At 67.6% G+C, this 54,056-nt stretch carries 69 protein-coding genes and 3 pseudogenes (2 of these 72 only partly in view); 44 read left to right on the top strand and 28 right to left on the bottom strand.

Annotated elements, in window-relative coordinates:
• On the bottom strand, positions 1-486 hold the 5' portion of the coding sequence (locus tag M5I08_RS17985) for a DedA family protein (RefSeq protein ID WP_219068668.1). The gene continues 171 nt to the left of window position 1, outside the view; only the first 486 of its 657 coding nucleotides appear in the window; it begins with the start codon at positions 484-486; the stop codon falls past the left edge of the window.
• A gap of 37 nt (positions 487-523) precedes the next feature.
• Here M5I08_RS17985 and M5I08_RS17980 point away from each other — a divergent pair, with 37 nt between their 5' ends.
• Genes M5I08_RS17980 through M5I08_RS17970 form a run of 3 tightly spaced genes read left to right on the top strand, consistent with a single transcriptional unit; the run spans position 524 to position 1,854 of the window.
• Positions 524-688, top strand: a complete 165-nt coding sequence (locus M5I08_RS17980) for a hypothetical protein (protein WP_219068670.1) — start codon at positions 524-526, stop codon at positions 686-688.
• 24 nt (positions 689-712) lie between these two features.
• Positions 713-1,642 (top strand): Rieske (2Fe-2S) protein, encoded by a 930-nt coding sequence (locus M5I08_RS17975; protein ID WP_249762886.1) that lies wholly within the window; start codon positions 713-715, stop codon positions 1,640-1,642.
• Complete coding sequence (locus M5I08_RS17970) at positions 1,639-1,854, top strand: hypothetical protein (protein WP_219068674.1); 216 nt, start codon at positions 1,639-1,641, stop codon at positions 1,852-1,854. Before M5I08_RS17975 ends, M5I08_RS17970 begins: the two co-directional genes overlap by 4 nt.
• 23 nt (positions 1,855-1,877) lie before the next feature.
• Here the strand turns inward: M5I08_RS17970 and M5I08_RS17965 are convergent, their stop codons facing one another.
• The 3 genes from M5I08_RS17965 to M5I08_RS17955 all read right to left on the bottom strand — a co-directional run bounded on the left by M5I08_RS17965 (position 1,878) and on the right by M5I08_RS17955 (position 3,816).
• Positions 1,878-2,303 (bottom strand): methyltransferase domain-containing protein, encoded by a 426-nt coding sequence (locus tag M5I08_RS17965; RefSeq protein WP_219068676.1) that lies wholly within the window; start codon positions 2,301-2,303, stop codon positions 1,878-1,880.
• 48 nt (positions 2,304-2,351) lie between these two features.
• Complete coding sequence (locus M5I08_RS17960; protein ID WP_219068678.1) at positions 2,352-3,209, bottom strand: endonuclease domain-containing protein; 858 nt, start codon at positions 3,207-3,209, stop codon at positions 2,352-2,354.
• A gap of 109 nt (positions 3,210-3,318) precedes the next feature.
• A complete protein-coding gene (locus M5I08_RS17955; RefSeq protein WP_219068681.1) occupies positions 3,319-3,816 on the bottom strand; it encodes a DUF1990 domain-containing protein in 498 nt (165 codons plus the stop codon).
• Positions 3,817-3,872: 56 nt separating this feature from the next.
• On the opposite strand from M5I08_RS17955, the gene M5I08_RS17950 reads away from it, so the two are divergent.
• The 12 genes from M5I08_RS17950 to M5I08_RS17895 all read left to right on the top strand — a co-directional run bounded on the left by M5I08_RS17950 (position 3,873) and on the right by M5I08_RS17895 (position 15,248).
• Positions 3,873-4,745: an aldo/keto reductase gene (locus tag M5I08_RS17950; protein WP_219068683.1), complete on the top strand. Its 873-nt coding sequence runs from the start codon at positions 3,873-3,875 to the stop codon at positions 4,743-4,745.
• A gap of 178 nt (positions 4,746-4,923) precedes the next feature.
• Complete coding sequence (thrS, locus tag M5I08_RS17945; RefSeq protein WP_219068685.1) at positions 4,924-7,044, top strand: threonine--tRNA ligase; 2,121 nt, start codon at positions 4,924-4,926, stop codon at positions 7,042-7,044.
• On the top strand, positions 7,037-7,588 hold the full coding sequence (locus tag M5I08_RS17940; protein WP_249762885.1) for an ATP adenylyltransferase: 552 nt from the start codon (positions 7,037-7,039) through the stop codon (positions 7,586-7,588). Before thrS ends, M5I08_RS17940 begins: the two co-directional genes overlap by 8 nt.
• Positions 7,589-7,645: 57 nt before the next feature.
• Positions 7,646-8,311: a phosphatidylinositol phosphate synthase gene (pgsA, locus tag M5I08_RS17935; protein ID WP_219068687.1), complete on the top strand. Its 666-nt coding sequence runs from the start codon at positions 7,646-7,648 to the stop codon at positions 8,309-8,311.
• Complete coding sequence (locus M5I08_RS17930) at positions 8,308-9,237, top strand: phosphatidylinositol mannoside acyltransferase (RefSeq protein ID WP_219068689.1); 930 nt, start codon at positions 8,308-8,310, stop codon at positions 9,235-9,237. Before pgsA ends, M5I08_RS17930 begins: the two co-directional genes overlap by 4 nt.
• Before the next feature lie 31 nt (positions 9,238-9,268).
• Positions 9,269-10,393, top strand: coding sequence for a glycosyltransferase family 4 protein (locus tag M5I08_RS17925; RefSeq protein WP_219068692.1), 1,125 nt, complete (start codon positions 9,269-9,271; stop codon positions 10,391-10,393).
• Complete coding sequence (locus M5I08_RS17920) at positions 10,393-11,406, top strand: NUDIX hydrolase (RefSeq protein WP_219068694.1); 1,014 nt, start codon at positions 10,393-10,395, stop codon at positions 11,404-11,406. Before M5I08_RS17925 ends, M5I08_RS17920 begins: the two co-directional genes overlap by 1 nt.
• A 255-nt stretch (positions 11,407-11,661) precedes the next feature.
• Positions 11,662-12,510, top strand: coding sequence for a pyridoxal 5'-phosphate synthase lyase subunit PdxS (pdxS, locus tag M5I08_RS17915; RefSeq protein ID WP_249763399.1), 849 nt, complete (start codon positions 11,662-11,664; stop codon positions 12,508-12,510).
• A gap of 2 nt (positions 12,511-12,512) precedes the next feature.
• Complete coding sequence (gene tesB / locus M5I08_RS17910; RefSeq protein WP_219068698.1) at positions 12,513-13,361, top strand: acyl-CoA thioesterase II; 849 nt, start codon at positions 12,513-12,515, stop codon at positions 13,359-13,361.
• Positions 13,358-13,954 carry a pyridoxal 5'-phosphate synthase glutaminase subunit PdxT gene (pdxT, locus tag M5I08_RS17905; protein ID WP_219068700.1) on the top strand — a complete coding sequence of 199 codons (597 nt, stop codon included), beginning with the start codon at positions 13,358-13,360 and terminating at the stop codon, positions 13,952-13,954. Before tesB ends, pdxT begins: the two co-directional genes overlap by 4 nt.
• Positions 13,955-14,098: 144 nt before the next feature.
• On the top strand, positions 14,099-14,857 hold the full coding sequence (locus M5I08_RS17900) for a YebC/PmpR family DNA-binding transcriptional regulator (protein WP_219068702.1): 759 nt from the start codon (positions 14,099-14,101) through the stop codon (positions 14,855-14,857).
• Positions 14,858-14,942: 85 nt separating this feature from the next.
• Positions 14,943-15,248, top strand: a complete 306-nt coding sequence (locus M5I08_RS17895) for a hypothetical protein (protein WP_219068704.1) — start codon at positions 14,943-14,945, stop codon at positions 15,246-15,248.
• 32 nt (positions 15,249-15,280) lie between these two features.
• Here the strand turns inward: M5I08_RS17895 and M5I08_RS17890 are convergent, their stop codons facing one another.
• Both M5I08_RS17890 and M5I08_RS17885 read right to left on the bottom strand, forming a co-directional pair.
• Positions 15,281-15,847: a hypothetical protein gene (locus tag M5I08_RS17890; RefSeq protein ID WP_219068705.1), complete on the bottom strand. Its 567-nt coding sequence runs from the start codon at positions 15,845-15,847 to the stop codon at positions 15,281-15,283.
• Positions 15,848-16,020: 173 nt separating this feature from the next.
• On the bottom strand, positions 16,021-17,244 hold the full coding sequence (locus M5I08_RS17885; protein WP_219068707.1) for a class I SAM-dependent methyltransferase: 1,224 nt from the start codon (positions 17,242-17,244) through the stop codon (positions 16,021-16,023).
• Between the two features lie 290 nt (positions 17,245-17,534).
• On the opposite strand from M5I08_RS17885, the pseudogene M5I08_RS17880 reads away from it, so the two are divergent.
• The 3 genes and pseudogenes from M5I08_RS17880 to M5I08_RS17870 all read left to right on the top strand — a co-directional run.
• Positions 17,535-17,690: pseudogene (locus tag M5I08_RS17880) on the top strand (type II toxin-antitoxin system Phd/YefM family antitoxin); the annotation flags it as partial.
• A 134-nt stretch (positions 17,691-17,824) separates the two neighbouring features.
• Positions 17,825-18,181: a type II toxin-antitoxin system VapC family toxin gene (locus M5I08_RS17875; protein ID WP_249763398.1), complete on the top strand. Its 357-nt coding sequence runs from the start codon at positions 17,825-17,827 to the stop codon at positions 18,179-18,181.
• A gap of 71 nt (positions 18,182-18,252) precedes the next feature.
• On the top strand, positions 18,253-18,612 hold the full coding sequence (locus M5I08_RS17870; protein ID WP_219068711.1) for a hypothetical protein: 360 nt from the start codon (positions 18,253-18,255) through the stop codon (positions 18,610-18,612).
• A 128-nt stretch (positions 18,613-18,740) separates the two neighbouring features.
• Here the strand turns inward: M5I08_RS17870 and M5I08_RS17865 are convergent, their stop codons facing one another.
• From M5I08_RS17865 to M5I08_RS17850, 4 genes are all read right to left on the bottom strand, one after another.
• Complete coding sequence (locus M5I08_RS17865; RefSeq protein WP_219068713.1) at positions 18,741-20,267, bottom strand: PE-PPE domain-containing protein; 1,527 nt, start codon at positions 20,265-20,267, stop codon at positions 18,741-18,743.
• A 321-nt stretch (positions 20,268-20,588) separates the two neighbouring features.
• Positions 20,589-20,894, bottom strand: coding sequence for a hypothetical protein (locus tag M5I08_RS17860; RefSeq protein ID WP_219068715.1), 306 nt, complete (start codon positions 20,892-20,894; stop codon positions 20,589-20,591).
• A complete protein-coding gene (locus tag M5I08_RS17855; RefSeq protein WP_219068718.1) occupies positions 20,891-21,175 on the bottom strand; it encodes a type II toxin-antitoxin system TacA family antitoxin in 285 nt (94 codons plus the stop codon). The genes M5I08_RS17860 and M5I08_RS17855 overlap by 4 nt, the downstream gene beginning before the upstream one ends.
• Before the next feature lie 95 nt (positions 21,176-21,270).
• Positions 21,271-21,798, bottom strand: coding sequence for a Uma2 family endonuclease (locus M5I08_RS17850; protein WP_249762884.1), 528 nt, complete (start codon positions 21,796-21,798; stop codon positions 21,271-21,273).
• A 152-nt stretch (positions 21,799-21,950) separates the two neighbouring features.
• Between M5I08_RS17850 and M5I08_RS17845 the strand changes: the two genes are divergently transcribed.
• From M5I08_RS17845 to M5I08_RS17830, 4 genes are all read left to right on the top strand, one after another.
• A complete protein-coding gene (locus M5I08_RS17845; protein WP_219068720.1) occupies positions 21,951-22,211 on the top strand; it encodes an AbrB/MazE/SpoVT family DNA-binding domain-containing protein in 261 nt (86 codons plus the stop codon).
• Positions 22,208-22,348 (top strand): PIN domain-containing protein, encoded by a 141-nt coding sequence (locus M5I08_RS17840; protein ID WP_219068722.1) that lies wholly within the window; start codon positions 22,208-22,210, stop codon positions 22,346-22,348. Before M5I08_RS17845 ends, M5I08_RS17840 begins: the two co-directional genes overlap by 4 nt.
• An 86-nt stretch (positions 22,349-22,434) precedes the next feature.
• Positions 22,435-22,611, top strand: coding sequence for a PIN domain-containing protein (locus M5I08_RS17835; protein ID WP_219068724.1), 177 nt, complete (start codon positions 22,435-22,437; stop codon positions 22,609-22,611).
• 136 nt (positions 22,612-22,747) lie between these two features.
• Positions 22,748-22,966, top strand: a complete 219-nt coding sequence (locus M5I08_RS17830) for a hypothetical protein (protein ID WP_219068726.1) — start codon at positions 22,748-22,750, stop codon at positions 22,964-22,966.
• 969 nt (positions 22,967-23,935) lie between these two features.
• On the opposite strand, the gene M5I08_RS17820 is transcribed toward M5I08_RS17830, so the two are convergent.
• The 3 genes from M5I08_RS17820 to M5I08_RS17810 all read right to left on the bottom strand — a co-directional run bounded on the left by M5I08_RS17820 (position 23,936) and on the right by M5I08_RS17810 (position 25,087).
• Entirely contained in the window at positions 23,936-24,349 is a 414-nt protein-coding gene (locus M5I08_RS17820) for a type II toxin-antitoxin system VapC family toxin (protein ID WP_249762883.1), read from the bottom strand.
• Positions 24,342-24,596 carry a type II toxin-antitoxin system Phd/YefM family antitoxin gene (locus tag M5I08_RS17815; RefSeq protein WP_249762882.1) on the bottom strand — a complete coding sequence of 85 codons (255 nt, stop codon included), beginning with the start codon at positions 24,594-24,596 and terminating at the stop codon, positions 24,342-24,344. Before M5I08_RS17815 ends, M5I08_RS17820 begins: the two co-directional genes overlap by 8 nt.
• Positions 24,597-24,772: 176 nt before the next feature.
• Positions 24,773-25,087 (bottom strand): type II toxin-antitoxin system PemK/MazF family toxin, encoded by a 315-nt coding sequence (locus tag M5I08_RS17810; RefSeq protein WP_219068746.1) that lies wholly within the window; start codon positions 25,085-25,087, stop codon positions 24,773-24,775.
• Positions 25,088-25,235: 148 nt separating this feature from the next.
• Here M5I08_RS17810 and M5I08_RS17805 point away from each other — a divergent pair, with 148 nt between their 5' ends.
• Positions 25,236-25,514 carry a type II toxin-antitoxin system Phd/YefM family antitoxin gene (locus M5I08_RS17805; RefSeq protein WP_219068732.1) on the top strand — a complete coding sequence of 93 codons (279 nt, stop codon included), beginning with the start codon at positions 25,236-25,238 and terminating at the stop codon, positions 25,512-25,514.
• On the top strand, positions 25,511-25,924 hold the full coding sequence (locus M5I08_RS17800) for a type II toxin-antitoxin system VapC family toxin (protein ID WP_219068734.1): 414 nt from the start codon (positions 25,511-25,513) through the stop codon (positions 25,922-25,924). The genes M5I08_RS17805 and M5I08_RS17800 overlap by 4 nt, the downstream gene beginning before the upstream one ends.
• 25 nt (positions 25,925-25,949) lie before the next feature.
• Here M5I08_RS17800 and M5I08_RS26205 read toward each other — a convergent pair whose 3' ends face one another.
• The 6 genes from M5I08_RS26205 to M5I08_RS17775 all read right to left on the bottom strand — a co-directional run bounded on the left by M5I08_RS26205 (position 25,950) and on the right by M5I08_RS17775 (position 30,315).
• Positions 25,950-26,075, bottom strand: a complete 126-nt coding sequence (locus tag M5I08_RS26205) for a hypothetical protein (protein ID WP_255564734.1) — start codon at positions 26,073-26,075, stop codon at positions 25,950-25,952.
• A 74-nt stretch (positions 26,076-26,149) separates the two neighbouring features.
• A complete protein-coding gene (locus M5I08_RS17795; RefSeq protein ID WP_219068736.1) occupies positions 26,150-26,722 on the bottom strand; it encodes a Uma2 family endonuclease in 573 nt (190 codons plus the stop codon).
• Positions 26,723-27,026: 304 nt separating this feature from the next.
• Positions 27,027-27,221, bottom strand: coding sequence for a PIN domain-containing protein (locus M5I08_RS17790; RefSeq protein WP_219068738.1), 195 nt, complete (start codon positions 27,219-27,221; stop codon positions 27,027-27,029).
• A gap of 369 nt (positions 27,222-27,590) precedes the next feature.
• Positions 27,591-28,571: a DNA-binding protein WhiA gene (gene whiA / locus M5I08_RS17785; RefSeq protein ID WP_249762881.1), complete on the bottom strand. Its 981-nt coding sequence runs from the start codon at positions 28,569-28,571 to the stop codon at positions 27,591-27,593.
• Positions 28,572-28,713: 142 nt separating this feature from the next.
• Positions 28,714-29,421: an NAD-dependent deacylase gene (locus M5I08_RS17780; protein WP_249763397.1), complete on the bottom strand. Its 708-nt coding sequence runs from the start codon at positions 29,419-29,421 to the stop codon at positions 28,714-28,716.
• A 312-nt stretch (positions 29,422-29,733) separates the two neighbouring features.
• Positions 29,734-30,315, bottom strand: a complete 582-nt coding sequence (locus M5I08_RS17775) for a hypothetical protein (protein ID WP_249763396.1) — start codon at positions 30,313-30,315, stop codon at positions 29,734-29,736.
• A 74-nt stretch (positions 30,316-30,389) separates the two neighbouring features.
• On the opposite strand from M5I08_RS17775, the gene M5I08_RS17770 reads away from it, so the two are divergent.
• Positions 30,390-30,878, top strand: coding sequence for a MerR family transcriptional regulator (locus tag M5I08_RS17770; RefSeq protein ID WP_370328503.1), 489 nt, complete (start codon positions 30,390-30,392; stop codon positions 30,876-30,878).
• A 1,331-nt stretch (positions 30,879-32,209) separates the two neighbouring features.
• Here M5I08_RS17770 and M5I08_RS17765 read toward each other — a convergent pair.
• Positions 32,210-32,509, bottom strand: coding sequence for a hypothetical protein (locus M5I08_RS17765; protein ID WP_219070472.1), 300 nt, complete (start codon positions 32,507-32,509; stop codon positions 32,210-32,212).
• Between the two features lie 514 nt (positions 32,510-33,023).
• Between M5I08_RS17765 and M5I08_RS17760 the strand changes: the two genes are divergently transcribed.
• Genes M5I08_RS17760 through M5I08_RS17750 form a run of 3 tightly spaced genes read left to right on the top strand, consistent with a single transcriptional unit; the run spans position 33,024 to position 36,217 of the window.
• Positions 33,024-34,550, top strand: coding sequence for a hypothetical protein (locus tag M5I08_RS17760; RefSeq protein ID WP_219070462.1), 1,527 nt, complete (start codon positions 33,024-33,026; stop codon positions 34,548-34,550).
• An 11-nt stretch (positions 34,551-34,561) separates the two neighbouring features.
• The gene (locus M5I08_RS17755; protein WP_219070460.1) at positions 34,562-35,374 is read left to right on the top strand and encodes an HAD-IIB family hydrolase; all 813 of its coding nucleotides are present in this window, start codon (positions 34,562-34,564) and stop codon (positions 35,372-35,374) included.
• Between the two features lie 12 nt (positions 35,375-35,386).
• On the top strand, positions 35,387-36,217 hold the full coding sequence (locus M5I08_RS17750) for an SDR family oxidoreductase (RefSeq protein WP_249763394.1): 831 nt from the start codon (positions 35,387-35,389) through the stop codon (positions 36,215-36,217).
• Positions 36,218-36,247: 30 nt separating this feature from the next.
• Here the strand turns inward: M5I08_RS17750 and M5I08_RS17745 are convergent.
• From M5I08_RS17745 to M5I08_RS17735, 3 genes and pseudogenes are all read right to left on the bottom strand, one after another.
• A pseudogene (locus M5I08_RS17745) lies at positions 36,248-36,497 on the bottom strand (DUF1501 domain-containing protein); the annotation flags it as partial.
• 97 nt (positions 36,498-36,594) lie between these two features.
• On the bottom strand, positions 36,595-36,999 hold the full coding sequence (locus tag M5I08_RS17740) for a hypothetical protein (RefSeq protein WP_219070456.1): 405 nt from the start codon (positions 36,997-36,999) through the stop codon (positions 36,595-36,597).
• A gap of 140 nt (positions 37,000-37,139) precedes the next feature.
• The gene (locus M5I08_RS17735; RefSeq protein WP_219070478.1) at positions 37,140-37,751 is read right to left on the bottom strand and encodes an IS607 family transposase; all 612 of its coding nucleotides are present in this window, start codon (positions 37,749-37,751) and stop codon (positions 37,140-37,142) included.
• On the opposite strand from M5I08_RS17735, the gene M5I08_RS17730 reads away from it, so the two are divergent.
• From M5I08_RS17730 to M5I08_RS17715, 4 genes are all read left to right on the top strand, one after another.
• Complete coding sequence (locus M5I08_RS17730) at positions 37,740-37,898, top strand: hypothetical protein (protein ID WP_249762880.1); 159 nt, start codon at positions 37,740-37,742, stop codon at positions 37,896-37,898. The genes M5I08_RS17735 and M5I08_RS17730 overlap by 12 nt on opposite strands.
• On the top strand, positions 37,895-38,296 hold the full coding sequence (locus tag M5I08_RS17725) for a type II toxin-antitoxin system VapC family toxin (protein ID WP_219070452.1): 402 nt from the start codon (positions 37,895-37,897) through the stop codon (positions 38,294-38,296). The genes M5I08_RS17730 and M5I08_RS17725 overlap by 4 nt, the downstream gene beginning before the upstream one ends.
• Positions 38,297-38,426: 130 nt before the next feature.
• Complete coding sequence (locus tag M5I08_RS17720) at positions 38,427-38,645, top strand: hypothetical protein (protein ID WP_219070449.1); 219 nt, start codon at positions 38,427-38,429, stop codon at positions 38,643-38,645.
• A gap of 75 nt (positions 38,646-38,720) precedes the next feature.
• Entirely contained in the window at positions 38,721-39,011 is a 291-nt protein-coding gene (locus M5I08_RS17715; protein ID WP_219070447.1) for a hypothetical protein, read from the top strand.
• A gap of 196 nt (positions 39,012-39,207) precedes the next feature.
• On the opposite strand, the gene M5I08_RS17710 is transcribed toward M5I08_RS17715, so the two are convergent.
• A complete protein-coding gene (locus M5I08_RS17710; protein ID WP_249762879.1) occupies positions 39,208-43,203 on the bottom strand; it encodes a PE family protein in 3,996 nt (1,331 codons plus the stop codon).
• A gap of 721 nt (positions 43,204-43,924) precedes the next feature.
• Positions 43,925-44,413, bottom strand: coding sequence for a DUF6941 family protein (locus M5I08_RS17705; protein ID WP_219067785.1), 489 nt, complete (start codon positions 44,411-44,413; stop codon positions 43,925-43,927).
• A 79-nt stretch (positions 44,414-44,492) separates the two neighbouring features.
• On the opposite strand from M5I08_RS17705, the gene M5I08_RS17700 reads away from it, so the two are divergent.
• The 8 genes from M5I08_RS17700 to M5I08_RS17670 all read left to right on the top strand — a co-directional run bounded on the left by M5I08_RS17700 (position 44,493) and on the right by M5I08_RS17670 (position 49,670).
• Positions 44,493-44,774 carry a BrnT family toxin gene (locus tag M5I08_RS17700; RefSeq protein ID WP_219067786.1) on the top strand — a complete coding sequence of 94 codons (282 nt, stop codon included), beginning with the start codon at positions 44,493-44,495 and terminating at the stop codon, positions 44,772-44,774.
• 12 nt (positions 44,775-44,786) lie between these two features.
• On the top strand, positions 44,787-45,188 hold the full coding sequence (locus M5I08_RS27325; RefSeq protein ID WP_440271461.1) for a plasmid mobilization protein: 402 nt from the start codon (positions 44,787-44,789) through the stop codon (positions 45,186-45,188).
• 871 nt (positions 45,189-46,059) lie between these two features.
• On the top strand, positions 46,060-46,368 hold the full coding sequence (locus M5I08_RS17695; protein ID WP_219067788.1) for a hypothetical protein: 309 nt from the start codon (positions 46,060-46,062) through the stop codon (positions 46,366-46,368).
• Positions 46,369-46,719: 351 nt separating this feature from the next.
• Complete coding sequence (gene ruvC, locus M5I08_RS17690; RefSeq protein ID WP_219067789.1) at positions 46,720-47,274, top strand: crossover junction endodeoxyribonuclease RuvC; 555 nt, start codon at positions 46,720-46,722, stop codon at positions 47,272-47,274.
• A gap of 46 nt (positions 47,275-47,320) precedes the next feature.
• Positions 47,321-47,905: a Holliday junction branch migration protein RuvA gene (ruvA, locus tag M5I08_RS17685; protein ID WP_219067790.1), complete on the top strand. Its 585-nt coding sequence runs from the start codon at positions 47,321-47,323 to the stop codon at positions 47,903-47,905.
• Positions 47,902-48,969, top strand: coding sequence for a Holliday junction branch migration DNA helicase RuvB (ruvB, locus tag M5I08_RS17680; RefSeq protein ID WP_219067791.1), 1,068 nt, complete (start codon positions 47,902-47,904; stop codon positions 48,967-48,969). Before ruvA ends, ruvB begins: the two co-directional genes overlap by 4 nt.
• Before the next feature lie 48 nt (positions 48,970-49,017).
• A complete protein-coding gene (locus M5I08_RS17675; protein WP_219067792.1) occupies positions 49,018-49,263 on the top strand; it encodes a type II toxin -antitoxin system TacA 1-like antitoxin in 246 nt (81 codons plus the stop codon).
• Complete coding sequence (locus M5I08_RS17670; protein WP_219067793.1) at positions 49,260-49,670, top strand: type II toxin-antitoxin system VapC family toxin; 411 nt, start codon at positions 49,260-49,262, stop codon at positions 49,668-49,670. Before M5I08_RS17675 ends, M5I08_RS17670 begins: the two co-directional genes overlap by 4 nt.
• Positions 49,671-49,878: 208 nt before the next feature.
• Here M5I08_RS17670 and M5I08_RS17665 read toward each other — a convergent pair whose 3' ends face one another.
• The gene (locus M5I08_RS17665) at positions 49,879-50,625 is read right to left on the bottom strand and encodes a PIN domain-containing protein (RefSeq protein ID WP_219067794.1); all 747 of its coding nucleotides are present in this window, start codon (positions 50,623-50,625) and stop codon (positions 49,879-49,881) included.
• 1 nt (position 50,626) lies between these two features.
• Positions 50,627-50,863, bottom strand: coding sequence for a hypothetical protein (locus tag M5I08_RS17660; RefSeq protein ID WP_219067795.1), 237 nt, complete (start codon positions 50,861-50,863; stop codon positions 50,627-50,629).
• Between the two features lie 164 nt (positions 50,864-51,027).
• On the opposite strand from M5I08_RS17660, the gene M5I08_RS17655 reads away from it, so the two are divergent.
• From M5I08_RS17655 to M5I08_RS17640, 4 genes and pseudogenes are all read left to right on the top strand, one after another.
• Positions 51,028-51,441, top strand: coding sequence for a hypothetical protein (locus M5I08_RS17655; protein WP_219067796.1), 414 nt, complete (start codon positions 51,028-51,030; stop codon positions 51,439-51,441).
• A gap of 8 nt (positions 51,442-51,449) precedes the next feature.
• Positions 51,450-51,578 (top strand): annotated as a pseudogene (locus M5I08_RS17650) (type II toxin-antitoxin system prevent-host-death family antitoxin); the annotation flags it as partial.
• Positions 51,575-51,832 (top strand): Txe/YoeB family addiction module toxin, encoded by a 258-nt coding sequence (locus M5I08_RS17645; RefSeq protein ID WP_219067797.1) that lies wholly within the window; start codon positions 51,575-51,577, stop codon positions 51,830-51,832. The pseudogene M5I08_RS17650 and the gene M5I08_RS17645, both read left to right, overlap by 4 nt.
• A gap of 155 nt (positions 51,833-51,987) precedes the next feature.
• A complete protein-coding gene (locus M5I08_RS17640) occupies positions 51,988-52,635 on the top strand; it encodes a hypothetical protein (RefSeq protein WP_219067798.1) in 648 nt (215 codons plus the stop codon).
• A 25-nt stretch (positions 52,636-52,660) separates the two neighbouring features.
• Here M5I08_RS17640 and car read toward each other — a convergent pair whose 3' ends face one another.
• A protein-coding gene (gene car, locus M5I08_RS17635) for a carboxylic acid reductase (RefSeq protein ID WP_219067799.1) crosses the window boundary here: on the bottom strand, positions 52,661-54,056 show its end. Its footprint extends 2,063 nt past the window's final position; the window shows 1,396 of its 3,459 coding nt (coding positions 2,064-3,459); its start codon lies off the right edge, out of view; its stop codon occupies positions 52,661-52,663.

Raw genomic sequence — 54,056 nt, 5'->3', positions numbered from 1 at the left:
GTAGACCAACGCGGTGGTGCCGCCCGCCCAACAGATCGCGCCCGAAACGTTGGCGCTAAAAAACTTTGGGTAGCGCATCTTTAGCGCCCCGGCCAGTGGCCCGGCGAGTATCCGCAGTAACGCGATGAAACGGCCTAAGAACACCGCTCGCGCCCCCCAGCGGTCAAACAGCCGCTCGGCAAACCTCACATGTCCGGGGCCGAAGTGGTTGGGGAAGCGCCGACCTAACCGGTCGAACAGCGGCAGGCCGAGTCGGCGGCCGATGGCGTAGCCGGTCGAGTCGCCGAGCACCGCTCCGAGCACCGCGGCGGTCCCGACACCGATCGGGTTGACGGCCAGCTCGTGCCGCGACGACAAAAGTGCTGCGCTGACGAGAACGATCTCGCCCGGCAGCGGAATGCCCAGGCTCTCGACACCGACCACGACGCCGACCATCGCGTACACCGTGAGCGGGGAGATCGACTGCAACAGGGCATCCACCGTCATGGGTTAAGAATGCCCGACCCCTGGGCAGGGTGCGGCGGTGACTGGCTCCGGCTCGCCCACCCGGCAGGCCCAGCCGACCGCAATGTCGAGGTCCGCGGCGACGATGTGGTCGGGCGCGGTGATCGTGATCGGCGTCGGCGCCCCGCTGATCGGCTCACATTCGGGCAAGCAGCACGCGGCCGGGAACGTCAAGGGAGGGTAGGGGTTTCATCCGCTCACGGCCGTGGTGCGGCAATACCGGGGAGTTGCTGGCGGAAGGCAGGAATGGCTGGATCGGCCCAGTTACCGGTTCGAGCACCTGGTGGCGATAGCCTTCAACACGCTGGGCGGCAGCCGGGATCGCGTCGCCAACGCACTCAACGGGGTATGGCTCGGGCATCCAGTGCACCCACCGTTGGCGTCGTTGACCAGCGGCGCGGTCGGGACCACGGTCGGTTTGGACGCCATCAACCTGCTGCCGGGCCGGCCGAAGTCGGAATTCCGCGATGCATCGCGATTCGCTTCGCGTGCGCTGGGCCTGGGGATCCTGGCGAGCTTGGGTTCGGCGGTCACCGGCGTTGCGGATTGGCAGCACACCCACGGAGAAGACCGCCGCGTCGGGTCGGTGCACGGCGTGTTGAACGGCCTGGCCACCGGCCTCTACATCATGTCGTGGTTGGATCGCCGCCGCGGGCGGCACGGCCGCGGGATCCTCACCAGCGCGCTTGGCTACGGCATCACCGTCAGCGCGAGTTACCTGGGCGGGGCTTTGGTGTTCGGCTCGGGGATCGGCACCGACCAATCCGGAGCGCGCCTGAGAACTCCGGACTGGACGCCGGTGCTGGCGGTGGAGTCGCTGAGGAACGGCACGCCGCAGCGCGTCGAGGTCGACGGCGTCGGCCTGGTGGTGTGCCGGACCGGCGACGACGGCGCGGTTGCGGCGTTCGGTGAGCTCTGCCCGCACCTGGCTGCCCCGATGAGTGACGGTTGGGTCGATCGCGGCCGGTTGGTGTGCCCGTGGCATGGGTCGCGATTCGATATCGGCTCGGGAGCGGTAGTGCGCGGCCCGTCAGCGGCGCCGTTGCCGCGTTACCAGACGCGTGTCAACGACGGGATGATCGAGTTGCGTGGCGACGGTCTCCATGCGCTTGCGGCCGGACGAGCAGTGGCTAAGTGAACGCCTACACCGTGTTGCAGGATCACCACAAGGTGCTCAAGGGGCTGATCAAAAAAATCTCGAACACTCCGGCCGTCGTCCCCGAACGTCAGGCATATCTCGACGACCTGCTGGTTGAACTGGACATCCATTTCCGCATCGAGCAGCTGCGCGAGTCGACGGTTCACAAGCTGCGGGTGAAGGGCAGAAAGTCGGTGCTGCGGGCCCTGTAGAGCCCGCGATCACCGACACCCGTTCAGCTGCGGCCGATTCCGGCCATCATAAGCGGTGTCTGCACTCGCCTGTCCTCGGCGAATCGGGCGGCCGCCGCACCGGCGTCCTCACCCGAGAGCAGGCCGGCGCCGACCACAGCGTCCGCAGGCTCTCCAAGGACAGCCTGAAGAAGTCGAAGCCGGGCGAGTGGGAGTCGATGATCGGCGTGCGGCCCTCGCCGCGAACGTTCGACAACGCGGCGGCCGTACCGTGGCTCGAATCCGGCCTGCTGCATGAAGGTGATGATGGCGTCGACCACCCGGTCGACCATCCGGTCGAACCGCGGGTCGTCGTCCTCGAAGCCGAAACCGGTCCAGTCGTAGTCTTCGACGACCATCCAGCCGCCGGGACGCAGCGCGGCCGCGAGGCGCTCGAGGATTCGTCGGCGCTCGGTCAGATGCTCGAGCACCAGCCGGGCCCCGAGACTTAAGCCTTTGCGACGTGCGTCGGCGTGTCGTCACAACGGTTTACGTGTCGCGGCACCTCGGGAGATGAGCGCGGCGCGAACCCGGCGCAGGACGTCGTGGGGGGAATCCTCGGCGATCACCCGGATGACGATCCAACCCATAGCCTCAAGCTTGCGTAGTCTTCGTTGATCCTTGGCGTATTGCCGACGGTTGGTCCGGTGATGATCGCCGTCGTACTCGACCGCCAGTTTGTACTCCGGCCAACCCATATCGAGCACGGCGACCAGCCGCCAATTCTCGTGTACCGGTATCTGGGTGGTTGGGGCCGGAAGTCCGGCGTTGATCAACAACATCCGCAGCCAGCTCTCTTTTGGTGACGCAGCCCCGCCGTCGACAAGTGGTAACGCAGCGCGCAGCCGTCGTAGCCCCCGAGCGCCCGGATAACGCTTGGCGAGCAAGAGCACATCCTCGACCGCAAACGGAGCGGCTCGCATCAGTGCGTCGAGTCGCGCCACCGCCTCGCCACGCGGCAGCCGCCGACCAAAATCGAATGCCGTGCGGGCGGGCGTGGTCACCGGAAGCCGCGCGACATGGGTGACCTCATCACTGTCGACCCGTTGGTTTCGAGTCACAACGCCTGCCGGTGGATGCGGGTTGCGCCAGATCAACTCGATGGGTGCGTCGTCGTCGATCCAACTCGAACCATGCAGTGCCGCCGCGGCGAGTCCGGCCAACACCCCACGCCGCCCCGACCACAGCCACGCCGCTTCTGAGCGCGTTCGCAGCGATGGAGCCGCCCAGTTCGGCACGTAAACGTCGGGATAGATTGCCCGGAATCGCGACCGGAGCCGATAGGCGGTCAGCTTGCCCTGCCGCACCGCCTCGCTGCCGATGAACACATCGCTCATGCATGGACGGTGTTATGGCCGACCCAGATGGTTCCGCAGACTTAAACCAATGCGACGTGCCTCGGCGTGTCGTCACACCGGTTTACGTGTCGCGGACCAAACGCGGCGGTCACACCGCGTGGACGTAGCGTTTGGCGATCATCCGCTGGGCCAGCGACGTGAGCGGGCCGCCGGCTTTGCTCCACCAGATCACCGGCCGGGAGAACGACGAAACCTCCGCATACACCGCGGCGGTGACCGGGTCGTGGCGCACCACGAACCGTTGCTCACCGGACTCGGGGTGCCCGGGCAGGGTGCCATACGCAAAGCCCCGCACGTCGGGTTCGTCGATGACGTACACCACGCGGCACGGGGCTTTCAGGAAAGCCATCTTGACCAGCACCACCGCGCCGACCTCGACCACGTCGCTGCTGGCCTGGACGCGCAATCCGGCGCCGCGCTGCATACCCCAATGCATGAGCGCGTCAGCGGCCTCCAGGAAACGCTGGTGACCGGCGCCGATCTGGGTTACAAAGCCGAGATGGCGGTATCCCGGCGGCGGAGGCCCGGCGGTCGCACCGACTTCGGGATAGGTCAGCGGCATGGTGCCCATCGCGTACAAGTCCACCTGCCTGAGCTTGCCACGCCGCGGTCCGGGTGTTGCTGCGGCGTACGGTCGTAAGCGTGACCGCCCACACCCCGGCGCAAGCATCCGGAACCCTCGCCCTCGGCGAGCTAACGGTCAACCGGCTCGGCTTCGGCGCAATGCGTCTGACCGGTAAGGGCGTCTGGGGCCCGCCGGCCGATCGCGGCGAGGCTGTGCGGGTGTTGCGCCGCGCCGTCGAACTCGGCGTCACCTTCATCGACACCGCCGACTCGTACGGTCCCTACATCTGCGAGGACATCATCCACGAGGCGCTGCACCCTTATGACGGCCTGGTCATCGCGACCAAGGCCGGGCTGCTGCGCACCGGGCCGGACGTGTGGATTCGGCTGGGCAACCCCAGCTATCTGCGTCAGGAATGCGAAATGAGCCTGCGGCGCCTCGGCGTCGAGACCATCGACCTGTTTCAGCTGCACCGCATTGACCCCAACTTCCCGCTGGCCGACCAGGTCGGCGAGCTCGCTGCGCTGCAGAAGGAAGGCAAGATCCGGCATATCGGCCTGTCCGAGGTCGACGTCGACCAGCTCACCGCCGCACAGCAGATCGCCCCGATCGTGTCGGTGCAGAACATGTACAACCTGGCGGCTCGCACCGCCGAACCGGTGCTGGACGCCGCGACCAAGCAGGGCATCGCGTTTATCCCGTGGTTCCCACTGGCCGCCGGGCCGCTGGCCGCACCCGATGGTCCGCTGCAGAAGGTCGCGGCCGGCCGCCACGCGACGCCCTCGCAGCTGGCGCTGGCCTGGCTGTTGAGGCGATCGCCGGTGATGCTGCCGATTCCCGGCACGTCCAGCGTCGCCCACCTGGAGCAGAACGTCGCCGCCGCCGAGATCACGCTGTCCGACGAGGAATTCGAGACGCTGGGCTCCCTCGGCGCCGCACAGGACAACTAGCTGCCGCGGCCCGGCGGGCCCCGCCGCGCCGCGAGATCTACGTTTTGCAGGTCGCTTCTCGCGCTTCCTCTGCAAAACGTAGATCTCGATGCGTGGCGTCGGCCTCGGGGCCACCGAGGCCCCCCCGATAGCATGGTCGGGTCCGTCTGAACACCGCAAAGCCATGGAGACCGCGTCGATGACCGCCCTCGCACACCCCGCCCCGGGCCCCGATGGCGGCGACCCGGAGCGCCCGGCTGCGCCGGGCTCCCGATCGCCGCGAGCCCCGATCCGGGTTCGTGGCGGGACGACCGCGGCCGCCGCGGTTCGCGACGCGGGCCTGCCGGGCCGCGGCGCCCCCGACGCGATCGTGGTGGTGAAAGACGCCGAGGGCAAGCTGCGCGACTTGAGCTGGATTCCCGCCCAGGACGCCGAGGTCACCCCGGTGGCGGCCAACACCGACGACGGGCGAAGCGTGATCCGGCACTCGACCGCTCACGTGTTGGCTCAGGCCGTCCAAGGCATGTTCCCGGACGCCAAGCTCGGCATCGGACCGCCGATCACCGACGGCTTCTACTACGACTTCGACGTCGCAGAGCCATTCACGCCGGAGGACCTGGAGGCGCTGGAAAAGCGGATGCGTCAGATCCTCAAGGAGGGGCAGCTGTTCTCCCGGCGGGTCTACGAATCCAAGGAGCAGGCACGCGAGGAGCTGGCAAGCGAGCCCTACAAGCTCGAACTCGTCGACGACAAGTCCGTCGGGGCCGAGTCGATGGCCGAAATAATGGAGGTCGGCGGCGACGAGCTCACCGCTTACGACAACCTCAATCCCCGTACCCGGGCACGGGTTTGGGGCGATTTGTGCCGCGGACCGCACATCCCGACGACCAAGCACATCCCGGCATTCAAGCTGACCAGAAGTTCGGCCGCCTATTGGCGCGGCGATCAGAACAACGCCAGCTTGCAGCGCATCTACGGCACCGCGTGGGAGTCGGCCGAGGCGCTTGAGCGCCATCTGCAGTTGGTCGAGGAAGCGACGCGTCGCGATCACCGCAAGCTGGGCGCCGAGCTGGACTTGTTCAGCTTCCCCGACGAAATTGGTTCTGGGCTAGCGGTTTTCCACCCCCGGGGCGGCATCGTGCGCCGAGAGCTGGAGGAATACTCGCGGCGCAAGCACATCGAGGCCGGCTACGAATTCGTCAACACCCCGCACATCACCAAGGCGCAGCTATTCCACACGTCGGGCCACTTGGACTGGTACGCCGACGGCATGTTCCCGCCGATGCACCTCGACGCCGAGCTGGACGACGACGGGACCGTGCGCAAGCCAGGGCAGGACTACTACCTCAAGCCGATGAACTGCCCGATGCACACGCTGATCTTCGCCGCGCGGGGCCGGTCGTATCGCGAGCTTCCGTTGCGGCTCTTCGAGTTCGGCACCGTCTACCGCTACGAGAAATCCGGTGTGGTGCACGGGCTGACCCGGGCGCGCGGCTTCACGATGGACGATTCGCACATCTTCTGCAGCCGCGAGCAGCTTCACGACGAACTGGCATCGCTGCTGCGGTTCGTGCTCGAGTTGCTGGCCGACTACGGGTTGGAGGACTTCTATCTGGAGCTGTCCACCAAGGATCCGGAGAAGTTCGTCGGCTCCGACGAGATGTGGGAGCAAGCCACCGACTCGCTGGCTGACGTGGCGGCGGAGTCCGGGCTGGAATTGGTGCCCGACCCGGGCGGCGCGGCCTTCTACGGCCCGAAGATCTCCGTGCAGGCCCGCGACGCGCTGGGCCGCAGCTGGCAGATGTCGACCATCCAGGTCGACTTCAACTTCCCGGAGCGTTTCGAGCTGGAATACACCGCCGCCGACGGTTCGCGGCGGCGGCCGGTGATGATCCACCGTGCGCTGTTCGGCTCGATCGAGCGGTTTTTCGGCGTCCTCACCGAGCACTACGCCGGCGCGTTTCCGGCGTGGCTCGCGCCCGTCCAGGTGGTCGGCATCCCGGTGGCTGACGGTCATGTGTCGTATTTGGAAGATGTCGCCGCGCAGCTTAAGTCGCAGGGGGTGCGGGCCGAGGTGGATTCCAGCGACGATCGGATGGCCAAGAAGATCGTCAACCACACCAACCAGAAGGTGCCGTTCATGCTGCTCGCCGGCGACCGCGACGTCGAGGCCGGCGCGGTGAGCTTCCGATTCGGCGACCGCACGCAAATCAACGGAGTTCCACGAGACGACGCGGTGGCCGCCATTACCCGGTGGATAGCTGATCGTGAAAATGCCGCTCCCACTGCTGATCTGGTCAAGGCGAAGCGTCGTGGCTGAGGGCGACTCGATCATCGACCGAGGTGTCGGTGAATCCGACCACCTGCAGCGGTTGTGGACGCCCTACCGGATGAGCTACCTGGCCGAGGGGCCGCCGAAGCAGGACATCGGCAGCCGCGAGCAGCCGTTCTCCGACATCCCGCAGCTGCCCGACGAGGACGGCCTGGTGGTCGCCCGGGGTGAACTGGTCTACGCCGTGCTCAACCTCTACCCGTACAACCCCGGACATTTGATGGTGGTGCCGTATCGGCGGGTAGCCGAACTGGAAGATCTCACCGACAAGGAGAGCGCGGAGCTGATGGCGTTCGTGCAGAAGGCGATTCGGGTCATCAAGAACGTGTCCCGGCCGCACGGCTTCAATGTGGGCTTGAACCTGGGGGCGTCGGCGGGCGGTTCACTGGCCGAACATCTGCATGTGCACGTGGTGCCGCGCTGGGGCGGCGACGCCAACTTCATCACGATCATCGGCGACTCCAAGGTGATCCCGCAGCTGCTGCGCGACACCCGTCGTCTGCTGGCTGCCGAGTGGGCCCGGCAATCATGAGTGGGCAACCGTGAGCGCGCCGGCGACGATGCGCAGCGATGAGCAGGGTCGGCGCCATTGAGCAAGCTGCTGTCGCGTGAGGGCGTCGCGCGGGTCACCGCACCGGCGGCTCGGGGGTTCCTGCGGGCCGGCTTCACCGCCAACGGCGTCACGATCGTCGCCGCCGCCGCCGCCGTGCTCGCGGCGCTGACGCTGTTTCCGACCGGCCGGCTGTTCGCCGGCGCGTTGGTGATCTGGTTTTTCGTGATGTTCGACCTGATCGACGGGGCGATGGCGCGCGAAAGCGGCGGCGGCACCCGGTTCGGCGCCGTGCTGGACGCCACCTGCGACCGCATCAGCGACGGCGCGGTGTTCTGCGGGCTGGCGTGGTGGGCGGCCTTCGGCATGCGCAGCGCGTCGCTGGTGGTGGCGACGTTGATCTGCTTGGTCACCTCGCAGGTGATCTCCTACATCAAGGCCCGCGCCGAAGCCAGCGGGCTGCGCGGCGACGGCGGCTTCATCGAACGGCCGGAACGGTTGATCACCGTGCTCGTCGGAGCGGGATTATCGGACCTGCCGGTGTTTCCGTTGCCGTGGGCGCTGCACGTGGCGATGTGGCTGCTCGCGGTGGCCAGCATGATCACCTGTGCTCAGCGGTTGCACACGGTGCGCCATTCGCCCGGTGCGGCCGATCCGATGCCCCCGGCCGGCCGGGCGCAGGAACCGGGGAAGAGCGAGCCGTGAATTTAGTCAGCGGCTCCCGGCTCGTCGACTGGGGTTATGCGGCCGGCTGGGTGGCGGTGCGCGCGATGCCGGAATTCGCCGCCCGCAGCGCTTTTGACGCCGCGGCGCTCGTCGCGTCCCGCAACGGGGGACCGGCTCAACTACGCAAGAATCTGGCCCGCGTCATCGGGGTTGCGCCGATTGACGTGCCCGACAGGCTCATGCGGGCGTCGCTGGCGTCCTATGCCCGCTACTGGCGCGAGGCGTTCCGGTTGCCGACGATGGACCATCGCGCGATCGGCGAAGACCTCGCCAAAACGGTTGTCGGCGACGAACATCTGGACGCGGCGCTGGCGGCGGGTCGCGGCGCGGTGCTGGCGTTGCCGCACAGCGGCAACTGGGATATGGCCGGGGTGTGGTTGGTCCAGACTCGCGGCAAGTTCACCACTGTGGCCGAACGGCTCAAACCCGAGTCGCTCTACCGGCGGTTCACCGGCTATCGGCAGAGTCTGGGCTTCGAGGTTATCCCGCTGTCCGGCGGGCAGCAGCCACCGTTCGAGCTGCTGCGCCAACGACTGCGGGACAACAAGGTTGTCGGTCTGATAGCCGACCGCGACCTCGCCCGCACCGGTGTCCAGGTCGATTTCTTCGGCGAGCCGACCAGGATGCCGGCCGGTCCGGCGAAGCTGGCGGCGTCAACCGGGGCGGCCCTGCTGCCGGTGCACTGCTGGTATGAGTCCGACCGCACCCGAATCGAGATCTTTTCGCCGCTGGATTGCGGCGGGGACGTCGGCGCCATCACCCAGGCGCTGGCCGACGTCTTCGCCCGCAACATCGCCGAGTACCCCGCCGACTGGCATATGCTGCAGCCGCAGTGGCTCGCGGATCTGCGCCCGGCGACGATGCGGGCCGGAACGCCCCGAGGAGAAGCCGGGCGATGGGCCTAGACGAGCGACCGGGCCGATTGGCGGGGACCTGATGCGAATCGGCATGGTGTGTCCGTACTCGTTCGATGTGCCGGGCGGGGTGCAGTCGCATGTGTTGCAGCTGGCCGAGGTGATGCGCGCCCGCGGTCACGACGTCAGCGTGCTGGCGCCGTCGTCGCCGCATGTCTTACTGCCCGAATACGTCGTCTCCGCCGGCAGGGGCGTGCCGATTCCCTACAACGGCTCGGTGGCCCGGCTGCAGTTCAGCCCGGCCGTACACGGCAAGGTCAGGCGCTGGCTGGCCGACGGCGACTTCGACGTGCTGCATCTGCACGAGCCCAACGCGCCGAGCCTGTCGATGTGGGCGCTGCGGCTGGCCGAGGGCCCGATCGTGGCGACCTTTCACACCTCGACCACCAAGTCGCTGACGCTGACGGTCTTCCAGGGTGTGCTGCGGCCCTGGCATGAGAAGATCGTCGGCCGGATCGCGGTCTCCGACCTGGCCCGGCGCTGGCAGATGGAAGCGCTGGGTTCGGACGCGGTCGAGATTCCCAACGGCGTCGACGTGGCCTCGTATGCCAACGCGCCACTGCTCGCCGGGTATCCGCGGCCCGGCAAGACGGTGTTGTTCTTGGGCCGCTACGACGAACCCCGCAAGGGCATGGCGGTGCTGATCCGGGCGCTGCCCGCCCTGGTCGAACACCTTCGGAGTGTCCAGGTGCTGATCGTGGGCCGCGGCGATGAAGACGAAGTGCGCGGCAAAGCCGGCGGGTTGGCGGGCCACCTGCGCTTCCTGGGTCAACTGGACGACGCCGCCAAGGCGTCGGCGCTGCGCAGCGCCGACGCCTACTGTGCGCCGCACACCGGCGGGGAGAGTTTCGGCATCGTGCTGGTTGAGGCGATGGCGGCCGGCACGCCGGTGGTGGCCAGCGATCTGCACGCGTTCCGGCGGGTGCTGCTTGACGGTGATGCGGGTCGACTGGTGCCGGTCGAAGACAGCGCCGCGCTGGCGGCCGGCCTGGTCGCGGTGCTGGGAGACGATCGGCTGGCCAAGCGCTACATCGCGGCGGGCGCCGACGCGGTGCGCCGCTACGACTGGTCGGTGGTGGCCAACCAGATCATGCGGGTCTACGAGACGGTCGCTGCCGCCGGGAACAAGGTGCAGGTGGCCAGCTGATGACATTCCTGCTGGTCGTCGCGCTGGCCGTGCTGCTGGGGCTGCTGGTCGCGTTCGGCGCCTGGGGCTATCAGACCGCGAACCGGCTGGACCGGTTGCATGTGCGCTACGACCTGTCCTGGCAGGCCCTCGACAGCGCGTTGGCCCGTCGCGCCGTGGTGGCCCGCGCGGTGGCGGCGAGCTCGGGCGGGCGGCAGCTGGCGGTGCTGGCCGACGCCGCCGAACGCGCGCCCCGGCAGGCTCGCGAGGCCTGCGAGAACGACCTGTCGGCCGCGCTGGCGATGGTCGATCCGGAATCGATGCCGACGGGCCTGATCGCCGAGATGGCCGACGCCGAAGCGCGGGTGCTGCTGGCCCGCCGATTCCACAACGACGCGGTCCGCGACACGCTGGCGCTGCGCGAGAGACGCCTGGTTCGATTGCTGCGCTTGGGTGGAACCGCTTCGCTGCCAAGCTATTTCGAGATCGCGGAGCGGTCGCAGGCGCTGCGCCGCGGCGATCACTCCGCGGCCGTCCGGCGCACCTCGGCGCGGGTGGTGTTGCTCGACGAGACGGGAGCCGTGTTGCTGCTGTGCGGGTCTGACCCGTCGCTTCCGGAAGGGGCGCCGCGATGGTGGTTCACGGTGGGCGGCCAAGTCGGCGACGACGAGCCGTTGGCTTCGGCCGCCGCCCGCGAGCTGGCCGAGGAGACCGGTCTGCGCGTCGATCCCGCTGAGCTGATCGGCCCGATCTGGCGGCGCGATGCGGTGTTCGACTTCAACGGCTCGGCGATCGACAGCGAGGAGTTCTTCTTCGTCTACTGCACCCAGCGGTTCGAGCCGTCCACCGCCGGGCGGACCGAGCTGGAGAACCGCTACATCCACTGCCACCGCTGGTGCGCCGCCGCCGACATCGCCGAGCTGGTGCTCGCCGGCGAGACGGTGTATCCGCTGCAGCTCGCTGAACTGCTTGCCGAGGCGGTCGCGCTGGCCGGCGCGCCGGATCGGGCCCGCCCGCTGCAATCCATCCGCTGACGGGCCTACTGCTGCATCGCCAGACGTAAGATGACGTCATGCGCACGCTGGGCCGCGGTGACCGGGGACGTGGCCCGCGTCGGTGGACGGCTCGCCCGGCGATATCGACGGCCCCGTACTGACATTTCTCCGGCGCAGCCGCATCACTAGACTGGGTTGACACCAGCCAAAAGGAGATCAGCAGTGGATACCGCCGCTTCGGCGAACGGCGCGACCGGCAGCCCGCAGACCGGGACGGCGCGGGTCAAGCGCGGGATGGCCGAGATGCTCAAGGGCGGCGTCATCATGGACGTCGTCACGCCCGAGCAGGCCCGCCTCGCCGAGGGCGCCGGCGCCGTCGCGGTGATGGCGTTGGAGCGGGTGCCCGCCGATATCCGCGTGCAGGGCGGCGTGTCGCGGATGAGCGACCCGGACATGATCGAGGGCATCGTCTCCGCGGTCACCATCCCGGTGATGGCCAAGGCCCGCATCGGGCATTTCGTCGAGGCGCAGATTTTGCAGAGCCTCGGCGTGGACTACATCGACGAATCCGAAGTGCTGACCCCGGCCGACTACACCCACCACATCGACAAGTGGAAGTTCACCGTGCCGTTCGTCTGCGGCGCCACCAATCTCGGTGAGGCGCTGCGGCGGATCAACGAGGGCGCGGCGATGATCCGCTCCAAAGGTGAAGCCGGCACCGGCGACGTGTCCAACGCCACCACCCATATGCGTGCGATCGGTGCAGAGATCCGTCGGCTGGGATCGGTGTCCGACAGCGAATTGTACGTGGCGGCAAAGGAACTCGCGGCGCCGTACGACCTCGTCGTGGAGGTGGCGCGGGCCGGCAAGCTGCCGGTCACGCTGTTCACCGCCGGCGGCATCGCGACGCCGGCCGACGCCGCGATGATGATGCAGCTCGGCGCGGAAGGGGTTTTCGTCGGGTCGGGCATCTTCAAATCCGGTGATCCGGCCCGGCGCGCCGCCGCGATCGTCAAGGCCACCACCTTCTTCGACGATCCCGATGTGCTGGCCCGGGTGTCGCGGGGGCTCGGTGAGCCGATGGTCGGCATCAACGTCGAGGAGATCGCCGCGCCGCATCGCCTGGCCGAACGCGGCTGGTAAGTGTGTCGATCGAAAAGATCCTCGATCTCGAGCAACTTGAGGCCGACATCTACCGGGGCAGCGTGTTCAGCCCGGATTCCGGTTACTTTCAACGCACTTTCGGCGGCCATGTGGCCGGCCAGTCGCTGGTGTCGGCGGTGCGCACCGTCGAGCCGCACTTTCTGGTGCACTCGCTGCACGGGTATTTCATCCGGCCCGGAGATGCCAAGGCGCCCACCGTTTTTCTCATCGAGCGGCTGCGCGACGGCGGCTCGTTTTGCACCAGGCGGGTCAACGCCGTCCAGCACGGGGATACCATCTTTTCGATGTCGGCGTCGTTTCAGACCGATCAGGAGGGTATCCGCCATCAGGATGCGATGCCGTCGGCGCCGCCACCGGAGGATCTGCCGGGCCTGAAATCGATGAAGGTGTTCGAGGACGCCGGATTTCGTCAGTTCGAGGAGTGGGACGTGCGCGTCGTGCCGCCCGACGAGCTGCAGCGGTTGCCCGGCAAGGCCTCCCAGCAGCAGGTGTGGTTTCGGCACCGCGATCCGCTGCCCGACGACCCGGTGCTGCACATCTGTGCGCTGGCCTACATGAGCGATCTGACCCTGCTGGGATCGGCGCAGGTGAATCACCTTGGCGAGCGGTCGCATCTGCAAGTGGCGTCGCTGGACCACGCGATGTGGTTCATGCGGGTGTTCCGGACCGACGAGTGGTTGCTCTACGACCAGTCTTCGCCGTCGGCGTGCGGCGGCCGGGCGCTGTGCCAGGGCAAGATCTTCAACCAGTCCGGCGACATGGTCGCCGCCGTCGTGCAGGAGGGGCTGACCCGCTTCGCGCGCGGATATCGGCCGGCTGCTGGCCCGTGAGCGCCGTGCGGGTCGGGGTGTTAGCGCTGCAGGGCGACACTCGCGAACACCTGGCGGCGCTGCGCGAGGCCGGGGCGTCTGCGGCGCCGGTGCGGCGGCGCTCGGAGCTGGACGCCTGTGACGCGTTGGTCATCCCCGGTGGCGAGTCCACCACGATGAGTCATCTGCTGCGCGACCTTGGTCTGCTGGAGCCGCTCCGCGAGCGGCTGGCCGACGGGTTGCCGGCTTACGGGGCGTGCGCAGGCATGATCCTGTTGGCCAGCGAGATCCTGGACGCCGGCGCGGACGGCCGCAAGGCTCTGCCGTTGTCCGGAATCGATATGACTGTGCGGCGCAACGCTTTTGGGCGTCAGGTCGACTCATTCGAAGGCGACGTGGCGTTCAGCGGGTTCGACGACCCGGTGCACGGGGTGTTCATCCGCGCGCCGTGGGCGGAGCGCTGTGGCGAGGGTGTGCAGGTGTTGGCGACTGCGGCCGGGCACGCCGTCGCAGTGCGACAGGGTCGGGTGCTCGCCACGGCTTTTCACCCGGAGGTGACGGGGGATCGGCGCATCCACCGGTTGTTCGTCGACATCGTCACCGGGGCGGCGTGACCGGCGCCGGGCAGCGCCCATCCGGTCACGTTCGAGACTCTGCGGCTCCTGGGGAAGCCGAGGCGGCGGCCGGTCAAGGGCCAGCCAGCGTCGACGTAGACTCGTCAGGCGAGCTTTTAGAGCAACAGAAGAGGTAGCCAGCAGATGAGCGGCCATTCCAAGTGGGCCACCACCAAGCACAAGAAGGCCGTTGTCGACGCGCGTCGCGGCAAGAACTTCGCCAGGTTGATCAAGAACATCGAGGTCGCGGCCCGGGTCGGCGGCGGCGACCCGGCCGGCAACCCGACGCTCTACGACGCCGTCCAGAAGGCGAAGAAGAGCTCGGTGCCCAACGACAACATCGAGCGGGCGCGCAAACGCGGCGCCGGCGAGGAGGCCGGCGGCGCCGACTATCAGACCATCACCTACGAGGGCTACGGACCCAACGGTGTCGCGGTGTTGATCGAGTGCCTGACCGACAACCGCAACCGCGCCGCCAGCGAGGTGCGGGTGGCGATGACCCGCAACGGCGGCGCCATGGCCGACCCGGGCTCGGTGGCCTATCTGTTCGCCCGCAAGGGCGTGGTGACCTTGGAGAAGGACGGCCTGACGGAGGACGACGTGCTGACCGCCGTGCTGGAGGCCGGTGCCGAGGACGTCAACGACCTCGGCGACAGCTTCGAGATCATTTCGGAGCCAAGCGATTTGGTGGCGGTGCGGACTGCTTTGCAGGACGCCGGGATTGAGTACGAGTCCGCCGAGGCGGGTTTTCAGCCGTCGGTGAGCGTTCCGGTGGACGTTGACGGCGCACGAAAGGTGTTCAAGCTGGTCGACGCGCTGGAGGACAGCGATGACGTGCAGAACGTTTACACCAACATCGACGTCTCCGACGAGGTGCTTGCGGCGCTCGACGACGAGGAATAGCCGGCCCCTCGGCGTCCCCTCGTGCAGTACCGTTGACGCCCAAGCGCACGAATCGATCTCAACCGCGCTGGCCAGGCTGGCCGGGTTGGCCGGGTTGACCGGGCTGACCGCCTGGTCCGGGCGCGCCGCCGGCGCCGCCTGCGCCGGGCGCGCCGCCGGCGCCGGGGACCCCGCCATTGCCGCCTTGGCCACCGTGCCCACCGGCTCCACCTTGGCCGCCCGCGCCGCCATTGCCGCCGTTGCCGCCGCCACCGTTCGGAGAATCGAAGAGGGCCGGGCCATTGACCGTTCTGATGTGGTCGCTCACGCCCGCGTTGGCGGCGGGTGCGGCGGTCAGCGGAATCACCGCTGCGGCCACAAACATGCCGGCGGTCGCAGCGACGCTGCGTGACAGGCGGTTTCGCTTACTGTCGGGATGAGCCATTATGCGCACAGCTTGTCGAGTTGGGCGATTTGCGAGTCCAAGTCGTGGCGTAACGGATCCTGAGCAGCGGCTCCTGCCTGGGTGAGGTAGTTGATGCCCAGCTGTTCGATGGTGTTGGCAAAGGAATTGGCGGCGCTGGCGAGATCAGCTGGGGCGGCGGCATTTGCCTCCACTCGGTCCTGTAGGTATGCGCCACCGCCGATGAGGGCCAATCGTGCATTGGTGGCCACCGAGAGCTCGGCAATGGGGTCGTTGGGGTTGGCGCTTTGCATGTGGGTGTTGATGACGACCGCTTTGTGGGCAGAGGCGTAGGCCGAGCAGACGTTGGCTTTCGCGTCGCCGCCTTGCTGAGCTATCGAGACCCCTTTGTGCGCCGGGTAGAAGTATGCCAGGCCGGCAACGACCACGGCGACCACCGCGATTGCCAGGGCCGCGTAGATCAGCCACCGCGACGCATCCGACCAGCTCGGGGTGGGCGCCGGTCTGCTGGTGGAAGACTCTTGGTCGGCGGGGGAATGCTTCTGGCTTGCCCCGTGGGGCGATTCGGTGACAGGTCGATCAGACATTGGCTGAGGATATCGCGCAATGTTGGCGTTGGTTGGGCATTGCCCAAATGTTTTCGGCCACATCGGGTTGCCTCGAGCAGCTCATGACGCCGCGTCCGACCGCGGTTATCCGCGGCTGAAGGCCCGTGGAGATGACACGCCGAGCCGTCAGGTCCGGCGCGCGAATGACGGCGCTAGCGTTGCGGGCCCGAGTTCAGCGACATAGCCAGGAAATCGAGGCGCCACAGCGCCTGGAACAGCTTGCGGGCGAATTTCTCCACGTCGGCCACGCTGCCCCGCGCTGACGGCCCGCTGTGCATCGAGGCGGCGATCTCTCGGATCGTGCGATGGCCGTCGATCTGCTGGACGAAAGGCAACTGGGCGGAGTTCAGCGTTGCCCGCCAGTCCGACCGGAATATTTCGTTGCCGGACAGGCCGCACCGCATCCGCATCAACGGCACGTAATCCAGGCAGTCGGGCGTCGAGAAGTCGATCGTGTAGGACTCTTTCGGTCGCTCCGGGCGACACGCCATAAAGAAGTGGCAGGCGTTCACTGTGTGCAGACGTTCGATCGCCGACCACCGCGCCGGTTCCGGCAACGCATTTATGGCCGGATAAATCGTGTTGGGACGTGCGAACAGTTCGTGCGCATAGTACGGCGCCTTGTTGAACCAGCCCTGAAACACCAACCCGGCCGTGGTGACCAGGTCGATGCAGTCGTCGACGGTGTAGCTGCGTTCGCGGCCGTGCAGGAAGGTGTCCACCAGCACGGCATCGGATTGCAAATTCCGCGCCATGTTCAAATAGCTTTGCACCGGGTGAGCGGCGGGCAGCAACGAAAGCGTCTCCCGCACCTGAGCGATTGACGGCTCGTTTTGGCCCAGACCTAAGTCGCGGAAGAACTGCTGCAGCAGTTCGAGCCCGAATCGCCCGTACTTCGCGTACAACATGATGCCCATGGCGCCGTCGGGTCGCAAACAACTGGCCACCGCATTCATTCCCACCTGCGGGTCGGCCAGGTGATGCAGCACACCGGTCGATATGACCAGGTCGAAATCCTGGTTGAGTGAGGGTAACTCCTCGATCGGCAGCAGGTTCAACTCCAGGTTGAACAGCCCGTGCTTGTCTTTGAGGTACTGCTGATGATCCAGCGAGGGCTGGCTGATGTCGATCGCCACCACTTTGGCGTCGGGGTTCATGAACGCGAAAACCGACGCCTGGTTGGTGCCGCAGCCCGCGATCAAGATGTCAAGATCGGGCTGGTATTCCCGGTCCGGCCAGAAAACCCGGTGCGCGTGGCTGGGGTCGTACCACTCCCAGTTGTTGGCCAGCCAAACTTCCAGGTCCTCGATCGGTTGCGGGTACCGGTAGCGCTCGTACTGGCGAGTGACCACATCGGCACGCGGGTTGTCATTCATCTCAGCGCTGGCTCCTTCGCGGTCAACCTTCGGTCAAGGATGAAACGCTTCGGCCGAGAGCGTCAGCGGATCCACAGATCGTCTTCTCATCCCCGGAGCGATTATGGGCTACTCCCGTTCCGCCCGCACGCGGGGTCCGGCAACCGCTCCACGTTTGTTCATACCCGAAGGCGTTCGCATCGAGACCCCGGCGCGCTTTTGTGCGCCGCGGTGAGGTCTGGCGACTGGCGATGCGGTTTACGAACGAACAAAGTAGACAAAAGTAGATAATTCGCTGGTATCTTGGCCGCATGAAGTCCATCTCCGTCGGTGAGCTGCGCCAGAATCCTGCTCCAATGATCGCCGGCCTCGAAGGGGGCGAGCCGTACGCGCTGACCCGCCATAACCGCCGGATCGGCACGATCCTTCCCGCGGTCTCGTCGGCAGCCCTTATTCCCCGGAAGGCAAACGGACCCGCACGTACCCGCACAATCGCCCGCCACGACCTCACCACGGCATCGACAATCGATGAGCTTCTCAACGAAGAAAAGGGCCTGTGGTGACTCACCATTACCTCGACAGCTCGGTCGCGGTGCGCATCATGCTCGCCCATTCGCCGTCAGCGGCCCGATGGTTCGACAGCACGACCGGCAGAGACGCTGATCGCGTCGTTTCCTCACGCATCCTCCGCACCGAGATCACTCGCGTATTGCGACGGGAGAGCTTGCCGGTCGCCGACCGCGACCAGATTCTGGACTACATCGACACGATCCCGCTCGACCACGCCGTTTTGCAGGAAGCGGAAGCAATCATCCCTCACATTCGCACGCTCGACGCCATTCACCTCGCGTCGGCGTTGCGTTCCGGCCTCGATGACCTTGTTATCACCACGCACGACATGACCATGAAATCGGTGGCTGTGATGCTTGGGTTCCGTATCGCCGATCCGGTGGAATAGCGCACCTTGCGGGCCAGTCGAGTCCGCGCACCGGAGACGCTCGTGGCGAGATCCCGGTAGGCTTTTGCGACATGACCGAGCCGTCCGGGAACCTCGAATCCCGAATGGATGCGCCGGAGGCGCGTGTCGATGAGCTCGCCGAACAGCTGCAGGAAGCCAGGCAGGACGAGGTTGCCGCGCGAGTGCTTGCGGGGGGAGCCGATCGGGACGTCGAACAAGCGCGCAGCGAGATCCGCGGTTTTCGGCAGGCCACGGTTGCGAGCTTCAACGCCATGCGCGACGATCTGATCGACCTGGGGGCCCGGATGGACAGCGGGTTCGCCGATGTGCGCGGACAACTAGACACGACCGCAGCCGGGCTCGCCCACATCACAGCCCTATTGACCGGGTTGACCGGTGGGCGCGAGGACGACAGCGCCGGGCCTGCTTGATCTTTGCCGGTCGTCGGTGGGCGTCGGCAACGCACCTAACGCAGAGGCTTCAGACGACTCTCGCCTCGATTCGCGGCGCCGGTGACGAGGGGGACCCGAGCGGCTGAGAGCCCTGCGCGCAGGTTGGGTCAGATCCCCGATAGCAGGTCCACTAGGTTGACCAGGGTACCGCCGAGGTTCTCCGCGACGGGTGGGATCACCGCGTACGCCAGCGCGAACGGGAGCAATCCTGCGGTGATACCGATCCCGTCGGCGAGCCCGGCGAGCGGGTCACCGGCCTGGAGTTGGTCGGCGAAGACATTGCCAACTTCCGTCGGGAGGCTGGTAAGCAGCGCGTTGATGGTGTCGGCGATGGGGAGCAGCGTCGCGTAGTCGGCCGAGAGCGTGCCGCTGAGATCGTTGACGATGTCGGACGGCGAGGAGGCCAATGTGGCATTTGACGTCGGGAAACCGGCGAACTCCTCGAGCACGGTGCGCGCCAGCTCCAGCAGCTCCGACGGATTCGCCAGCAGCTGCGACGGGGTGGTGGCATCGGTGAAACCCAAGGTATGCGCGGCGCCCACCAAGGGCGAGAGAGCGTCCAACGCCGCGGTCTGGTCGGCGGCCGGATTGTGTAGATCGCCGAGCGCGGTCGTGATGCCTTGCTGTGCCCCGTTGACCAAGTCGGTGAAAAGCTGGCTGAGGTTGATATCGGTCGGCAAAAACCCGACCGGGGTAGCCACGTTCGCCGGTCCTTGGTTCCAGCCTTCGGTGAGGCTGCCGTAGCCCAGGTCCACCAGTATGCGGGTGTCCGGTTCCAACAGGTCATACAACGGTTTCAGGCCGAGCGACAGCAGCGGCTCCAGCAGCGGCAGATGTTGGTCGGGAATCACGTAGTAGTTGGTCAGGGTGTCGGCCACCGACGTCGGCAGTTGGATTGCGTCTTGGATTTGTTCGGGGGACAGATCTGCATAGGTGAGGTGCTGGAAAGTGATGCCGGAAAGCGCGTTGAGGGTGGACAGCTCGTCGATTGGGTAGCGCGGCAAGTCGGCGAAGCCGTCGTATTCCAAGGTGTACACGTCGGTGGGGTAGAGGTCGCTGGGTTGGTCGCCGGTGAAGGTGAGGCCCAGGGCGGGCACCGACGGGTCGGCGCCGACGGGGTCGTCGAAGCTTGAGAGGGAACCCCCGTTGGGCGCGCTTTCGTCGCCCACCAGCACGAAATGAACGTCGTCGCTGGGCACGCCTTGCTTGGCGAGCTCCGGCATCAAATCCGACGAGATCACCGAGCTTTGGGAGTAGCCGAACACCACGACCGGGTTTTCGGCGTCCACGTGCCCGCCGGCGATCTGATGCAGGATATCGGTGTCGAGGATTTGTTGGCCCTGGGCCTCCGAGGTGTCGAAGGGCAAGCTCTTGACGCCGGTGATCGGGTACAAGGCCTCGGGAGTGTCCACCGGTTGCAGAGTGCCGTCGAAGCCGCGTGGCGCCAGGTAGAGCTGGTCGACCGCATCCACATAACCCTGCGGAGGGATGGGGATGCCGCTGGGGCCGACGACTAACGCCGTGCCGTCGCCCAGCGGCGAATCCGCGGTGTCAATGCTGGTGAGCTTGACCGCGCGTGCTTGTGGTCCCGGTGACAACGTCGGCGGCACAGCGATCAGGCCGACGCCGGCCATGACGATACCGGTGGTGACATGGGCAAACCGACGACCTGACAATGACGACCTCTCTGGTCAGAGACGGCGACGGGTCCGCCCGCAGTAGAACACCCCAACCATTGTGAGTCAAACGCACACATTTTGCTAAACCTGGTGCGCGGGTCGCACCCGGAAAGATGTTGGTGGCCAAGACATCAGGCCGCCGCTACCAACCAGCACGGCGGAACGGCCGACCGCTCGGCGTGGTCTGCCGTCCGGCCGTAATCGGCGTCGCATGGCCGAAGTGTAGGGGTGGCCGCTGCGGCCGGTTGATCGTCGGTGACCCCACCGTGCCTCTGTCTAGGGACCCTGCTCGCTGCGGTCGACCGCAAGGCGCGCCAGCAGTACGGCCGGCACCGGGTCGGGCATCCCTCGTCGTAGGCGCGAGGGAGCGCGGTCGTGAGTGACCGCGCTCATCGCCAGCGCGTAGTAGCCCACGACCGTGTCGCCTCGGCGCAGCACGTAGGTGGCTGCGGTGCCAGCTAAGGCGGCGATGTGCGCGGAGTTTCGCAACCAGCGATCAAGATCGGCGACTCCGGAGTCGAACCGATCGAGGCGATGCTCGACGGATAGCAGCTCGACGGGTCGAAGCTTCCCGCCGTTCACCGAAATGGGATCGGGCTTGGCTCTTGGGCGTAGCGGCTCAGGGTTGGCATCGGCTCAATCTCGGCATCGAGTGCAGCGACGAACCGTTCGAATGCCGCGCTCTTAATGGCGATACGTCCGGCATTTTCGAGGACGTGGGTGGCGCGCTCTCCTGCAGCCGAAAGCATGAAGCCCGTCAGTGTCTCGCCGGCCGCCTCCGCGGCAGCGCGCAGACGGGCCTCTTGGTTTGCGTCTACCCGCAGGTTGATTCGCCCATGGCTCTTGTGTTCGACGGAAGCCATCCCGCCGTTGTACTCACTCGGTACGTACGCATAGACGACCCGGCGGTTTGCCTCCGTTGCGTCGCCTCCCGACCGCTCAAGGCGAAAGAGGCGTGCTAGTGGCCGGTCAACGCATCCAACGAAAATTGCATGTCTGTCGGCTGGTGCACCTGGACCCGGTCTCCGTCGAGCGCCGCAACTTGTCGATAGATTTCGCCGTCGAGGCGGTAGACGACAAATCGGTCATCAATCGGTGCGTCGGGATCGACGATCCAGTAGTTCGCGATGCGCGCCTTGGCGTACTCGTGCGACTTCATGACGTGGTCTCGCCCACGCGAGCCCGGCGATACGATCTCGACGACGAGCACAGCATCGGCTGCCGGAATCCGGGCAAGGCGTCCCTGGAACACGCGATCCGGAACCACCACGATGTCAGGCTCACGGACGCTCGGCGGGAACGATGGGCTCGTGATCACCTCGATCTCGGGAACAGCCTCGAAGCCATCCGGCAGGTGATCATCGAGAATGCGGACAAGCCTTTTCGAAATGCGCTGATGCCACAGTTTCATCGCTGCTGTGGGGCGTGGGCGGTGAGCGGCCGCATCTTCGGCGGTGCGGGCGTAATCGCCGTCGATGTGCACCACGCTGAGCCCATGACGGACGGCGTGGGCTCCGCATGGTTGCCCTCGGCTGGGAATCTCGCAGCATCGACGTTGCCTGACTCCCGCCGCGTATCCTTACCTCGAGCGAATAGTAAGGAATAGTAAGGAATAGTAAGGAATAGTAAGGAATAGCGATGGACGCTGCGGCCAAGCTGACATCAAAGGGGCAGGTGACCGTCCCGAAGGCGGTGCGGGATGCGCTCGGCCTCAAGGAGGGCGACGACGTGATCTTCCGGGTGGAAGGCAATCGAGCGGTGCTGGCCCGGACGCCGAACTTCCTCACCCTGGCCGGAACTGTGCGTGTCCCGGCGGCGAAACGCAACGTCGCGTGGGATGTCGCGTGGGATGAGGTGATCCGCCGCAGCCGGGCCGCTCGAGCTGCAGACCGCCGTTGACCGCGATCGTTGACACCGACGTCCTTGCGCGTCATCTGGCGGGCGACCCGCCTGAGATCGCGGCCCGCGCGACTGCCTACCTCGGGACCGGGCAAGAGTTACTGCTCGCTGACCTCGTCGTGGCTGAGACGGTGTAGGTGGTGGAGTCCTTTTACCGAACGCCCCGCGGCCACGTTGCCGAAGCCATGAGATCGCTGATCGCATTCGACTCCGTTGTGTGTGTGTGGATCCGGCGCTTCTTTTGCGTGCGGTCGAGGTCTACGAGGCTGACCGGATCGATTTCGCGGAGGCATATCTTGTCGCGTGCGCCGAGAGCGCCGGGGTCATCAAGGTAGCCTCTTTCGACCGGTCCATCGATCGCATCAATACGATCGAACGGATTGAACCGCCGCCGGTCTGATCCGCAAGCGCCCGCGCGGCAACAGCCGGCAAGACCCGGCGGGACACCACGAACTCCCGCTGATTTGGGGGCCAAAACCTTTGGGGCGCAACGCTATCGGTGTGGCCGCGCGAGGCGCCGTTCGGCGCCGACGGCGGTGGCCCCCGAGTTGATCTGTGTGCTGGCGTTCACCAGCGTCGAACGCCCCGCCTGGGCGCGTCGGGTTCGCGTCGCTTCCGGCGGCGGCTGGGCCGTCGCCGAGCAGATCCGCGCCGTGGCCGGCGACCGGTTGCGCCGCTACGCGCCCGAGATCCGGCTATCGGCGGCAGAACTCAACGAAGTACGGCACATACTGGGGCAAATGCCGATCGTCTGAGTCTCACGCGGTATGCATGCCGTAATGACGAAAGACTCTGGGCGGCAAGTGCTTTCGGCAGGTTACAAACATCGGCGCTCAACTGCGTGAATTCTTGACGTGCTCCCCGCCTGAAGGGCGAGGATTCCCGTGGCGGCTTACGCCGCTGTTGGGTTGCTTCCTGCTTCAACATCCACTGCCGCAACGGGCACAGGCTGAACCACCACTCCTGGTGTGGTCCTGCCCACTGTCGTGGGAGGCGTTTCGTCTCTCCGCCCGTGGCGCGCCTGGCCGTATCATCGCCCGACTCGATGCCGAGGATTCCGGCCTGCTGCGCGGGTGTGGTGTGCCCGGCCGGGGCTGCCAGCGTGAATACGGTCGCTACGGGATCAGGCGCTTACTCGCCCGGCGGATAGCTGCGACACCCGTTGCGGTGACACGCCGAGAACCGTTCCCACGTCTCGGACCGATAAGCCCTTCGCCCTGAGACTAGCGACCAAGCCACGAACATCCTCCGCAGCGCGCCGCTGGGCTGCGTCGGCTTCGGCGGCTTCGGCACGTACCCGTTCGACGGCGGACTGGATGTCGTCAGGGAGGGCCGGTCGGACTGTCACCTCGACAGCGACATCCGTCAACAAGCGCGCGGCATCTGCGACGACGGCAGCAACCTGATCGAGACGGCGTGCCTGCGTGAACAACCCGGGGAGTTCGGGCACCTCGACCGCCCACCACCCCCCGGTGCGTGTGGCAACGGCGGTGACTCGCATGACTACTCCCCTTTCTCTCGGAAATACGACAAAAGCCCTGGTCGGCGGTCGCGCCGGATAAGGGTATGCGTCGAGTGTGTGGTTCTGTACGCCAGCGCGCGGCGTGTCGCGTACAAAACCGCACACTCGACGCATTTCCATCCCCCACCCCGGGGCGAAGCCCCCCTGATAGCTGCTCGTTTATCACGGGTTTCCAGTGTTGTGTTCGGCTGAACCGGTCGGCTCAGACTCCGACGATGGTCAGGAGGTGTTCAAGCCCTCGGAAGTCATCGACGTTGCGCGTGTAGAGCGGGAGGTTGGCGGCCAGGGCGGTGGCGGCGATCAACAGATCGACGGCTCGCGGGCCACGTGCCTTGCGCCCCGTCGCGACGATCGCGGCGTAGACGCGTCCGTAGGCTCTCGCCGAGTCGTTATCGAACGGCAGGGGATCGAAGCTGGCCTCGGCTCGTTGTAGCCGATCTTGACGTCGTGCTCGCTCGCCGGCGTCGGCTGTCGCGTGCGGGCCGGCGGCGAGCTCGGCCGTGGTAAGGGCGCTGATGGCGAGTTCCATCGGGAGCTGCTCGGCGTCGATGTGATCCAGATCGATCACGACCGAGGTGTCGATGAGCCCGCGCGACGGTCGAGGAGTCTCAGCCACGGGGCATGATCTCCTGGCTGGCGGCCCGATCGAGATCTGCTCGGAACCGGTCGAACCCCACCGGCGGAGCGCCCCTGAACGCGGCGACGGCCGCCTCGGCGCTGACGAATCGATGGCGGCGCAGCGGGGAAAGCTCGCCGACCGGGACTCCATTCCTGGTCACGACGAACGACTCGCCTTGGTCGAGCCGGCGCATAATGTCGCCGCTGTTATTGCGCAGCTCCCGCTGGGTGATCTGCTTGGCCACACCGGGAGGGTAGCACGCGTGCTACCCAGGCTATCCACGGCGCCAATCACCCCAAGGGCCATGGCACGGGCAACGGCGGAACCGATCATCCGCACGCTGCCACACGCCGCCTTCCACCGCAGAATCACCCGCTTGTCTCCACCAGGCCTTATTTAAGGCCTTATTTAAGGCCTTATTTAAGCGATTTGGATGTCCAGAATCAGGGACAGAGCGCGCTCGATCTGGCGCATCGTCTCAGGCGCCAAGCTGCCCATCCGCTGCGATAGGCGGGTACGTGCGACGGCACGGATGGCGCGGCAGACCGCGACGCTTTCTGTGTCCACACCTTCGCTCGGTGACAGCTGTGGTCGCAACGGGTTGCCGGTCAGCGAGCTCGACACCGGCACGACGACAACGAGTTCGTCGTCGATGCCGGCGAGTAAGTCGTCGACAGAGACGACGACGGCCGGGCGGTGTTTGCCGGGTTCGCCGGCGCGGACGGCGCCAAGGATTGTCGTTCACAGCTGCGCTGGCTCCTTCGCAGTCAACTGTGATCGCGTAGCGCTCGGCTGGCCGCGAGCATCCTGGATCCGGCGTCGTATTCCCCTCCCATGGCCGCGAGTATCAGCGGTGTAGCACATTGCGTGCTACGGTAGGTGGGTGGAGGCAATCGGAGTTCGCGAGTTGCGGCAGCACGCATCGCGATACCTCGCCCGGGTGCAAGCCGGCGAGGAGATCGGCGTCACCAGCAACGGACGACTCGTAGCCCGACTCGTCCCCGTGCAGGCCCCGGCACGGTCTCGCGAAGCACTGATCGATGCCGGTGCCCTGATTCCGGCGCGGCACCCGCAAAACCTTCTGGACGTCACGGCCGCACCCGCGCGGGACGGCAAGCGCACCTTGTCCGATGTCCTCAACGAGATACGCAACGAGCAGTGATCTACCTGGACACCTCGGCCCTGGCCAAGCTGCTCATCGCCGAGCCGGAGACGCCCGAACTGCAGACCTGGCTCACCGCGCAAAGCGGGCAGGGCGAATACGCGGTGACCAGCGCGCTTGGCCGGGTCGAATTGATGAGAGTTGTTGCCCGATACGGGGAACCGGGCCTGGCTGATCGCGCGCGCTATCTGCTCGACGGGCTCGACATCCTTCCGCTCGCCGAACCGGTGATCGCTCTGGCGGAAACAATTGGCCCGCCCACTCTGTGCTCTCTCGATGCCATTCATCTCGCAGCCGCCGCCCATATCGAGCGGGAACTTGCCGTGTTCGTCACCTACGATCACCGGCTGTTGGACGGTTGCCGTGAGGTCGGCCTGGCATCCGCATCACCCGGTGCCGCAGTTCCCTAACCGCCCGCTCGAGCTCGACGAGCCCTCACACGACCTGCAGGCCCTCGGGGACGTTCTTCGGATCGCGCCAGAACGCGTCGTTGACGAAGCGGTTGAACAGGTCCGGCGGCAGCAGACTCGCGCGCCGCTCCGCCCTGACCCTGGGGGCCACCGTGTGCAGCCCTGGAGTGCCGGCGCGTTCGTCGAATTCGGTGACGTCGTTCCGCTCAAGGCGAAAGAGGCGTGCTAGTGGCCGGTCAACGCATCCAACGAAAATTGCATGTCTGTCGGCTGGTGCACCTGGACCCGGTCTCCGTCGAGCGCCGCAACTTGTCGATAGATTTCGCCGTCGAGGCGGTAGACGACAAATCGGTCATCAATCGGTGCGTCGGGATCGACGATCCAGTAGTTCGCGATGCGCGCCTTGGCGTACTCGTGCGACTTCATGACGTGGTCTCGCCCACGCGAGCCCGGCGATACGATCTCGACGACGAGCACAGCATCGGCTGCCGGAATCCGGGCAAGGCGTCCCTGGAACACGCGATCCGGAACCACCACGATGTCAGGCTCACGGACGCTCGGCGGGAACGATGGGCTCGTGATCACCTCGATCCCGGGAACAGCCTCGAAGCCATCCGGCAGGTGATCATCGAGAATGCGGACAAGCCTTTTCGAAATGCGCTGATGCCACAGTTCCGGAGGCGGCGACATGACGAGTGTCCCCTCACTGAGCTCCCACCGTCGCGTCGCGTCGAGTTCGAGCGCATCCCACTGCTCTAGGCTCAGCAATCCACGTGGCAGATGGGCAAGCTCGGTCACAGCGCACCTCCTCCCGGTGGAACTCGAGTGATTGCAGACTACGCTCGACGGGCGATCGGGATCCGAGTCTGGCGTATCCCGATGACAAGGGCCGCCAGCTGTCCACAGACCCGTCGTTTCTGGGCGGGCTTCGCGGCCAGAGGGTCGCGGCGCGCATCACCGAGGCGCCAATTGAACTGAGCCGGAATCGAAACCGCGGTTTTTGTCGCAGCGACGTTTCAGGCATAGCGCCGTACGGATGAGCCAACACTGGGCGCCGGACATGAAAGTGCTTGCCGGACACAGTGTCGCGACTGCGCCGATTTCAATTCCTCGTCAATTGGCTGGCGATGGCGCGCGCGTTGACGTCGGGCAGCTCGTCAAACCGCGCGTGCCGGTCGGTAGTGAGGATGGTGCGGCCAGTGACGCGGGCAGTGGCGGCCACGATGAGGTCATGGGGGCCTCGTCGCCGGCGTTCGCGTGCGGTGGAGGCCAACAAAGCGGCATGGTGCTCGGCCACCGATCGGTCATATGCGCAGACCGGTGTGACGGTGAGGACGTCGGCGAGAAATGCCCGCTGTGCCGCGGGGCTGGATGAGGGACATTTCAGCGATGCGATGTTCGACGCGCCCGCACCCCCACTTGCGCAGCGCCCGCCAGATCCGCGCCGCAACCGACGCAGGCGCCCGGCTCATGGTGCACGGTCTCGTCCGGGTCATCCACCAACCGCAACGTCGACCCGGGATGCCCGGGCTGCCCACCCGGCTTGCGGCCGCTCCTTCGACGCAACGACTTCGGCACCGGTGGGGCGCAGCAGGATCGAAGATGATCGGGAATGGGTACGAGGCCAGCGCCTCCTCAATCGACTCGTCTGAAATGCGCGCCCGCATCAAGATGCGTTTCGGCAGGCGCTGGGCTCGGCGGCCGCCACCTGGGATTGGGTGTCGGGGATGCCCGCGGCCGCGGCGGCGCGGTCGGCCAGGGCCATCAGCCGGCGCAGCTGGCCGCTGATGGTGTCTTTGCTCAGCGGCGGATCGGCCAGCCGGCCCAGCTGACCCAGCGGGACCTGCTGGTGTTCGATGCGCAGCCTGGCGGCCTGGACCAGCTGCGCGGGCGCACCGTCGCCGAGGATTTCCAGGGCCCGGCGCGCCCGGGCGGCGGTGTCGGCGGCGGCTTGGGTTGCGCGGGCCTGGTTGGCGCCGGCGAATTCACCCGGCTGCCGCGGGCGGGCGCCGCGCACCGCCCAGCGCTGCTGTAACGCCCGCACGGTCTCACCGGCGCCGATCCGCGCCAGCAGCAGCGCGATGTGTTCGCGACCCCGCACCGTCACCCGGTCGACGCCGCCTGCGTCGCGGGCGCGGGCGCGGACGCCGAGGCGGCGGGCCGCGCCCACCAGCGCCAGGGCGGCCTCTGGAGTCGGGCAGTCCAGCCTGATCGCACGCTCGTCGAGGCTTCCGCAAGCTAGAAACGCGCCCCGCCACACCGCCTCGGCGGCGATCTGCCCGCCGACCAGCTGGGCCGGCAACCCGCGCACCAGACGCCCGTGCGCGTCGAGGAGGCCGGCCCGCCGCGCCAGCGACTCACCGTCTCCGCTCACGCCCACCACATGCCGCGGCGGGCGCGGCCGGGTCCGGATAGCGGCCTGACAGCCATAGCCGGCGGCAAGGTCGGCGCGCAGCCGCGCCGCGGTGCGCTCGTCGTCGAGCTCGGCGCTCAACACGCTTCGCCCCGCCACCACGCGCACGCGAGCGCCGGCGCACCGCAGCAAGGTGGCCACCTGCGCGCGCCGCGCCGACGCCGGCATCACCGTCAGCCGGCACAGCTCGCCGACCGCCGCGCCGCCGATGTCCCACGACGTGTTCGCGCCCATGGGGCCCCTTTCCTGTGACAATTTCCCCACGAGGCGGCCGCGCGCCCGCGGACACGGCCAGCCGGCCACCGTCAGTCTTTGATGAGATTGCGGAGCCGGGCGGCGTTCTCCAGACATGCGCTCCCCCTTCATATTTCGACACCTAATCGGCCATTAGTCGGTGCCCCGTCTGGCGACTGCCCGAAGTGATCGAACCCGTCGTGATGATCTGATCCACCAATTCCGGAACCAGCTGGCTGGCCGGCCCGACCCAGGCGTAGTCGTATCCCACAGAGCCAGTGGCATTCAGGTTGATCTCCACTGTCACCGCCCCTGCAGCTTTAGCGATCTCAGCAAACCTGCTGGCGGGATATACCGTCCCCGAGGTACCAACCGCGGCGAACACACTCGCGGCGGTCAGCTTCTCCATAACTACATCGAGACCGATAGTTCGCTCCCCGAACCACACCACATGCGGGCGCCAGACCGTCTCCGATTCCTTGACGTCGTAAGGCCAGTCCAATACCTCACCGGTCTCAACATGACGGATCTTCTTCAACTCGCCGTGCATCGCCGTCAGTCGTGTACTTCCCGCGCGCTGATGAAGATCGTCAATATTCTGAGTCACCAGAAGCATCCTCGAACCCAGATGACATTCCAGCCGAGCCAGCGCCTCATGAGCCGGATTCGGATGCACCTCGCCAAGCTGGCCGCGTAATCGGTTATAGAACCGCTGCACACGCGCAGGGTCAGCAGCGAACCCCTCTGGCGTTGCTACAGACTCGACCCGCTCACCCGCCCATAATCCGTCCGGGCCACGAAACGTCGACAAACCTGACTCGGCGCTAATGCCCGCACCCGTCAATATCACCACTGACGGCCCGCTTACCACATCGTCACCATTCCGCTGCGCTCCACTGCATCTCCTACGCTGGGCGCTGGTGCAAGGTCGTGGCTTCTCCGCCTGTGTTCATGGCCTGATAGTGCTTCCGGCTGTCCACGCGATCCTGCTCGTCATCACCACCACCGTCACTCCCGGGCCTCGATAAGACAGGTGTTCCAGCGCTGCTTGTCGTGACCGTGTTTTCGCCTCAGCTCGCCGGCTCTAGGGCCACTGCCCCACGCTAGCCGAGGCGGCCACGCGCCCGCGGACACAGCTATCCCGCGTGTCGGCCGGCCGCGATCAGCGGCGCATGCTGGCGGCCAGGGCGGCCAGGTCGACTGGTGGGGCGTCGTTCATCCACACCTGTGTGCGGCCGGTCGCCAGCTGGTCGGCGGCGGGATGCACCCGCCAGGCTTGCTGGCGGGCCATCACGGTGTGGGCCAGCGCCACAGCGTGAAACCTGGTCGGGGTTTTGATCGTGTCGATGATGACGCCGCGGCGGGCGAGTTCGGCCAGCGCGCGATCGTTGGCTTTGGTGACCACCACTTGGCGCCAAGGTTTTTGGTGGATCGCGATGATGGCGACGGTGTGCTGATCAAGCCAGCCTTGTTTGCGCCAGCCGGGTTGGGGCGGTCGGCCGGCGGCGAGGCTGTCGATGGCGGCCAGGGCGTGTGCGTGGCGCTGCTGGTTGCGGTGTTCGGCGAGGTCGGGTCCGCGCTGCAGGCGGGCGATCCGCGCCGGCGGGCAGGATGTCGCGCGGCGGCGGGCGGGTTTGCCGCCGGCGATCCAGCGGCGCACCGTGCCCGCGGTGACGCCGGCGTATTCGGCGGCGGCGGCGTTGACCTTGCCCCGGGCGGTGGGGCCGTAGCAGGCCAGGAGCATGCCGGCCAACCGGGGTGCGTCTGTCGCGTGTCGAATACGTCGCAGTATTTGTGGACGGCACGAGGGTTCACCGCGTGGGTTTGGACTGTCGGCGCATCACCTCCTCGTCATCGAGTGACACGTCGGCCCTACGGCTGTTAGGCGTTGATCGCTGTCTGCTGGCCGTCGTGGCTGATCTCGATGCGCCGCGGCTTGGCCTTCTCTATGAGCGCCGCGGACTGCTGAGCCCGGCTCGCACCGCTGGGAGCACCCGTCGCTACAGCGACAACGATCTGCAGCGCCTGCAGCGGATCACCGAACTGGTCGACCAAGGCGTCAACCTCGCCGGGATTGCGCAGATTCTGGACCTAGAGACCAAAAATAGCCAGCTGCAAGCCGGCTACACCGCCTTGAAGCTGCTTAACGCCAAACTGAAGGCCGACCGCAAACCGGCGGTCGATCACAGTGCCGCCGGGAAGAACGAAGGGAGTGCCTGGGTCGCTGAACTGGCGGGTGGTGGTTCCGCCCGGGCAGCGCTGGCAGACCGAGATCATGGCGCAGCGACGCTAGCCCCAGTCGGTTGACCGTGGCAAGGGCTCCGCGGCGCCGCCCCGTAAGGGGATCGATCCCCTTACGGGCCTTCGAAACAATCAGTTTCGTTCGGTTTCTAAGGCGACCCCACGCCGGGCGACAGCTACCCCCGTCCGCGATCGTGGTCGACCCGCGGCCGCTGACTGTTGTAGAGCATGGTGCACCGTCCGCTCGCTCAAGCGGACGAGCGGGTCTTCACAGCCGGGCGGCATGGTGTAGGCCAACTTGCGTAACTCAAGGGCGAAGCCGTACAGATCCTGGTTCGGCGACTCAGCGCTCATCGACGCAACGCCCATTGAAGAACAGATATATCCCAAACTTTTCATCACTGCGGTAGTGCGGCTCGCGAGGGTGGGAACCGCCCTGCGGGACGATCACGCGGGCGGTTCCCGCGCATGCCATGACCCAGCAGCCCACCATCGGGGCCGCAGGATCTTGGCTTCGGCTAACACCGAAACTTTCCCGAAGCGACCACCACTACCAGTAGCGCCTACTGCGGGACAGCGAGCCCCGCTGCCGAGGGAGAGCAACGAATTGGGGCAGCGGGGCCTAGCCGGACTGTGCGGTGACATCACGCACGGCCCACTCTTCTTGGGGCGCCACATCGGTGGCGGTGCGCACGCAGACCAGGGCCTGCGTCGGGCGCTTAATAATGGGGGTAGCTGTGGGCGGCACGCGAGTCACTGCCAGCTCGTGTTCATCGCTTAGGGACATCACCTCCGTTGTTCGGCAACTCGCTTCGAACGAGGTCGGTTGTGCGACGGCGGAGGAGACCGTTGTGTGGGCCACACTGGTCGAACTGGTCGACTCGACCGCCCGCCGGCAGGCCACTGTTTTCGATAACGGGGTCGCGCAGCGCCGGGCCGATCACGCGTTGCGGTACAGGTGGCGACCTGCGGAGGGCGGGGCCGGGCGGCGGGCATCTCGGCGCAAGCTGGGGTGACCTGATGCTGGCTCGGTGGGGTGGCGTAGAGCAGGCGCATCCATTCAGCCCGCACAATCGTCTCCGCCTCTTGCGGCAGAGCATCAGTCAGGGTGTCGGTGGTCATCTTTCTCACCTCCTTGACCTGAAGGCGACCGCCGCCCGGTCCTCGCGGTTAGGCGCTAAAGGGCCTCTTTTCGCCGCTGCCGGCCACCTTGACCTCCTAAGATTCGATCAGATCACCTGTGCGACCTGACATAGGTTTTTATATAGCATGTGTGCTAGGTTCTTGCAAGGGAGAACTTCGACTGGATGGAAGACGCGTGCCCAGGGTGTTCAGCAGCGAGTCGACGTTGACCGACAGGTCCAGGGTGCCCGGTCCCAGCACGGTGGGGCTGGTCGTCAAATCCCTGCCACCGAGCGCCGACACCTCGTCGGCGATGGTGTTGCTGACCTGCGCAAGACCGTCGAGCTGGCCGGTGGCCGCGCCGTCGGCGGTGTTGGTGAGTAGGCCGAATCCGGGGACAGGTCGTTGCCGGAGCCGACGGCGTCCGGGTAGCCGTTGAGGTAGGCGTACAGCACCGTGGTGCCGGCGTTTTCCAGGTCGGTCATGGCCGTGGAGTCGCCGCTGCGCAGCGCCGATTCGACGTTGTCGGTGACGGCGGTGGACGCTGCATTGGACGCATCGGCGCTGCTAAGCACCCCAGCGCGCCCTCGCTGAGCAGCGAGATCGGGTTGGTCCCGGGTTCGCGGCACCGGTCGACAGGTCGCTGAACAGCGTGCTGAGGCCCTGCGAGATGTCGGGGGTTGCGTAGGGAACGAGATTGCGTTGCATGACCTGCCCCCAGTGCACATGGACCCAATACCGCCCCAACTGTAGCTGAGCGACGGCTGAGAGATTATCAAATTTCAAGAAAGTTTCCTGTGCGTTCTGTCAGGCGCGGACGTCGCGCGCATCCAGCGGGCCGTCGCCGACGCCATCGCGCCAGACCGGCAGCAATGAAGAGTGTTTGGCTCCCTGCTGGTACGGTTCTGTCCTGGGAGTAAACGTTCGCAAGCCGATTGGTCGTCGCGAGCCCATGCCCTGGGCGGGAACGGCACTCAACTATCTCCCCATCTCCGCTGTCGTCGGCTTGCGGGAACAGGATGAGACAACCGTGATCAATCCGGTCTCCGTCCGGGTGCTCGACGCAGCCTGCGCATGCTCGGGATAATCGTGGGCGAGCGGCACCGCGGGTGTGTCGGCGACGATCTGGACGATCTGACCGAAACCACCCGGACCTGGCTGCAGTGGTACGGCATCGATCAGGTGATCGACCTGGGCGATGATGACGATCTCAACGACGTGTTGGACCGCTTTCAGGATCAGGGCGGAATACCGGACGGCCATGCCCCGGACGACGTGGTGGTGATCTGCTCCGAGGGGCAACTGACACCGTCGGTGATTCGGCTGCTGACGTTGCGGTCAGCGCGGCTCCCGGCGCATTTCATCGCATGGAACTCCGGCGTCGACGGCCGGATAATCGCCGCCCGGCTGGCACGGGCTGATTTGTTGCGGCTCAATCACCGAAACCACCGAGATTTCGAGGACAGCCTGCGCAAGCTCACCGACATTAAAAAGTTGCACCGGTACGACTTTGAAGGAATCACGGCCAACGATGCGATTCGCGTCGGCGGATCGTTCGCGAAATCCGGTGTACAGCCGTACTTTCGCAAGCAAGCCACCGGTCGCGGTTCGATGAAGCTGCGCGACGAGGCACGGTTCTACGCCCGCCTTCCAAGAGCGCTGCGCGACAGCTACCCCGAGATGCTGTTCTCTGATGTGGAAGCCCATTCCGCCCGCCTTGGGCTGGAGTATGTCGGTCACCCGAGCCTTCGCGACCTGCTGCTGAACCTCCAGATCACCCCGCGGCACGCCGCGTCAGTGCTCGAACAGGTGCTCGACTACGAATACAGCCAGGCGTATCGCAAGCATTCGAGTGCGACACCGGCGAACTACCTGCGGGATTACCACTTCACCAGGGTGTGGAATCGGCTTGCGGTCACCGTCGACCTGGATCCGGATTTCGGCCCGCTGATACGCAGCCGCCGGCTGCAAGTCAACGGGCGGGTCATTCCCAATGTCCCGGCAATGCTGCTGCAGCTGGAGCACGACGCCAACGCGGTCGCCGAACTCACGCCGGAGGGTGTGTCGCCGTATATCCACGGCGATCTGCACTTGGAGAACATCCTTTACGACCAGGAGTCGAAAAAATTCTGGCTGGTCGATCCGCGCGGCTACCCGGTCTGCGACATCTACTATGACCTGGGCAAACTGTCCCACAGCTACAACGGGCATTACGACCTGCTGCACGAGGGTCGGCACCAGGTGAGCCACTCGGTGGCCGGTGACACGGCCGTCGTCGAGCTCACCCTCACATCGCCGCGGCTGGAAGACGTTTACAACGAGCTGCATCAGCTGATGCGGGGCAGCATCGCCGATATCTTGCACACGGATTTCGGACGGGTCGAGTCGCGCATCCTGTTCAACGAGGCCATGCACTTCTGCTCGGACATGCCGTTCCACGTCCACCCCTGCGCATCCCCGAACGTCTCGGTGGCCATCTACGTCATCGGAGCGCTGCGGCTGGCCGAGGTGCTGGAGCGCCTCGCGACCGAGCCAGACGACTCCGAGGAGCTGTACCGCCGTGCCCTGAACCGAAGCACCGACCGGGGCGCCACTGAGTGGCGATTCGACAGCTAGTCGGGCCTGGGGTGGCTGATGTTCGCGCGCGCCTGGTCGTGCTCGATATCGACGGCACGCTGCTGGACGCCTACACCCCGCTCTCCGCGCGCACCGCGGAGGCGCTGCGCGACCTGCGGCACCGCGGTCTGCAGCTGGCTTTCGCCAGCTCGCGGCCGATCGGCTCACTGCAGCTACTCGCGCGGCAGCTGGATGTCGCCGCGCATCTGATCGGATTCAACGGCGCGGTGGTGGTCCGCGACTGCGGTCGGCAGCTGATCGCCGAAACCTTCGTGGTGGATGCCCGCTTGACCGGGGCGCTGCGCACATTCGCCGACACCGGCGGCGCGGTCAACGTCTACCAGCCGTCGCGCTGGCTGGCGGTCGCGCCCGCGGCGGCCACCGATCACGAGGAGCAGGTCACCGGGCTGACCGCCGACGAGCGCGGGACTCCCGACGCATTGGCGCAGCTGCTCGGTGAATCGGTGCTGAAGGTGATGTGTCGGGGCAGCACGTCGGCCCGGGCGGACGTGCTGGACGAGCTGGCCGTTCGCGACGATCTGACCGCGGTGACCAGCGGCTGGGACTGCTGCGACATTCAGGCCCGCGGCATCGACAAGGGGATCGCGGTCTCCGAGCTGTGCCGGAGCTTGCAGATCACCCCGGCCGACGTCGTTGCGTTCGGGGACAGTGACTCCGACGCCCCGATGCTGCAGCTTGCCCATTACGGCGTGGCAGTGGGCGCGGCCAGTGAACGCGCGAAGGCCGTGTCGTGCGAACACATCGACGGGCCCGGCTCGGAAGCGGTCGCCGATTGGCTGGGCCGCATCACGGTGTCGCGCTGAGCTCGATCTGTGATGACCGTTCATGTGCTGGTGCTCGGTGCCGGCGGACGAGTCGGCGCCGCGCTGTGCGATCTACTGCCCGGATACGGGTTCTCGGTCCACGGGTTGACGCGCAGCGAGGTTGACGTCGGCGACGACGATGCAGTGGCGGCGTGCATCGCGGCGGCTGATCCGGGTGTGGTGATCTACGCCGTCGCGATCGCCGATCCGGATCGCTGCGAGCGCGACCCGGCGGCATCGTATGAGGCCAACGTGGCCGGGGTGCAGCGGGTGGCCGCGGTGGCGGCACGCACCGGGCGCCGGGTTATCTACTACTCGTCGGACTATGTGTTCGGCAGCGCCGGAACATATTTCGAAGACGCCGCGGTGGCGCCGCTGCAGGTTTACGGCCGCCACAAGGCCGAGGCCGAACAGCTGGTTTTGGGCTGCGGTTGCAACGTGGTGCTGCGGTTGCCGCTGCTGTTCGGCTCGAAAGACTTCGTCGCCGACGCGGTGCGTGCGGCCCTGGCTGGTGCACCGCTGGCCGTCGATCGGCGACGGCGCTTCCCGATTCCGGTGACCCACGTCGCCCGGCTGACCGCTGGGATCATCACGTCGGAAGCTGTGTCGGGGATCTATCACGCTGTCGGGGTGGAGGCCGTGACGAAGGCCGAGTGGGCGGCCCAGATCGCCGGGCTGCTGGGCCGGCCGGTACCGCCGGCCGTGGCGCCCGGCGGTGGACTCGGTGCGCCGCGGCCGGTGGACGTCGAGCTGGCCACCCGGCATCCGCAGCTGCGCACGGTGCCGGGGACGTTGTGGGCGGCGACCCGGGCGCGGGTGGCGGAGCTGGCGAAGCCGGTGTAGCGAGATTCAGACCGAAGGCCGTCGCTCAGATCAGATCAGAGGAAGCCCAGCGCGCCGGCCGTTCCCGACCGACGGCGTCTGGGTCGCTCTGCAGCGTCTGCGTCAACAGCTCGTAGTACACGTCACGGAAGTCGGTAGTGGGTTTGAGATCGCCGTGGTCCAGGTCGGTCAGGCTGGGCTCGTCGCCGTAGAAGCCGCCCTTGACCGGCGCGCCGGCGACGAACACCGGGCCCGCGGTGCCGTGATCGGTGCCCTGCGAGGCGTTGGCCTGTGGGCGACGACGTGGCAGCTGATTGACGAGCCGCCCTATCTGCGCACGTGCAAGCTGGACCTGCAGGTGTTTCTGCGTGAGGTCCTGGAGGGCCGTCGCGTCTGGATCACACACCGACCACCGCGAACTCGTCGAGCGCCGCACTGTCCAGCCACGGCTCGAACTCGCGCTCCCACTGCTCTTTTCGCGGCAGCCGGCGATCGAGCACCTTGAACCGCGCCGCCGGCAGCGAGAACAGTGCCTTAACACATCCCTTTGCGTTCGCATCATGCGACAGCATCCAAACTGTCTGCACCGCACCACCTTTAACGCGTGCGGCCGTCCGGCCCTTGAAATCTGTGTTGCGCTGCTGGACCTCAAAGACCATGTTGGCGGGCACCACACACACGTCCGCCCGTGCGACGCACACACCGTCGGCGTCGACGAGCTCGTGCTCGGGAAAAGCCGAGTACTCCATCCGCCGGCAGAGGTCGGTGATGTAGTTCGGCATCCACCGGTGGCGTTCGCTCATGCCACGATCGGTCTCTGGTGGCTCCTCTGGCTTGCTGTCGAGCTGCAGCGTCCTCCTCGGTCAGGTGCAGCCGGGTGCGCACCCGAACACCGGCGGGCCCGGCCGCCGCCACTGGATCACCGATCCGCCGCAACGCACGTTTACTCACGGCCGTTATCTTTGCTCCCGGCACCGACAACCGCCTTCGGGCCGATATCACGCTGCGCGCAGCCAACCGCCTTCAACGCACGGTTTCGAGCACTGCGGCGACCATAGAGCCGCGCACAGAAACGTGTGAGCACCTCCACCATGTCGCGCACCAGATCGTCGTCGACCTCACTGTCGTCGAGTACCACCAACCGGCGACCGTGCGCCGCCAGCGCCGCCTCCACCAGCTCAGTGTTCATCCGCCCCAATCGATCCCGGTGCTCGACCACCACGACGGTCACTTTTGGGTCGGCCAACAGCCGCCGTACCTTTGCGCGTGACCCGTTCATCCCGGATCCAACCTCGGCCTCAACCCGCGCCACCGTTCCACCCGCCTGAGCGGCCCACCCCGTCAGCCGCGCCACCTGACGATCCAGGTCGGCCTTTTGATCATGCGAGGAGACCCGCGCATACAACCCGAACGCCGGAGCCGGTGAACCCGGCGCCACGTCAGGCGACACCAGGACCGTGCGCTCATTCACCCGCACCGCCGGAACCGGCAGCGTGCCCTCTCGAAACCACCGGTACGCCAGGGCGACGACGTGATCTTCCGGGTGGAAGGCAATCGAGCGGTGCTGGCCCGGACGCCGAACTTCCTCACCCTGGCCGGAACTGTCCGTGTCCCGGCGGCGAAACGCAACGTCGCGTGGGATGTCGCGTGGGATGAGGTGATCCGCCGCAGCCGGGCCGCTCGAGCTGCAGACCGCCGTTGACCGCGATCGTTGACACCAACGTCCTTGCGCGTCATCTGACGGGCGACCCGCCTGAGATGGCGGCCGGCGCGACTGCGTACCTCGGGACCGGGCAAGAGTTACTGCTCACTGACCTCGTCGTGGCTGAGACGGTGTACGTGTTGGAGTCCTTTCACCGAACGGCCCGCGACCAAGTTGCCGAAGCCACGAGATCGCTCATCGCATTCGACTTCATTGCCTGCGTGGACCCGGCGCTTCTTTTGCGTGCGGTCGAGGTCTACGAGACTGACCGGATCGACTTCGCGGAGGCATACCTTGTCGCGTGCGCCGAGAGCGCCGGGGTCATCAAGGTAGCCTCTTTCGACCGGTCCATCGATCGCATCAACCCGATCGAACGGATTGAACCACCGCCGGTCTGATCCGCAAGCGCCCGCGCGGCAACAGCCGGCAAGACCCGGCGGGACGCTACGAATTCCCGCCGATTTGCAGGCCAAAACCTTTGGGGCGCAACGCTGTCGGTCTCGCCGCGCGAGGCGCCGTTCGGCGCCGGTGGCCCCCGAGTTGATCTGTGTGCTGCCGTTGGCCAGCGTCGAACGCCCCGGCTGGGTGCGTCGCGTTCGCGTCGCCTCCGGCGGCGGCTGGGTCGTCACCGAGGAGATCCGCACCGTGGCCGCCGACCGGTTGCGCCGGTACGCGCCCGAGATCCGGCTATCGGCGGCAGAACTCGACGAAGTGCGGCACGCGCCGGGGCAGATGCCGATCGTCTGAGTCGCACGCGCAGTGACGGCGGCGGACGCTGGGGAGCTGATCAGCCGAGCGTCGCGCCGATGATCGGACTTCCCGGTGAACTCCGCCCAGCGCTCGCGCAATCGCGACGTCACCGTTGGCTTTGGCGCCGACGAGGCGCAGCGGCCGGCGGTGATGCCCGTGGGAGGCGAGCTGTCGCTGGACGTCGAGTGTTCGGCGCAGCGCGTCCTGCGTGGTGGGCGCCCACGGCGACGCAGCCAGCGCGGCGGCGAGTGCGTCGTAACCGGCGCAGCCGAGATCCTTGGCCGCTTCAAAAAGGCCCGCGGCTGTCGGCCAAGGCCAAACCGGTGGGCAATGCCGATGAGCTTCGGCGGGCAATCTCGGTGAGCGCGGTGGGAGTGGCCGCTGGCGCAGTTCGTGTACGTGGTCGACCGGGCACGTCGGCGTCGTCGTGTCGACGGCGGGGTGGGGCACGGCGGGCCCGGGCCGTGGCGAGGGGTTATCGGCCGGTCGCCGCTGGGAGGTCCCACACAAAAGAGAGGCCCGCCGAAGCGGGCCTCTCTCTTGTGTTTTCTGCTGCCGGTCAGCTGGCCGGTGCGGGAGCACCGGTGCCGAAGGTGCCGCCGGTTCCGCCGGCGCCGCCCGCCCCGCCGGTGTCGCCGACGTTCGGGGCGCCTGGGGCGCCGGCGGTGGGACCGCCCGCGGTGCCCAGGGCGGGCGCTGTGGTGCCCGCGGTGCCGACGCCGTTGGCGCCGCCGTTGCCGCCGATGCCGCCGTCCGCGCCGTTGCCGCCGGTGCCGCCGGTGCCGTTGGTGCTGGTGGACGAGCCGCCGACACCGCCGCTACCGCCTGCCGCACCTGCCGAGCCGTTGCCGCCTGCCCCGGCGGTTCCGGCTGCGCCGGTTCCGGAGCTGGTGCCCGCCGCGCCGCCGACACCGCCGGTGCCGCCCACGCCGCCGGTGCCCGCGGCGCCGCCGGCGCCGCCGTTGCCGGCCGTGCCCGCGATACCGGCGTCGCCGCCGCCGCCGCCGAGGCCGCCGCTGGAGGCCGCGCCGGCGTTACCGCCGGTGCCGCCGACGCCGCCGTCGCCGCCGCTGACGGTGTTGCTGGCCGCGCCGCCTGCGCCGGCGTCACCGCCGGCGCCCGCGTCGGCGCCGTTGCCGCCGGCCCCGCCGATGCCGCCGTCGCCTTCGGAGGCGGCGTAGCCGCCGACACCGCCCGCGCCGGCCACCTCGCTGATGCCGCCGCCGTGGCCACCGTCACCGCCGGCGCCGCCGGCCGTGAGCTCGGGGCCGGCCGCGCCGCCGACACCGCCGTGGCCACCGGCCCCGTTGGCGCCGATGTCGCCGCCGGCGCCGCCGGCGCCGCCGTTACCCGATCCGGCCGCCTCGCCGCCGGCGCCGCCGTAGCCGCTGCCGCCGCCGGTGCCGCCGGTGCCGCCGTCGCCGCCGTTGCCGCCCGTGATGCCTGTGCCGCCGCTGGCGCCGCCCGCGCCGCCGCTGCCGCCGTGGACGCTGGCGCCGCCGTTGCCGCCGGCCCCGCCGGCGCCGCCGTCACTGGCTTTGCCGAGGCCCTCGCCGCCGTTGCCGCCGTGGCCGCCGGTGCCTGCCGTGCCGCCGTCGCCGCCGACCCCGCCGGCGCCGCTGGACGTGTCACCGGTGATGCCGACCCCGCCGGCGCCGCCGTTGCCGGCGCTGGCCCCGGTGGCCCCGCCGGTGCCGCCGGCGCCGCCGCTGCCGGCTTCACCGCCGGTGGCGCCGCTGTTGCCGCCGTTGCCGCCGAAGCCGGCGTCGCCGCCGTTGCCGGCGTTGCCGCCGCTGCCGCCGGCGCCGTCGCCCAGGCCGTTGCCGCCGTCGGCGCCGGTGCCGCCGTGACCGGCCACACCGCCGGCCGCGCCGTCACCGCCGTTGCCGGTGAGCGCACCGTAACCGCCGTTGCCGCCGTCGCCGCTGGCGCCGCCCGTGCCGCCGCTGCCGCCGTTGCCGCCGGCTGCGCCGGTGCCGGTGACGCCGGAGGCGTTGGAGCCGATGGCACCGTTGCCGCCGGCGCCGCCGGTGCCCGCCGCGCCGCCGGCGCCGCCGTTGCCGGCGTCGAGGGTGCCCACAGCGTCACCGCCGGCGCCGCCGTTGCCGGCCGCGCCGCCGGCCCCGCCGTCACCGCCGGCATTGCCGGCAGCGAAGGGGTCCTCGTTGGCGATGGTCTGGAAGCCGGGCGCGCCGTTGCCGCCGACGCCGCCGTCACCGGCCGCACCGCCGGCCCCGCCGTTGCCGCCCATGTTGCCGCTGTTGCCGCCGGCCCCGCCGTTGCCGCCGGTGCCCGCGGCGCCGCCGGTGCCGGCCGCGCTCAGCGGAGTAGCGCCGTCCGCGCCGTTGCCGCCTAGACCACCCACGCCGCCGGCGCCGCCGTTGCCGAAGCCTTCGTCCGTGACGCTGGCGCCGCCGATCCCGCCGTTGCCGGCGTCGCCGCCGTTGCCGCCGATGTTGCCGACTCCTGCAGTGGTGGTGCCGTATCCGTCGCCGCCGGCGCCGCCGTTGCCGCCCACGCCGCCGTTGCCGTACGCGGCGGCCCCGCCCGCGTGCCCGGTGGACCCGCCGGCCAAGCCGCCGGAACCGCCCTGGCCGCTGGCGCCGCCGTTGCCGCCGAGGCCGCCGTTGCCGCCGGCGCCGTCGGTGGCGGAGGCGGCCGGGTTCCAGCCCGCGCCGCCGTTGCCGCCGGCCCCGCCGGTGCCGTCCGCGCCGCCGTTGCCGCCGTTGCCGTCGACGCCCACGACGCCGGTGGTGTTGGTGGTGGGAACCACGCCGGCCAGCCCGCCGTTGCCGCCGGTGCCGCCGGTGCCGGCGTTGCCGCCGTCACCGCCGTTGCCGCCGAGCGGGTGGAGTGCGCTGCCCGATCCGCCGTCGCCGCCGTTGCCGCCGCTGCCGGCGGTGCCGCCGGCCCCGCCGTCGCCGCCGTCGCCGCTGTTGCCGCTGAGGGTGCCGGCCTCGCCGCCGTTGCCGCCGTTGCCGCCGAGCCCGCCGCTGCCGCCGGTGTTGCCGTCGGTGCCGTCGCCGGTCGAGGAGGTTTCGCCGTTGGCGCCGGTGTTGCCCTGGCCGCCTTCGCCGCCCGCGCCGCCGTTGCCGCCGTCGCCTTCGCTGCCGGCGTTGCCGCCGTCACCGCCGAGGCCGCCAGCGCCGGCGGTGGGGTTGGTGACGGTGGCTTCGGCGCCCTGGCCGCCGGCGCCGCCGGCGCCGCCGTTGTCGGTGAAGCCGGCCGCGCCGTTGCCGCCGTCGCCGCCGAGGCCGCCCGCGCCGGTGCCGCCGTCGGCGAAGGTGCCTGGCGCGCCGACGCCGCCGGCGCCGCCGTTGCCGCCGATGTCGCTGGCGACGCCGTTAGCGCCCGTGGTGCCCGCGACCCCGCCGCCGCCAGCGGTGGTGCCGGCCGCGCCGCCGGCGCCGCCGAGGCCGCCCACAGTGCCCGGGGTGCCGCCGTTGCCGCCGTCGCCGCCGTCGCCGAGCACGCCGCCCGCGCCGGCCACACCGGTCACACCGGCCGCGCCGACACCGCCGTTGCCGCCGGCGCCGCCGTCACCGCCGACGCCGCCGTCGCCGCCGTTGCCATTAACGCCGACGTGGCCGAAGATGCCGCCCGTGCCGGCGTCGCCGCCGGCGCCGCCCGCGCCGCCGTTCTCGCCGACCCCGCCGTCACCGCCGTTGCCGCCGGCGCCGTCGTCGACCCCGCTCACACCGGTCGCGCCGGTGGCGCCGGTGGCGCCAGCGCCACCCTCGCCGCCGACCCCGCCGTTGCCGCCGTCGCCGCCGTCGCCGAAGAAGTCGAATGCGCCCGCACTGCCGCCGTTGCCGCCGGCCCCGCCGGCCCCGCCGACATTGCCGATGGTGCCGGCCACCCCGGCCCCGCCGTCGCCGCCGTCGCCGCCGTCGCCGTACCACGACCCGGCGGTGCCGCCGTCGCCGCCGGCCCCGCCGTCAGCGCCGGCCCCGCCGTTGCCGCCGTCGCCGAAGGTGGGGGCGTCACCGCCGGCGCCGCCGACACCGGCAGAGTCGGTGGCGCCGTTGCCGCCGTCACCCAAGAACAAGCCGCCGTTTTCACCAGTGGCCTGCGTCAGCGTGCTGTCGGCGATGCCGTTCGCGCCATTGCAGAACAGGTCGCCCAGACCGCTGGTGCACGTCGGAAGGAAGGAGAACATCGAAGAACTCGCGCTGTCGGTCGACGCCGCCGTGCTGGCGTCCGGCGCCGAAGCGCTGCTCGACAGCGCGGCGTCAAAGCTGCTCGGGTTGGCCAAATCAGCCAATGCGGTGTCGAAACCGGCCGGGGTGGACAGATCGCCCAGCAGCCCGCTCAACATGCCAGGATCCAAGAAATCGGTCGGGTTGACCGACGTCACCGCCGAGCTGGCCGCCGAGCCCACCGCCAGGTCCAGGATGTCGCCGATGATGTCGGCCTTGGCCGTCGGCGCGCCCGCCAGCGGGTAGAGCCCGAACGCCAAAAACGCCCCGGCGCTCCCGCCGAGGCCGATCGCCCGACTGCGACGGGCCTTAGCCTTGCCCGACTGCCGGTTCTTCTTGGAGTGCTGACCCGCCATGTTCGCAAACCTTCCTTAAGCATGAGCTGATTCGATCTCAGGTGTCGTTAAGGTACCGCATGATGCGGCGCGCGCAAAACGGAAACCGGAAAAAAATCTCGAAAGAATTTTCGCGCCCGGCATTCTGCGGCATCAGCGCACGTCAGCCGGTACGTGACGGGGTCCTAGCTCAGCGAGCGCACACCCGACATCTACCGGAGTGTTAACAGACAGGTGTCAACTCCTAACTCGCAGGTTAGGAAATGTGTTCAACAAAACGCCTGGTCCAGCTGGCGGCCGGGACGGGGTCGTGGGCAGTTCGAACCTTCCCGGGCATGGCGTTGCACGGTCCGAACCAGCGCGCGGGGCCTTCTGACCCGGGGTTAGCGCGTCGATACCGCGCTTGCCGGCCACGACGCGGATAAGATCACTCAGGCAAGCTACCGAATATTTCCGTGAAATTATGGTTTAGCCGCGGAAATATTGAGCAAAAGTAACGTTTCTCACTTCTCGCTCAGCCGACCGCGAGCTGGGGTCGATGCCCTGGGGCGCATCATCCGCTCTGGTCAACCGGCCTTCGGCGAATCGGTCAGCTCGCGAGCGTCGAGCTTGGTGCGCCAGCGGCCCAGTCGTGGCCGACCGCCACACCCACCCCTATTTCGCGGCAAGGCCACTGTCGAAGATTGGTTGCGCCGCTCGCAGAGCCGGGTTCTGCGGGTCCAGCGCCGCGACGCCGAAGTGGTCAGCTGGCGACTTGAGCGCCACCGAGGCCGCTCGGCGTAATGGTGATACCCGGCTGGCCGACCAGTCGGTAAGACAGGCGCTGCAACTCAGTGCCGTCGATGCTGATGACGAACGTGTACTGGCCGAGCTTCTCGAACGGCAGGACTGGCACATTGACCGCCAGCGCGACTGATTGACTTTCGCCGACTTCAAGTTGTGGCGGACGACCAACATTGAAGCGGATCTCAGTTCCGAACGGCTGACGATCAGTTGGACTCGTCAGCACTTCGACTGGATGGCCGTCCGCGTCCTGCAGAGCGATGCGAACGCTGTGTTCCTGGTTCGTCTGCGTCCAAGGGACTTCAACAATCATTCCCACTGCGAGAGACACGGGCCATGGCCCGGGTTGGCCAGCCGGAATCAGGACTCGATCGAAGCCGCCTCCTGAGAGGTATAGCAAGTTGTTCTGCGCTTCCGCGTGGTTGCACAGCAGTGCGGTTAACTCCATCGCATCTCCGTGTCATACGTGCTAGACTTTTCGGTAATACCATAACACGGAAGCGGTATGACCGCCACCAAGGAGAGTCGTGGGATCGCCCGCCGATGCCGAGTTCCTTGAGATCGATGAGCGCAATGAACTTCATATAACAAAGCACGGAATAACCGCCGCAGAACGTGAACAAGTGTTCGAGAACTATCCAGCCTGGGCGTCGAACAAGCGGGGGCGCGCCGCCACCTATTTGATGGTTGGGCGGACGTTTGGTGGGCGACCGGTCATTGCGGCGGTACTTTATGACGAAATGCGGCGAGTGGTTCGACCGATCTCGGCCCGCGAGTGCACCCGGGCAGAGATCAACAAGTGGCTCTGAGGAGTGGTTGATATGAGCAACGATCGCAGGGTCGAAGACGAGAGCGAGCTTGCTGATGAGCTCGAGAAGGCTATGGCGGATCCAAGCGAGTGGGGCGAGCCGATTCGAGAGAGTCGGCATCTGCGGTCGGAGAAGAGGCGCCGCGCCGCGATGATTAGCATTCGGCTCACGGCGGAAGAGTTGACCGCCGTACAAACGGAGGCTACTGCCCGCGGCCTGAGTGTGAGCGCGTATGTGCGCGACACGGCACTGCGCCCTGCGCAGTTGTCATCGCCGATCACGACCATGCATAGGCTGCCCGTCAATCCGCCTGCGGACACGCAGAATCCGATAATAGTAAGCGCTCAGAATCTTGCTACGCCCGATGAGAGGAGCGTCGCCACGACGTATCTTTTCCTAACTGCAGCGTCATAGGATCCATGCGCGCCGGAGCCGTGGCAACTCTCGACACTCGAAATCGCATCTCCGATGCTTTGGGCGACATAGGCGGATCGAGAAGAACGTCTTCAACAAGTGTTTCAGGCAGACGAACTTGACCTTTGTTGCGAGTCGGGAATCTACCCCCTGGTATGTGGTCGCTCACCGGCGGCAGACACGCGGAATCACCAGCAGTTGCCCATCGGTCGGCAAATCGTGCCATATACGAGCAAGAGACGGAGTGGATGCGGCGCCGGACGTCAGCACACGACGGTAAACTCGGCGTCATGTCCAGTGTCGAGCGACCTGAAGAGCCAGTCGTGCGAACCTACCCGCCCGACGAGGCAATCAGGCATGCTCGCCCACTGCCTCCGCGTGATCGCCTCATCATCGAGGATGTGCCCGAGGATGAGTGGGCCGCCTTTCAGGCTGCACTAGCAGGCGCATGACCAACGCCCAGCTATCGGGCGTCGTTGTGGACGCGATGGTTTCGTGCAGACTGCGCACAGATCGGCCATGCGCTCGCCGGCAAGCTCCATGACGGCGACCGGTGGATCGCAGCCGCCGCAATGCGGCTCGGCATACCGCTGGTTTCCCATGACGGGATATTCGATGGGGCACCCGGGCTTGAGTTCGTCACTGTTGCCGGCAACGAATAGCGGCCCGCATGGCGAGACCGAAATTCACGGACCGGTCTACCACTGCGTGATCCCCTGCTGCTGCGATACGACAGAACAAGTACACCTGCCTCACGTGTCGCTAACAACACCCCACATCCTCGCCGATGCTTTCACCAGCTGTTTTGCCGAGCACCCACGACCGAAACAGCACAGTCACGCGCGCTGCCCAAGCGCAGGAAGCGTCGTCGGTGACGGCAAGAATCTTCGTCGCGTTGACGCAGCGCGATCCGCATGTGCGCGAACTCGTAGCAGAGATCGTGCCCGACGTATTTCCGTGGGTGGCGTTCCTGTCTCGCGATGAGGTGCGCGAGTTTGTGGTGGAGCTGGTATCGACGATGCGAGCCGCTGATGCGATCGATAATCCGGCGCCGGTGGTGCAGGTGATTGATAGCTGGCGACATACCGCGGAGGTACTGGCTGACCCCGAGTTGACTGCGGTGCTGAGCGGGCCCAGCGTCGGCGACTTCGGACGAGTTCCCCAGCCCAGCCGCGGGTAACGGATTGGCGCCCAAACGTGGTGATCGAGTCGCGCCGCCAGCTGGCACGGCCGCCGAGTGGGAGCTGCGATTCGTCACGCATCCGCGCGTCACCGAAAACCCGCTGTCGGCCGCCGACGCGTGGCGATACGTCCAAGACCGGCTCGCAGCCCTGCTCACATCGGTCAGGGCCGCGACGTCGAGACGACGGCGAAACTCACTGAGAGCCGTCTTGGTCACGATCCTCGTCGTGCGAGCGGCAACGGCCATGTCGCAACCACCGGCCGGCCTGTCACGGCGTGTCCTGTCCGGCCGCCGTCGGTCCGGCCCGCTAGGGTATCGAACGAGTGTTCGGCAATCCGGGAGGCGCGGATGCGGGTGATGGGCGTCGACCCGGGTCTGACCCGCTGCGGGCTCTCGGTGATAGAGAGTGGCCCCGGCCGCCAGATCATCGCGCTCGACGTCGACGTGGTGCGCACGCCGGCTGCCGCGCCGCTGCCGAAACGGCTGCTGACCATCAGCGAGCACGTCGAGCACTGGCTGGATGTCCATCATCCAGACGTCATCGCCATCGAGCGGGTGTTCTCCCAGCAAAACGTGTCGACGGTGATGGGCACCGCGCAGGCCGGCGGCGTGATCGCGCTGGCCGCGGCCAAACGCGACATCGACGTGCACTTCCACACGCCGTCCGAGGTCAAGGCCGCGGTCACCGGCAACGGCGCCGCGGACAAAGCACAAGTCACCGCCATGGTCACCAAAATCCTTGGGCTGCAAGCCAAACCGACACCAGCCGACGCGGCGGACGCTTTGGCGCTGGCGATCTGTCACTGCTGGCGTGCCCCGATGATCGCGCGGATGGCCGAAGCCGAAGCCAAGGTCGCCGAGCAGCGCAAGAAATTCGCCGCGAAAGTGCGGGCCGCGCGATGACCGCCGGCGACCACGCAGAGCGAAGCGATGAGCAGGAGCGGCGCATATGATCGCATCGGTACGCGGGGAAGTGCTCGACGTCGCTTTGGGCCACGTCGTCCTCGAAGCGGCCGGCGTGGGCTACAAGGTGATGGCCACCCCGTCCACCCTGGCGACGCTGCACCGCGGCATGCAGGCCCGGCTGATCACCGCGATGATCGTCCGCGAAGACTCGCAAACGCTCTACGGCTTTCCCGACGGCGAGGCCCGCGACCTGTTCCTGACGTTGCTGAGCGTCTCCGGCATCGGCCCCAAGATCGCGCTGGCCACCCTGGCCGTCTACGACGCGCAGGCGTTGCGGCAGGCTCTCGCCGAGGGCGACGTCACCGCGCTCACCCGGGTGCCGGGCATCGGCAAGCGTGGCGCCGAGCGCCTGGTGCTCGAGCTGCGCGACAAGATGGGTGCGGTACCGGCGGCGACGTCAGTCAACGGCCACGCCGTTCGCGGTCCGGTGGTGGAAGCCCTCGTCGGACTTGGCTTTGCGGCCAAGCAAGCCGAAGAGGCCACCGGCAAGGTACTGGCCAACGAACCGGAGTCCACCACCGCGACCGCCTTGCGGTCGGCACTGTCGTTGCTGGGGAAGACCAAGTGAGCCGATTCGAAGACTTCGAAGACGAAGCGGACGAGGACCGCGAGGTTTCTGCCGCCCTGACCGTCGGCGAAGGCGACATCGACGCCAGCCTGCGGCCGCGCTCGCTGCGCGAGTTCATCGGCCAAGCACGCGTCCGCGAACAGCTGCAGCTGGTCATCGAGGGTGCCAAAAACCGCGGCGGCACACCGGATCACATCCTGTTGTCCGGCCCGCCGGGGCTGGGCAAGACGTCGCTGGCGATGATCATCGCCAGCGAGCTCGGGTCGTCGCTGCGGGTAACCTCGGGGCCTGCGCTGGAACGTGCCGGCGACCTGGCGGCGATGCTGTCCAACCTCGTCGAGCACGACGTGTTGTTCATCGACGAGATCCACCGCATCGCCCGGCCCGCCGAGGAGATGCTGTATCTGGCGATGGAGGACTTTCGGGTCGACGTGATCGTCGGCAAAGGCCCTGGGGCAACGTCGATTCCGCTGGAGGTGGCGCCGTTCACGCTGGTCGGCGCGACCACCCGGTCGGGGGCGCTGACCGGCCCGCTGCGGGACCGGTTCGGGTTCACCGCGCACATGGACTTCTACGAGCCGGCCGAGCTGGAGCGGGTGCTGGCCCGTTCGGCGGGGATCTTGGGCATCGAGGTGGGGGCGGAGGCCGGCGCGGAGATCGCGCGGCGCTCGCGGGGCACGCCGCGCATCGCCAACCGGCTGCTGCGCCGGGTGCGCGACTACGCCGAGGTGCGCGCCGACGGGGTGATCACTCGCGACGTCGCCAAGGCCGCGTTGGAGGTCTACGACGTCGACGAACTCGGCCTGGACCGGCTGGACCGCGGCGTGCTGTCGGCGCTGACCCAAAGCTTCGGCGGCGGTCCGGTCGGGGTGTCGACGTTGGCGGTGGCGGTGGGGGAGGAGGCCGCCACTGTGGAAGAGGTATGCGAGCCGTTTCTGGTGCGCGCCGGCATGCTTGCCCGCACCCCGCGCGGCCGGGTGGCCACCGCGCAGGCCTGGACCCACCTGGGCATGACGCCGCCGCCCAGGGCGGCGGGTTTGGGTCAGCCGGGCCTCTTCGAGTAGCCGCGCAACCTGTGTCACGTTCACTGCTCAGCGTGTTACGTTGGTGGCGTGAAGACCATTCGGTTAAGTCCCGAGCTAGAGAAGCGACTGCAGTGTGCCGCCGCGGTTGCTGGCGAGTCGCTCTCCGAGTTCATTCGGCGCGCGGCCGCCGAGCGCGCCGACCTGCTGCTGAGCAGCGGTGGCCACGAGGACTTCGCCGACGTGCTAGGGGTGATCCGTGGCGGTGGCGGAAGGGCCCGCCGGACCGGCACGGCGTTCACCGACATCCTCACCGACCGCCAGCGCAGTCGGTGACCCTCACCGACGCCGGTCCGCTGATCGCGATCATCGATGCCGACGAAGCCGACCATGAGACATGCGCACTGGCCTTGCGGACGCTGGCGTTGCCCCTGGTCACCACCTGGCCGGCGTTCACCGAGGCGATGTACGTGCTGGGCCGAGCCGGCGGCGCGGCCGGCCAGCACGCCCTCTGGAAGCTGCTGCTGAGCAAGCGGCTCGACATCGCCGAACTTTCGCTAGCTGTGCTCGAACGTAGTGCCGCACTGATGGCCAAGTACGCCGACCGGCCGATGGACCTCGCCGACGCCACCCTCGTCGCGCTGGCCGAAGCACGCGGCGAACGGCGAATCTTCACCCTGGACAATGACTTTCGCATCTATCGCATCCACGGCCGGACCCGCTTTGAGGTCATCCCCGGCTGACGACGGCCGAAGAGGTATGCGAGCCGTTCCTGCTGCGCGCCGACGGCGTCGTCGAATGAACCGTCACCGACCGACAGGCCAGTGCTCGACCGTGATGTCGTCCATCGGGAAGTCGGCGGGATTGCCCGTCGCGAGGCGAGCCCCGATCGCGGCGGCAGCCGCCGCTGCCGCCATGGCCGAACTGATGAGGGAAATCCTCAACTGACCGTCACAGGTTCCAGGGGGCGTGCCAGTGCCCGTCAGCTTCTTTGGTCCACCCGCAGGGCGCGTAAGCCAAGTGGGGGATAGGTGTGGGGTCGATCGGCAGGCACATCGGGGGCGGCCCAGGCGCTGGGGCCGGAGGGACAGCCGGGCCGCTTTTGTATCGCGCCGCCTGCACCACCGCTGTAGGGGCGCGCCCGCTTGTGTAGCCGGGCTGGCTGAAGTTCGGCCCGACTTCCTGGCAGTCGCCCTGCCACGGCGAGTAGCCGCCCCACGTGCCGGGGTCGTCGCTTTCCGTGCCGGGCGCCATAGAGAAGCGCGCGCCTACGCAGCGCTCATCCCAGCGGCTGGCCGGGCTGTAACAGCATGCGGGCATCGTGGACGCTGCGGCCGGCCCGGCGAGCACCAGTCCGAGACCGGACAGGACAGCCAGGAAGGTCATCAGGATGAGCGCGGTTTTAGCGATCAGGCAGTCGGCCTGATGAAGTGTGATCCCCCGAGCGGCGAACTGGCGGCGCCACCCACCAGCGAGAACCCCTTCGGCTGCGCCCAGCGGCGCGCACCGCAGGCCGCGCACCAGGCGTCGTGCTGCTGTTTCTTCGCCGGGAACCACGCCTCGCCAGATTTCCTCGACCGAGATCGCACACGTCCACGGCTCGTCGCCGCGGCGGCGCAGGGCGCGCAGTCGGTCCGCGGCTGGCCGGCCGCGCAGGGCATCGATCAGTACCGTCGAGTCGAGCAGCACCCTCGCCACGTCAGCCGCTGCGACGTTGGCCGGCACGCTGGTCGCGGACCCAGGCGCCGGGGTCGTCATCCCATTCGTGGCCCCGGTCGGGGATGGCCCCCAGCGCTGCCTCGATGTCGTCCCATCGACGCTCGTCCTCAACCCCGCGGCGCAGCAACTCTGCGATAAATGCACTTCGTCGCCGGCTACCGGCTCGCCTGTCGAGCTCGGCCACGAGCGCATCATCGACAGTAATGTGCAATCGCATGTGTCTACGATAGCCCACACTGCCTGCACACGTTTGCCGCGGCGCGTGCCAAGTCCCAGATTCGAACGCGTGCCAGTAGGCGAACTTCGTACCATAGCGTGACACGGTGTGACACGGTGTGACACGGTGTGACACGGTGTGACACGGCATAGTACGGTAAGTGCGTGGCCGATCACTACACCTTGCGACTAGCTCCGGGGATGCGGCAGCGACTCAGCGAGCGGGCGCGTCGCGCTCATATGCCTGAACGCACCCTCGCGCAGCGCTACGTCGAGGAAGGCCTGCGCCACGATGCGCATCCGTTGATCCAGTTTGTCGACGGACCAAGCGGGCGGCGGGCGAGCCTGGTCGGTCGCGGGCTGGATGTCTGGGAGGCCGTCGCGACGGTCCGCGACAACGACGGGTCTATTACCGAGGCCGCCGAGTACCTGCAGATCCCGGCCGGGCTGGTGGAGGCGGCAGTCGCCTACTACGGCGAGCACCGCGACGAGATCGACGCAGAGATCGAGCACAACGAGGCCGAGTACGAGCGTGGCCGGGCGGCGTCCGCCGCCGCCCAGCAGGCCCTGCGCGGGTGAGGGCGCCTGTCTACTTACTGCGCTCTCCGGAGAACGCCAGGCGGCTGATGCAAGCCGTCGCCAGGGACAAGGCCGGGGACGCCACGGTCACCACTCCTATAGACGAGCTGCGGGAGATGGCCGGCGGCGAAAAGTGAGAAGCGTCCACTTCGACTCCGGCGGCTGGGAGGACTTCCTGTTCTGGCTGGCCTCCGCCCGCAAGACCGCCCGCCGCATCGTTCGTCTCATCGCAGAGATCCAACGGGAACCCTTCACCGGGATCGGCAAACCAGAACCGCTGAGAGGCGAGCTGTCAGGATATTGGTCCCGCCGCGTCGACGACGAGCACCGGCTGGTGTACCGAGCAAACGACGAAGAAATCAAGATCCTCAAGGCGCGGTACCGCTACTGAGTGGCACAAGTTGCCGCACCGCTGCTTGCCGGTGTCGGATCCGCGGCTTGAGCGGCCGCCGTGCTTAGGAACGGTTTCCGGTTATAACACCAGCGCGTGCGGGTATTCAGCACGCGCTTGACACTTCGGTGTCCAACTGCATGAGGAGACTCGTAATGACTGAATCGCGGTCGGGATTCGGCAGCCTGCACATGCCGCGCAGCCGCGGCGCGGTAAGCGGATTGCTACTGATCATCCTCGGCGCATGGGGAGCGTTGATCCCCTTCGTCGGGCCCTACTTCAATTTCGCGTACACCCCCGACCAGGCTTGGGCCTGGAGCGCGGCGCGCGCCTGGCTCGAGGTGCTTCCCGGCGTCATCGCCGCAGCGGGCGGCGTTTTGCTGCTGATCTCGGGAAACCGCGCCACTGGGATGCTCGGTGGCTGGTTCGCCGCTATCGGCGGGGCATGGTTCGTCGTCGGCCGGACGCTGGCGTCGACGTTGCGCCTCGGCGACGTCGGTCACCCGATCGGCGCGACGGACGCCAAGCGGGCCCTGCTCGAGATCGTCTACTTCTCCGGCCTCGGCGCGCTGATCGTCTTCCTGGGCGGGGCGGCGTTGGCGCGCATGTCGGTCCGCACGGCACGCGATCTGGAACACGCGCTGAAGCATGAGCCCGCGCCGCAGGCGGACACCTCCGCCGCTTACGCCGTACCGGCGGTGTCCCCAGACGCCCCGACCTACGCGGCGCCGCAGGAGGGCCGGCACGAAAAGAGCCGCTTGTTCCGCCGGCGACGCGCCGACGCCAGCAGCCACCCGGCTTGACCGCCGGCGCGTCTGCTCAGCGGGGCTACAGCAGCCCGAGCAACTGCAGGTCGGTGGCGTACTTGACGATGATCGGCGCCGAGACGTGGGGAATGTCTTTGTCCGGCCCGATTTTCGCCTCTTGCACCGCCGCGCGGAACCGGTCCGTCGGCGCCATCGACCCGTTGATCGGCTTGTCGGGCCGCCGGTAGTTGTGCAGCAGCGGCAGGAGCGAGTACTGGCGCTGCCGCTGCGGCAGGGCCCGCAGCGTGGTCTCGAACCGTTGCAACCAGGTGGCGTAGTCGCCGACCCGCTGGATCGAGTAGCCGGCATCGATCAGCCAGTCGACGTACTCGTCGAGGCCGACGCCGTCGTCGTACGGGTTCATCACGTGGTAGGTCTGGAAACCGTCCACTGCCCGCGCGCCCAGCTCCGAGATCGCCTCGGCGACGAACTCGACCGGCAGGCCGTCGTAGTGCGCGCGCTGCCGCCTGCCCTCGCTGTCCAGCTCGTAGAACGATCCGGGCGCGATACCGGCGGCGACCAGGCTGAGCATCAGCCGGGTGAACATGTCCGGCAGGTTCAGCTGGCCCGCATAGCTGGTGTCGGCCAGGATCATGTCGCAGCGGAACACCGCGACCGGCAGCCCGCACCGGTCGTTGGCCTCGCGCAGCAGCACCTCGCCGGCCCACTTGCTGTTGCCGTAACCGTTGGCGTAGGTGTCGTTGACCGCCCGCGTCGGGCTGATCCGACGGATGTCGGCGTCCTCGACGAACGTGCCCGGCGCCGTCTGATCGCCCACGCCGATCGTCGACACGTAGGTGTAGGGCTTGATCTTGCCGGTCAGCGCCAGCTTGACCAGCTCGGCGGTGCCCAGCGCATTGGGGCCGAACAGCTCGCTGTACGGCAGCACGTGGTTGACCAGAGCCGCGGGGTCGACGATCAGGTCGACGGTGTCGGCCAGCCGCTGCCAGGTCTGCGGGTCCAGGCCGAGGTTGGCTTCGCCCTTGTCGCCCGCAACGACCTCGAGGTGGTTGGCCGCCAGCTGCCGGTAGTGCTCGAGCAGCGTCGGGCCGCCGTGAGCAGAGCCCACGCCGAAAGTCTTGTCCAGCCGCGCACGAGCGTCCTCATCCGAGCGGGCTCGCACCAGCGCGATCACCTTGCCGTCGACGAAGTTCATCCGCTCGAGCCATTGCAGCGCCAGGTAGCGGCCCAGGAAGCCGGTCGCCCCGGTCAACAACACGGTCCGCACCTCGCGGCTGGGCTGCGGCAGGTCGGCCGCGGCGGCCAGCGTGGCCTCGTCGATGAACTTGTCCAGCGTCAGGTCGGCGGCGTGCACCTGCACCGCGCCGCGGCCGTGCACGCTCGCAAACGACGGCCGCTTGGCGCCCTGCCGCTGGCCCTCGACGTAGTCGGCGACCGCCGCCAGGTCGTTGGCCGGG

This window comes from Candidatus Mycobacterium methanotrophicum (assembly GCF_023515995.1).
In the GTDB taxonomy this organism is placed as follows: Bacteria; Actinomycetota; Actinomycetes; order Mycobacteriales; family Mycobacteriaceae; genus Mycobacterium; species Mycobacterium methanotrophicum.
The sequence above is the reverse complement of the archived record's forward strand: the minus strand, read 5'-3'. Positions and strand labels throughout refer to the sequence as shown.

What these genes read in the sequence shown, in the direction of transcription:
- M5I08_RS17885 (WP_219068707.1), bottom strand. Translation starts at nt 17,244, where the DNA reads ATGAATGACAACCCGCGTGCCGATGTGGTCACTCGCCAGTACGAGCGC.
- M5I08_RS17890 (WP_219068705.1), bottom strand. Translation starts at nt 15,847, where the DNA reads ATGTCTGATCGACCTGTCACCGAATCGCCCCACGGGGCAAGCCAGAAG.
- M5I08_RS17775 (WP_249763396.1), bottom strand. Translation starts at nt 30,315, where the DNA reads ATGCTCCTGGCCTGCTACGGCCCCACCGCCCGGGGCAAGGTCAACGCC.
- M5I08_RS17660 (WP_219067795.1), bottom strand. Translation starts at nt 50,863, where the DNA reads ATGCGATTGCACATTACTGTCGATGATGCGCTCGTGGCCGAGCTCGAC.
- M5I08_RS17875 (WP_249763398.1), top strand. Translation starts at nt 17,825, where the DNA reads ATGCTCGCCCATTCGCCGTCAGCGGCCCGATGGTTCGACAGCACGACC.
- ruvA (WP_219067790.1), top strand. Translation starts at nt 47,321, where the DNA reads ATGATCGCATCGGTACGCGGGGAAGTGCTCGACGTCGCTTTGGGCCAC.
- M5I08_RS17705 (WP_219067785.1), bottom strand. Translation starts at nt 44,413, where the DNA reads ATGGAGTTAACCGCACTGCTGTGCAACCACGCGGAAGCGCAGAACAAC.
- M5I08_RS17925 (WP_219068692.1), top strand. Translation starts at nt 9,269, where the DNA reads ATGCGAATCGGCATGGTGTGTCCGTACTCGTTCGATGTGCCGGGCGGG.
- M5I08_RS17865 (WP_219068713.1), bottom strand. Translation starts at nt 20,267, where the DNA reads ATGGCCGGCGTCGGCCTGATCGCTGTGCCGCCGACGTTGTCACCGGGA.
- M5I08_RS17845 (WP_219068720.1), top strand. Translation starts at nt 21,951, where the DNA reads ATGGACGCTGCGGCCAAGCTGACATCAAAGGGGCAGGTGACCGTCCCG.
- M5I08_RS17900 (WP_219068702.1), top strand. Translation starts at nt 14,099, where the DNA reads ATGAGCGGCCATTCCAAGTGGGCCACCACCAAGCACAAGAAGGCCGTT.
- M5I08_RS17960 (WP_219068678.1), bottom strand. Translation starts at nt 3,209, where the DNA reads ATGAGCGATGTGTTCATCGGCAGCGAGGCGGTGCGGCAGGGCAAGCTG.
- M5I08_RS17855 (WP_219068718.1), bottom strand. Translation starts at nt 21,175, where the DNA reads ATGGCTTCCGTCGAACACAAGAGCCATGGGCGAATCAACCTGCGGGTA.
- M5I08_RS17710 (WP_249762879.1), bottom strand. Translation starts at nt 43,203, where the DNA reads ATGGCGGGTCAGCACTCCAAGAAGAACCGGCAGTCGGGCAAGGCTAAG.
- M5I08_RS17750 (WP_249763394.1), top strand. Translation starts at nt 35,387, where the DNA reads ATGACCGTTCATGTGCTGGTGCTCGGTGCCGGCGGACGAGTCGGCGCC.
- thrS (WP_219068685.1), top strand. Translation starts at nt 4,924, where the DNA reads ATGACCGCCCTCGCACACCCCGCCCCGGGCCCCGATGGCGGCGACCCG.
- M5I08_RS17740 (WP_219070456.1), bottom strand. Translation starts at nt 36,999, where the DNA reads ATGAGCGAACGCCACCGGTGGATGCCGAACTACATCACCGACCTCTGC.
- pdxS (WP_249763399.1), top strand. Translation starts at nt 11,662, where the DNA reads ATGGCCGAGATGCTCAAGGGCGGCGTCATCATGGACGTCGTCACGCCC.
- M5I08_RS27325 (WP_440271461.1), top strand. Translation starts at nt 44,787, where the DNA reads ATGAGCAACGATCGCAGGGTCGAAGACGAGAGCGAGCTTGCTGATGAG.
- M5I08_RS17640 (WP_219067798.1), top strand. Translation starts at nt 51,988, where the DNA reads ATGACTGAATCGCGGTCGGGATTCGGCAGCCTGCACATGCCGCGCAGC.
- M5I08_RS17920 (WP_219068694.1), top strand. Translation starts at nt 10,393, where the DNA reads ATGACATTCCTGCTGGTCGTCGCGCTGGCCGTGCTGCTGGGGCTGCTG.
- whiA (WP_249762881.1), bottom strand. Translation starts at nt 28,571, where the DNA reads ATGGGCGCGAACACGTCGTGGGACATCGGCGGCGCGGCGGTCGGCGAG.
- M5I08_RS17870 (WP_219068711.1), top strand. Translation starts at nt 18,253, where the DNA reads ATGACCGAGCCGTCCGGGAACCTCGAATCCCGAATGGATGCGCCGGAG.
- ruvC (WP_219067789.1), top strand. Translation starts at nt 46,720, where the DNA reads ATGCGGGTGATGGGCGTCGACCCGGGTCTGACCCGCTGCGGGCTCTCG.